The following is a 57671-nucleotide window of genomic DNA, read 5'->3' on the forward strand; positions in this document are numbered from 1 at the left end:
GACAACCCGGGGGAGGGTGACAACCCGGGGGAGGGTGACAACCCGGGGGAGGGTGACAACCCGGGGGAGGTGACAACCCGGGGAACGACGATGATAACCCGGACGATGGTGATCCTCGGAATACGGACATCAACAAACGTAATCAACCGGCCAATCATATATCCGTATCCCCGGATAACATCATTTATAATCCTTCAACGCGCCTCTCAGCAACGAATCTATTTCCCCTGGCCTGCGCTTATAATCATACTGGAACATCGCCGGCAACCAATCCCCATACATTGGATTTGGCAATACAATAAACCGCCTGCCAAAATCGGCTGCAGATTGTTGTGTTACCTGTTCACGTTGGGCAACAGGTTGTTTGTCGAAGATCGCTGCAAAATCGCTCAGGTTATCTCCCATCAATAAAAGAATGTGATGTGTCTGCGCTACCTGCTGACGGCGGCTTTCCTTGCCGGACGTAGTTGTTTTGAGAAGCAGGTGTTCATTGTCTGCATCAGGGAAATGCCAGCGTTGCAGATTCTCTAACGTTGACGCACGTTCTGTTTCTGAACGGTTAGTAATATAAAAAACATGCACGCCTTTCGATGCAGCATACTGCAGGAAGGACAATGCGCCAGGCACTGTATCTGCAGCGGCTTTTGCCGTCCATTCTATCCATGTTTTATCAGCATATCCTTCTCCTTTCAGCGCAGTATGTACGGTGTACGGACTGTTATCCAGCACGGTTTCATCAATGTCTGTAACAACGGCAGGCGGCAGTGTAGCCGGTTGCGAGAGACTTTCATCCAGTCTCATTCTTGCGATGTTGTAAGCCTGGAAACACAGCGCTTTGTATTCTGCTGCTTTCTGCTGCCAGAGGGCGGCCCAGGCAGGGCCATAAGGTTGCAGCACAGTAGTGGATGATGGGGCCTGTACAACAGGCGCCTGCGTAGTCTTACAGGAAATTGTTCCTGCAAGCAATGCACATGTGAGTAAAATATTTTTGTATTGCATGGGAGTAAACAGAAGATGTTTTAACTTAGATATGTTAACCGCAAAAATATGCAATATGCAGGAGGAATTACGCCACCAGATTGCTCTTACACAAATTCCACTAATAGGAGATATTGTCGCCAAAAAGCTGCTTGCACATTTCCATTCCGCCAGTGCAGTATTTGAAGCCCGTAAACATGAGCTGGAGGATATTCCTGATATCGGTGCTCTAAGGGCCGCTGCCATACTGGAATTTCGTGACTATGAACATATAGACAGGGAGATTGAATATATGGAACAGCACGATATACAACCAGTCTTTTATACCAGCGCTCAGTATCCACAACGGCTGAAGCATTGTGCAGACAGCCCTGTGATGCTGTATTACAAGGGTCATGCAGATCTTAATGCCGGCAGGATTGTCAGTATTGTGGGCACACGTACTCCCGGTGACTATGGCAGGTCAGTATGTGCAAAACTGGTAGAAGACCTGGCTGCACACAATGTGACAATAGTCAGCGGTATGGCTTATGGCATAGATATCATTGCCCACAGGCAGGCATTACAGCATGACATTCCCACCATTGGTGTACTGGCGCATGGACTGGATCGCATCTATCCTCCACAGCATAAAGGCACTGCCATGGCGATGATTGAAAACGGCGGACTGCTCACTGAATTTCTCAGCGATACACAACCTGACAAACAGCATTTCCCCATGCGTAACCGTATTGTGGCGGGCATTGCCGATGCCACCATTGTAGTGGAAAGCGGTCTGAAAGGAGGTTCGCTCATTACGGCGGATATTGCCAATAGTTACAACAAAGACGTCTTTGCTATTCCCGGCCGTGTGGGCGATCCACATGCTGCCGGCTGCAATGAACTGATCAGAACAAACCGGGCCATGCTGATCACCAGTGCCACCGATCTGTTGCAGGCGATGGGATGGGACCATCACCGTCCTCCTAAGACACAACCCGATCCTCAGCTGGGATTATTTATGACGCTTGATGAATCAGAGCGGCATATCCTGACGCTTTTTACAGGGAGTGACGAAAAACACATAGATCAGCTTCGCCGGGAGAGTTATTTGCCGGGAAGTCAGGTTGCTTCTCTGGTATTGAAGCTGGAAATGCAGCATGTATTGAGAGGATTGCCGGGGCAGAAATATCAGGTGATAAATTGAGGGGCGCGCCGTAACGACCGTAAGTTTGGCTGACGCCCGGGGAACAAGCTGGTTGTTTTTGCCGGTCCATTTCTGGTACTGTAGTTCCGTTGTTTCTTCGACGCTTGTTCGATGCTTATTCGACGTTTATTCGACGCTTGCTCGACGGTCGTCGTCGCGTGTTTGACGGGTGCCGTTTCCGGAGTGCATGCCCGGGCGATTGTCGTATCCGGTTATCGCCCCGGGTTGTTGTATCCCGGTTATCCGTTTCCCGGTTGTTGTATCCCGTTGCCGTATGCCGTGTTGTATCCCGTTGTTGTATTCCGGCTACCCGTTCCTCGGTTGTCGTATTCCGTGTCGTATCCCGGTTATCCGTTTCACGGTTGTCGTATTCCGTGTTGTATCCCGGTTATCCGTTCCCCGATTGTCGTATCCCGTTGTTGTATTCCGTGTCGTATCCCGGTTATCCGTTCCCGGTTGTCGTATTCCGGTTGTCGTATTCCGATTGTCGTATCCCGGTTATCCGTTCCCCGGGTTAAAACCCGGGGCTACAAACACGGGCACTCCTGGTGGAGCGCTGTATCCTGGAGGCGGCTCTGTGGTTTCTCAGGAGTTTTAGCAGCCCTGTTGTCCTTTGTTAGTTTTTCTTCTGCTTGTTCTCTGCGTCTTCTCTGCTTATTCTCTCCTTGTTCTCTAAGACATATTTTACTCCAAATGCGGGCTTTCACTTTTCATTTAGTACCAGGAAGGAATATATTTGATACACCTTTCCCACTCTTATCGGTTATTTAACCGATATTCCCAATTATCGGCTTTAAAACCGATACTCACATTATCGGCGGATAAACCGATATTTCAGAATATCGGCCAAATAACCGATATTTATAGTATGACCAGTATCATTACAGGAGATATTATCAATTCAAGAGGGCAAAAAGACCCGGGTATCTGGCTGCATCCTTTAAAAGAACTGTTGGGCGAATGGGGAAAGGCGCCAAAAACGTGGGAGATATTCAGAGGAGATAGCTTCCAGCTGGAGATCGCTAAACCCTGGAAGGCACTGCTGGCAGCTATTCGTATCAAAGCTTGTATTAAGTCGATCGATAAGCTGGATGTGAGAATAGGCATCGGCATAGGCGAGAAAAGTTACAGCGCCCCGCATATCACCGAATCAAACGGACCGGTTTTTGTTTATTCGGGGGAAACGTTCGAAGAATTAAAAAAGCAAAAGCAACGTTTAAGTATTAAAAGTCCGTGGCCGGAACTGAACACCGAATTGAACCTGATGTTCCGGCTGGCCTCCATTGCACTCGATAAATGGACGCCTGCCACGGCACAACTTATAGCCATATCTATTGCAAACCGTGAACTTTCACAGAAAGAGCTGGGCGATCAGATCGGCCGTACCCAATCCACCATTAGTGAGGGTCAGAAGAGGGCTCATTATGAGGAAATAATGGCATTGGAGAGTTTCTACCGAAAATGTATTAAAGATTGTATCTCAAAAACACATACATGATATGATACTCTTTCTGCAACTATTTTTAGCACACATCCTGGGTGATTTTTTCCTGCAGAACAACAAATGGGTCAGCAACAAAGAAGCGCTGAAATGGCGTTCTCCTTACCTTTATATACACGTCCTCATTCATTTCTGGCTCATATTGCTGGTGACGTGGAATTTTACCAACTGGCAGATGGCCTTCCTGATCATGCTTTCTCACCTGCTGATAGATGGTGTAAAACTACAATTCCAACAGCCCAGGTACCAGAGAGCATGGTTTTTCGGAGATCAGCTGGCACACCTCCTTGTTATCGGTATTGTCTGGGCATTTCATGAAAAGATAACATGGCAGTATACAGCTATCTTTACCGTTAAAAACCTCATTATATGTATTGCCATCCTGTTTGTGCTGAAACCCGCGTCTATTATCACGAAGAATATGATCTCCCGGTGGACACCCAACCACACTCCCGGTCAGCATATATCAACCATAGAATCATCATTAGAGGATGCAGGTGAATGGATCGGATTCCTGGAACGCCTGATGATATTGACATTTATACTGCTGGGCAGATGGGAAGGGGTAGGTTTCCTGCTGGCAGCTAAATCTGTGTTCAGGTTCGGAGATCTGAAAGAACCCAAAGAGACCAAACTGACTGAATATGTGGTGATAGGCACATTCCTGAGCTTCTTCATCGCCATCATGACAGGACTGCTGAGCAGTCATTTACTAACAATGTTAAAGTAATCTTCACATCACCTGTTTCATCAACATTTTTCTATTTGGTCAAATAGGTGTACATTTGCGTGCAATTATTTAATAACTGACAAATAGTTGCAACATGCCTGCCGGAAAATCGAAACCGAAATTTGTAGAGGACGGACTTACTTTTGATGACGTACTCCTGGTTCCAGCCTACTCTGAAGTACTACCCAGAGACGTAAACATCTCAACGCAACTTACCAAAAACATACGCCTTAACATACCGATGGTGTCTGCTGCCATGGATACTGTTACTGAAGCTAACCTGGCCATTTCACTGGCTCGTCAGGGAGGCATTGGTATTCTGCATAAAAACATGAGCATTGAAAAACAGGCAGAACTGGTGAGAAAAGTAAAGCGCAGTGAAAACGGCCTGATACTCGACCCGGTTACCCTGCATGCCAATGCTACTATAGGAGAAGCACTCCGCCTGATGAAAGAGAACAGCATCGGTGGTATTCCTATTATAGATGATGCAAACAAACTGGTAGGTATTCTCACTAACCGCGATCTGCGTTTTGAAAGAAACCACAAGCGCCTGGTAAGTGAAGTAATGACCTCCGAAAACCTGATCACTGCTCCTGAAGGAACTGATCTGAAAAAAGCAGAAAAGATCCTCCAGCAGAATAAGATCGAGAAACTGCCTGTAGTAGCCAAGAATGGTAAACTGGTAGGTCTGATCACTTACAGAGACATCCTCCAGGTATCCAGCTATCCAAATGCGGTAAAAGACGCTTATGGTCGTCTGCTGGTAGGTGCAGCTCTCGGTATCACTCCCGATGTACTGGACAGGGCACAGGCACTGATCAACGTAGGTGTGGATGTGGTTTGTCTCGACAGCTCACATGGTCACTCCATCGCTGTTATCAACAGTCTCAAGAAACTCAAGAAAACATTCCCTAAACTGGAAGTGATAGCTGGTAACGTAGCTACCGGCGAAGGTGCACTGGCACTGGCAAATGCAGGTGCAGACGCTGTAAAAGTAGGTGTAGGACCCGGTTCCATCTGTACTACCCGCGTAGTAACAGGTGCTGGTTTCCCTCAACTCTCCGCCGTACTGCTGGCTGCTGAAGCACTGAAGAAAACAGGTGTTCCGGTGATCGCTGATGGTGGTATCCGTTACACCGGTGATATGGTAAAAGCCCTGGCTGCAGGTGCATCCAGCATCATGGCCGGTTCCATTTTTGCAGGTGTGGAAGAAAGCCCCGGAGAAACGATCATCTACGAAGGCCGTAAATTCAAATCTTACCGTGGCATGGGCTCCCTGGAAGCAATGGTAGAAGGTAGTAAAGACCGCTATTTCCAGGAAGAAGACGATATCAAGAAACTGGTACCTGAAGGTATCGTAGGCCGTGTACCTTACAAGGGCCTGCTGTCTGAAGTGATCCAGCAATTTGTTGGCGGTCTGCGTGCAGGTATGGGCCTCACTGGTTCTAAAGACATTAAGACGCTGCAGGCAGCTCAGTTCATCAAGATCTCTCCTGCTACAGTGAAAGAAAACCATCCGCACGACGTGGTAATCACCAAGGAAGCTCCGAACTACAGCAGATAATCATCCGCTGATAAATAGTACGGCAGCAAACAAAAATAACCGGAAGTAGCTGATGACACACTGAAATAACCAATGCGTGTTCATCACTGCCCAACTTAATGATAAAAGCCTCCTGGAATAGAGCCAGGGGGCTTTTATCATTATTTAATAATTTATTTCCTGTACTACTTTTATATTCGCTCTTTCTAGTCCGTCAAACCGGGCGAACTGACAAATCATATTACAGTTATTCATCTATGGATAACTGCGTACAAAATCAATTAACTATGAACCGCTGGTTACCCATACTACTAAGCCTTGCTGGTGCATTGCTGTTATGGGCCGCATGGCCAACCTCTCCCCTTACCTTCCTGATATTCATTGCCTTTATCCCCCTGTTGCGGATAGCAGACCTGGTAGCTCACCGTGGTAAATACTTCGGCTGTATCTTCCTGACGCTGTTTCTCTGGAATGTGGCCACTACCTGGTGGGTGGGCAATACTACCGTGCCCATTAGCGGTGTAGCGGCAAACCTGATCAATACCCTTCTCATGAGTATCCCGCTTTTGGGATACCACCGCACGCGGGTACGGGTAGGACAAACAGCCGGTTATTTCGCCCTGATAGTATATTGGTTGACGTTTGAATATATCCACCTCAACTGGGAATTCAGCTGGCCCTGGCTCAGCCTGGGTAATGTTTTTGCGATGCATCCTTCCTGGGTGCAATGGTATGAATATACCGGTGTAAGCGGAGGTACCTTATGGGTACTGCTCAGCAATATCCTTATTTACCAGACCTGGCTGCAACGTAAACAATATCCTGTGCCACTGGGTTCCTTTCTTTGGAAAACGGCCTGGTTGCCGGCGGCGGTTGTGGTGATCCCCTTCTTACTCAGCTCACTTGTACAATATAATTTCCATGTGCCTGAAGGCCCCACTGTAAAGGTGGTGGTAGTTCAGCCTAATATTGACCCTTACGACAAATTTGCTGAGGAAAACGAAAGACTGCAACTGGATAAATTACTAGCCTTATCCGCTAAGAAAGCCGATAGCACCACTGCATATATTATTTGGCCGGAAACTGCGTTATTTACACATGGCGTGTGGGAAAACAAACTGGCTTATGAAGACGAAACAGAACAGATCAGGCAATTCCTGAGACACTATCCGCAGGCCACAATAGTGAGCGGCGCTACCACCCTGAAACGTTATGATGCGGATGAAGCTCCCAAAATGGCCCGCAGTACAGAAGATGGTACGCTCAGGTATGATGCATTCAACTCAGCGATCCAGCTGGACACATCTTACGTAACCCAGATATATCATAAATCCAGGCTGGTGCCGGGCGTAGAAATAATACCTTATGTGCGTTATCTGTCCTTTATGAAAAGCCTGGCCCTGGACCTCGGTGGCATTACAGGCGGATATGGTGTAACGCCAGGCGTTGAACTACTGGAAGACAACCGCACACACATTAAGGTATTACCTACTATCTGTTATGAGTCTGTCTATGGCGAATTTGTAGCAGAGCATGTAAGACGTGGCGCCAACCTGCTGTTTGTCATCACCAACGATGGCTGGTGGGGCAATACTGAGGGCCACCGGCAGCATGCACAGTATGCACGCCTGAGAGCCATTGAAACCCGACGCTGGGTAGCACGCAGCGCCAACACTGGTATTTCCTGTATCATTGACCCGATGGGCAGGGTGCAGCAGCCATTACCATACTGGAAAGAAGGAGTTATAGACGCAAATGTAACACCGGGCGATACATTTACGTTCTACGTACGGTTTGGGGATCTTATATCCAAAGCGGCCGTTGCTTTCTGTATTGTGATGATATTATATAGTTTCTATCTGAAGTTCAGATTTTCAATGCCCAATTCCTGATTCAAAAATTATTTCACGTGTCCACTAAACCTTCTACCCAAAATACTGATCTAAAGAACAAACCGGCAGTGCTGCTGATACATGGTTTTTCTGAGAACAACCAGATATGGCAACAACAGCTGGCAGCCTTGAGCGAACAATTCTATGTAATAGCGCCTGACCTTCCCGGTACAGGCAATACGCCGGCAACAGGCACGCTGAGCATGGATAGTATGGCTGAATATGTAAAGGATCTTTTAACAGCGGAAGACATTTCCAAAGCAGTCGTGATAGGTCATTCCATGGGCGGCTACGTAGCCCTGGCGCTGGCAGAAAAATATCCCTCCCTTGTACAGGGACTGGGATTATTCCATTCTACCGCCGCACCAGACAACGAAGAAAAAAAAGAAGCCCGTCGGAAATCTATCAATATGATTGAGCAATATGGCAATGAGGCTTTTGTAAAACAGACAATGCCTAATATGTTCAGTCCCGCCTATAAAAAGCAACATCCTGAGCAAATAGAGTCGTATATTCAGATGTGTTTGCAATGCCCTCAGTCATCTCAGATTGCTTATTATGAAGCAATGATGCAACGTCCGGACCGGACCGCAGTGTTATCATCTATCTCCGTACCTGTTTTGTTTGTGATTGGCAAAGATGATAACGCCGTACCCATGCAGAATGTGCTGCCACAAGTATCCCTGCCGCGCATCAGCAGCATATACATATTTGAAGAAACCGGGCATATGGGTATGTGGGAGGTGCCGGAAGCCAGTAAACAACTATTGGAACAGTTTATTCTTTTTTGCCAACAATATTGAACGTGAAAAGAGCCCTTTTACTGCTTATTATTCTTACCCTTGGATACGCAACGCACGCCTCCCATATTATCGGAGGAGAAATGTCGTATAAATACATCAGCCGCAGCGGAGATAACCTGACCTACCAGGTAACGTTGAAGTTGTTCCGTATTTGCGGCAGTGAGGGTAATAACAGTAATGTGGCACCGTTGCCGGACGCTGTTTACTTCGCTATTTTCAGTAAAGTGGACAATGCCTCATATGGCGCCCCGGTACGTGTACCACGCGCCAGTAAAGATGAAAAGCATGTGACACAGGTCGATCCCTGTATCGTCAATCCCCCCGATGTCTGTTTCCAGATAGGTATATACGTGCAGACTATCACCGTTCCTGTCAGTCCAATGGGATATACCGTCTCCTTCCAGAGTTGCTGCCGCGATAATACCATAGACAATATTATTGACACAAGAGACCCGAACAACGAACAAAACAGGCCCGGAAACGGCGCTACCTATTTCACAGAACTACCAGGTGAAAACGGTCAGCTGACCAACTCAAGCCCCACTTTTACGAAAGATGAAGCAGTACTGGTATGTGCCAATAAAAAATTCACTTACGATTTTTCTGCAACCGATATCGACAAAGACCAGATCGTATATTCCTTCTGTGATGCTTATGGTGGCGGACAAACCACTCCCCAGGGAGGGATACCACCTGCTGCAGTCGCCCCTCCTTATTCAACTGTTCCTTATAAAAGTCCTTACTCCGGCAGCAGTCCGCTCGGCGCCGGAGCTAACATAGACCCGCAAACAGGTATTATCTCCGGCATTGCACCCGGTCCGGGAAAATATGTGCTGACTGTCTGTGCCTCCGAATACCGGAATGGTGTATTACTCGGCATTCATCGAAAGGATTTTCATTTGAACGTGACCACCTGTGTGAAATTAGTCGTCGCCTCCATGCCCGACAAGTATAACGATTGCTCCGGCTATACCATCACCTTCCTCAACAACAGTACAGAGGGGAAACCCTATGAATGGGATTTCGGAGATGGTGACACGATGTATACGAACAGCGTCGACCCAATACAGCATACTTACGCCCGGGAAGGTACTTACAATGTTAAATTATGGGTGGACAGGTATAGTAACTGTGGGGACAGTGCAACCGCCACAGCCTATGTGTATCCTTTACTGCACCCAAATGTGAACTTCAGTGGGCTTTGTAGTAATACCACCACTACTTTCACTAACACCTCCACTACCTCCAGCGCTACAGACAATATCAACTATTACCGTTGGGACTTTGGCGTTGAAACTTCAGAAGACGATACCTCCCTGCTCAAAAATCCGCGGTTTCAATACCCAGCACCAGGCAATTACCAGGTGGTGCTGCAGCTAAAAACAGAACGGGGTTGCGAGCGCTTTGATACTTCAGACCTTATCATATATGACAAACCACCGCTGGCTACTACGCCAGATACACTGCTGTGCTATCTGAATTCCATCCAGCTGCATGCAGAAAGCCTTGTGGATGGCAATGTGGTGAATGGAACATATACATGGGCGCCTTCATATAATATCAATAACGCTAATACAGCCAATCCGACAATATTTCCAAGGCTCGATACTGCCTATACCGTCACCTTTACAGACGGAACGGGTTGTATCAACAGCAAGCGGGTTGCCATTGACGTGAGAGACAAGCTGATAGTGACAGCGATGGCCGATAGTGTTGTATGTACAGGCGATGAGGTAAACCTCCACGCATTGGCCGACGGCAATTATCCGCTTACCTGGTACGACTCCACCAATACGGTGATAGGTACCGGTGCTGTTGTGGCCACCGTTCCTCCTGGTCCTTCATCAACCTACAGGGTGCGGGGAGACCTGGGCGACTGCTTCGCTGAGGATAAGGTAGCATTGAAGGTAGTAGATCCACCGGTGGCTTATGCCGGTGAAGATACCACCATCTGTTATGGCGAACAACTAACGCTGAACGCATCGGGAGGCACCTATTATCAATGGACGCCAACAGCAACACTGACCTCTCCGCGAAGCGCCACTACTGTTGCCCGGCCCACAGACACCACGGCATATGTTGTTACCGTGACGGATGTACTGGGTTGCCCGAAACCTATCTCTGACACCGTACTGGTCAGCGTAGTACCTCCGGTGCCCGCTTTTGCCGGCAACGACACTATCGCCATCCTGAACCGGCCATTCCCACTGAAAGCTACCGGCGGCGTCAAATATGTATGGACCCCCGTGGATGGGCTGAATAACCCAAATATTGACACCCCTGTCACTACCATCAACCATGATATTACCTATACCGTTACTGTCTATACGGAAGAAGGTTGCTCCGGCACGGATGATATTAAGGTGCGTTTTATAGCAGGTCCCGACATCTATGTACCGACAGGATTCTCTCCTAACGGCGACGGGCAAAACGACATCTTCCGCCCACTGCCCGTAGGTATAGTACAGATGGACTTCTTCCGTGTGTACGACCGCTGGGGAAAGCTTATGTACAGTACCACAAAGTATCTGCAGGGATGGAACGGTTACTTCAACGGCTCGCCGGCAGCAGTAGGCACCTACGTTTGGGTGGTGCAAGGCAAAAACATTAACAACGAAACGGTGCAAAGAAAAGGAACTGTAACACTTGTCAGATAGAAAATACTTCATCTAATTACATAGTATCAACTGTAATGGACTACTGTACAGGTACTTCCAAAGTCGCGTGTACACTGGAAAAAATGATTTTATTAACGGTGGATTTTTTTGTAAATTCCTATACGAAAGTCATTTTACAGTCACGCGCCCCTTTGAATGTACAGGTTTCTTATTCTGGCTATTTGCTGCACCTTTGTCCACGTTAGAGCAGATGCTTACCATATAATTGGCGGCGAAATCTACTATGCCTACCTTGGCCCCGCGGGGGATGGGATGTTCAGGTATGAGATCGTTCTCAAGTTATACAGGGATGCCGACTTTACGTGTGGCCCCATCCAGGGATGTCTCGATCATTTTGAGAATCCCGTTCCTGTCAATATCTACAATGCCAGCGGCATTCGCGTTACTAACGCGAGGCAGATGTATATTCACGAAACGAAAGCGCTACGCGATACGCTTAAGAACCCCTGTCTGGCTCCCCGCACACAAAACCTGGAGGTAGCCTATTACCGGGATACGGTGGAGCTACCGGCCAGCTACGGAGGATATTACGTTACCTATCAGCGTTGTTGCCGTGGGGAAAAGCTGGCCAACATCTACGATTCAGAACATGAAGGATCTACCTTTTATACCACCATCCCGGGATCAGAAAAACGGCCTACCAACAGCAGCGTGTTTTTTAAACATGATGGTGCGATAGTGATCTGTAACAGCCTGCCTTTTACCTTTGATTATTCAGCTTTTGACCCGGATGGGGATAGTCTTACCTACACTCTCTGTAACGCGCTTACAGGCGGTTCTACACGTAGTGAGGGTGTGGCTTCCAATCCGCCGCCCTATAATTCCATTGTCAACTATGTTACGCCATATTCAGGCACCAATCCCATGGGTGGCTCCCCACAGATCTCCATAGATAATCATGGTATACTCAGAGGTACGCCCAACCGTGAAGGCAAGTTCGTTATCTCTGTTTGTGTAAGTGAATACGACCGGCGTACAAAAGTGTTGCTGGGTACACATCAGAAAGACCTGTTGCTGACAGTCTTCAACTGTAAAACCAATATCCAGGCAGGCTTCCCTTCTGTGCTGATGAACTGTGTAGCTAGTCCTGAGCTGAGCGTCACCATTCCCAACTACAGTAATGCAGGTTTTACCTCCAGTTATTACTGGGATTTTGGCGATGGTACAGACACCATTACGTTCGACAAATCAGTCTTCAATCACCTGTACCCCGATACAGGCGTTTACGAGCTGAAACTGGTCGTAAACCGGGGGCTTTCATGTACCGACAGCGTAACCGGCTTTGTGCACAATTATCCGGGCTTAAACGCCGATTTTACCGTGCAGGGTCTCTGTCGCGGAGAGCCGATCCTCTTCAACGATGTTTCTTCCTATACCTATGGCAAAATTACCAGCAGACGCTGGGACATTGGTATACCGGATGCGCCACAGCCTACCAGCGCTGTCAGCACCCAGCTTAATTATATCTACCAGAACGGAGGCAAGTATACAGTCTCGCTTTCCGTGCTCACCGACCGATCGTGTAGCGCAACCGTCTCGAAGGAGATCACCGTTTACGAAGTGAATCCTTTTGCAGGCAATGATACCATTCTTGCCAGAGGACAATCCCTGCAACTAAATGCTACCGGAGGGGATTTCTATGCCTGGTCGCCACCTGACGGTTTGAACAATATCAACATCGCAAATCCTGTTGCCAGCGGGAACCAGGATATCACTTATCTCCTGAAAGTCTCTAATTCCCAGGGATGTATCGGCTATGATTCCATCAACGTGAAGTACTATGCCGGTCCGGAAATATATATCCCTAATGCCTTTAGTCCTAATGGCGATGGGCAGAACGACCGTTTCCGCTTCATCCCGGTAGGGATCACGGAATACGAATACTTCCGCATCTACAACCGCTGGGGACAGGAAATTTATTCTTCCACCGACTTCCGCAAAGGCTGGGACGGTACCATCAAAGGCATGCCTGCACCGGTAGACACCTATATCTGGATACTGGCCGGAAAAGATTTAACCGGTAAAAGTATTTTAAAGAAAGGCACTGTAACTTTGGTGAAATAAAATCGGATTATGGCAATAGTTTTAATTACCGGAGCTACCTCTGGCTTTGGTGAGGCCTGCGCAAAGAAGTTCGCAGCGAATGGATATGATTTAATTATCACCGGAAGAAGACAGGAAAGATTAACAGCATTACAGCAACAGCTGCAGCAGGAACATAAGATTGCCGTACTCCCCCTTTGTTTTGACGTAAGAGATCAGCAGGCTGTAAGTAACGTATTAGGCAATATACCTGACAACTGGAAGGCTGTCAGCATTCTTATCAATAACGCCGGACTTGCACTCGGATTAAGCACCATAGAAGACGACGACGTCTCTAACTGGGACACAATGATCGATACCAACGTGAAAGGGCTGCTATACGTATCCAAAGTGGTGATTCCCTGGCTCAAGGCACAACGGAAAGGCCATATCATTAACCTGGGATCTACGGCGGCCAAACAGGTCTATGCCAAAGGACATGTATACTGTGCTACTAAAGCTGCGGTAGATTCCATCTCACAAGGTATGCGTATTGACCTGCTTCCTTACCGTATCAAAGTAACGGCGGTGCATCCCGGAGCGGCAGCTACCGAGTTTTCAGAAGTACGTTTTAAGGGCGATAAAGAAAAGGCGGATAACTTCTATAAAGGCTTCCAGCCCTTGACAGGCGAGGATGTAGCAGATACCATCTACTATTGCGCTACGCTGCCCCCACATGTATGCATCAACGATCTGGTGATGACTTGTGTGCAGCAGGCGAACGCTTATTACTTCGATAAAGAGTAAAAAATACTCATATAACACATAGATGTTATTCCAAATAAGCTCTTTTGTATTTATATTTGAAACAATTAACGTATATGAGGGGCTAAGTGTGATGTAAGTAATTGAGGGGTGCTGCTTTATACCTCCACGCGGAGGTGACACTAACTAACTATTTTAACGTTTTGATGATGCCGACTATCTATCCTAAAAAACCATATCCCTATGCTTACATTTGCAACACTGTATTTGTTGCGCCTTTACTATCCCAGGTGGAAAGCAGAATGGCGCTTCTACTCCGACAGATCTAAAAGGAATAACTACGGTCGCTGGGCTACTCGCCAGGATTGGGCCGGAGCTTTTAGTTACTGAGAAATGAATCTAATCCCGCCGGTGTAAGCCGGCGGGATTTTTTTATGAGCTATTTCTGATTTATTAAGACTTCTCCATACATCATTGCTGTTTCTCCGCTGTAGTATGACCCTTACACTTACCATTGCCAACACCTATCCACATTCGATCTGGCTTTTACATATATTTCAAATCAAAAGCGTACTTATAGCTAATCTTAGCTTTGGTACCGATATTCTCTTTCCATGCAAGTTCATCATGACTTATGTCAATAATTTCTTTGGTCTGCTTCCTACCCAACGCTGACTTAACAGCCTTCAATGTTTCAAGTTCTTCTTTAGAGAACAGACGGGCTTCAAAGTTTCTACCTTCTCTTGGTAAGAATTCTTCTCCGTATCTTCCTTCCTGAAACTCGTGATAACATATAGTCACATCCTCCTTCTGTGCCACATACTCAAAGATGCTGTTAAAATTGTTTGGCACAGGGCCCATTGGAATCGCATAGTACTCAGCACCACTAATACTATAAGCTGTTTTCTTGTAGTGATAGAAATCAGCATAAAAAAGAAGCTTATTTAATTGGGTTTTCCAGGGCTTAAGTTCAGAAGCAAAGAATACTATCATTTCTGTAAGACGCCTTAAACTTGGCCTTCTATATCCGGTATAGACAGTTACTTTATCAGTATGACCTCCCGACATGAGGTATTGAGGCAGACCATTAAAGTGAAAGTCATTCTGTTCAATCAATAACGTGTCAATTCTGGTATTTACCTCCTTAAGTGCTTTATCATCCAGGACGTTGATAGAGGTATTGACAAGCTTTCTGAATTCCGCAGGATCTTCTGCCAGCTGGATGAGTCTCGCATTGGATATATTAGGTATTTCGCCATTTTCGTATTGTCTATACATATTAACACCAAACCCTAAGACCTCTGCCATTTTAGTCTGAGTTAAGCTGTACTTATCCCTTATCTCCTTTATTTGGTCAGGAAAGGGAAGGTTATACTTTTCGCGGTATTGATTATATACCTGATTTAAATTCAAGTTTTCCAGCTCCTCGTCAGTTAACTCTTCTCCACTTTCCTCGTCCCAATAAAAGTGATAAAGAATGGAGAAAGATTCCTTGCGGAAATCTATCGTCTCGGCGCGTAAACGCCGTACCATTTCTTTTCCTGTATATGGACTTTTCATAAATAATTAGTTAAATGGGTATTGCATAGGATACTCCGATTCATGGAATGATAAACAAACAACTGCTGTACCATCCAATCCAATCGAAAATTTTATATATAACTCTGTTCCTCTGAAATCATAACCAAATACTGCAACGGCCCTATCTGGATATTTTTCGTCGGGTTCTGGTCCACAATAATAATCTGTGGGAGCCAGATCTTTAATAATTTCTATTTGCATTGCTACCGTGATCCCAAGATTAGCTAAACTCTGCGTGTTCTTTGCTGAACGATTATTAAACCAAATCTTGTTGGTAGCAATGATCTTTTTGATATCCTTCAAAAGAGCTGTTGCATCCTCTACTGTTTTGACTGGCTGCATTGAGCTGTCTAACGTATACATGTCTAATTCTTTTTAAGTTTTGGTGATGTGGCATTAGTATCTCTTTTAAGGTTTAATAAAAACTAATCACTACAAAGATAAAAAATAAAACAACGTTAACGTTTTTTTATAAAACAAACTTCTGATTTAGCATTATTTTCAAATATCTTACAATCAACTAATAATAATGTCAATAAATTAACATGAGAAATATTTCATCTGTACAATAACAACGTAGTCGTTCAAACCGCTTCCGAATAAATTATTCCTATTATAGGCATAAAAAAGGGCTGACAAAAAGTAAAAAATCCTTTTTGCCAGCCCTTTTTTATGAGGTCCCTACTCCACCACCACCATACATCTCACCTGCTGCAACTCCCCTTCCCGCTGCGTATACGCCACCAACACTGTCCTCTCATCCAATCCCTTTAGCACCGGATAACTCGCATACACCGAATCAGGCGTCAATACCCCTGTATCCAGCACCTTCCCTGCACCGTCCCTCAACTGAAAGCCTACACGGCTATTAAACGTATTTTTCACCTTTACCGGTTCATCCCATACCAGCATGACCTTATTGTCAGCCAGTGCTGTGATCTGCGGATGTTTCGCAAGTGGTACAGAACTTACCTTCTGCTTATGGGTATAAGTCTGACCATTATCCGCCGACTGACAATAATAAACCCCTTCTCCTCCTCCCATGGTAAACCAGGCAAAATGCATCCCTTCTTTGTTCTTCACCATAGCCGGTCCGGTATGCGGACAACCTCTCACTACCCAGTTATCAGCACTGATCCTGTTCATTGTTGAAAAAGAGGCGCCTCTGTCTGTTGATACCATATGCACCATATCGCGGATAGAATCATTGATAATATCCCTGAAAGCGATATGAATACCGCCATCTCCATCTGTATAGAGATCCGTTCTGCAACATTGACAAACTGTTTCCGCCAATGACCTTTCCTGTTTAAAACCTTCATGACCATCGGTAACAGCAAAGTAGAGAGAAGAACCTTCCGCATCCACATCTTTTCTGTTATCGAGCCAGATAGCGGCGGCCTGTCCATCAGGTAACAACGCGATATCAAAGTAGCGTTGATCATAACTGCCGGTATCTGTTACCAGGGCCTGTGCGGGCAACCAGTTTTTCCCTCCGTTCAAAGAACGTGTATAGAATACCCTTCCTGCATATTTGTTACGTGGGTCATTCTGTTCTACTCCGTAGATAGCAATGATCTCTCCGTCGGGTTTAAATACCATTTTAGGCATGTTCTCTGCATGCGGCAATATACCGTTGGCAGTAGGCACCTGTTGCGGCGAAGAAAACGTCTTACCCTTATCATCAGATACTGCATAATACAGTGTGCCGGTATCAGCACCGGCAGGCGCCTCCACCCAACTGATAACAGTCTTACCATCTGTGGTAGTTGTCAGATAAGGACATGAAGCATCCTGCGTAGCATGCGATAATACCTGTATCTTCTTCTCCGGATTGTTACATGCTACAGTGCACATCGCCAATAATATCATCCATTGTCTCATTCCCATCTTCGTTAGTTTTTACCATTAAATGTATAAGCAACACCTATGTTGAAAGTACGTTTCGGACCTGGTCTGTAAGTAGTGCTGTAAGTTGTTTTCTCCGCAGTAGTAGCATAGATCGCATCCGCAGCATTGCGACAGTTCAGCCAGCATTCGAATTTCCTCCAGCTGTAACCTGTACGGAAGTTCAGGAGATCATAGCCGCCGTAATACTGCGTATTCTGCGGATCCATGTAGTAACGGCTCACATGCTGCCACTCTCCTGCCAGCCGGAAACCCCGAAGAAAAGCAGGCTTCCAGGTGATCTCTGTATTAGTGATCACTTTAGGCGCACCACCCATCTGATTGTCATTATAGCTCACTCCTTTTTCCACATACTGATTGAAAAAGTGTTCTGCATATTGACCGCTGCAACGTATCCATATAGAACGTATTGGCGAATAGCGCACATTCCATTCTATTCCTCTATGTGTAGTACGGCCGGTATTGCGGTTTTCATAAGAGCCATCATCCAGTTTTACACTGATAATCTCATTCGTGCCCTGCATATCATAGATACCTATATCCACATATCCTTTATCATTGGCAAAACCAAACCAACCACCTGCTTCATAGTTGCGATAAGTAGCAGGCTCCAGCACCGGTACTTTTACACCTCTGTATAGTTCAGAGATATTAGGCGGCGCAAAGCCAACACTGTAATTGGCATACATACCGCGGTTCATTCCAAAGTCGTATGTCAGCCCTACTTTTGGCGTCAGTGCATTGAAGTTGTTACGATCATCAGGAGCACCAGTGAACGCAGAAGGTGTAAGATGATTATCAAAATCATAATCCATCCTGTCATAACGGAGCGCTGCTACGAGTTTCATACCACGCAGCAATTCCATGTCAAACTGTGCATAGGCAGCGGTATTCAGCAGGCCTACATTATAATCCGTCAGCAACGAATCTTTCTTTGTATAACCTGTATAATAACCAGCAGCATCACGGGTAATATCAATAAACTCTGAGTAATAAGCCGCAGGGCTGTAATCGGCGCTCACACCTGCAATTAAAGATGCATGCCGCCATGGGAATTGCTTCTTGTGCTGTATGATCAATCCATAACTGTTAAAGCTGTCGTCATTGATTTCACCACTAGCTTTCAGGGGATTCTGTAAGTTGTTTTTAATGGCATAAAATGGATTCTGTCCTATGCTGTTGTTACGGAAGAATGCAGTCACCGTAGTTCTGTCTGTTGAACTCCAGCTGTGTTCCAGCGTACTTCTGTAGCGGAACGCATTCACCTTGCGATAAGAGAACGTCTGGAAATTGCGGTAATCTTTTCCATAAAAATGAGCACTGTCCAATCCTCCCACCTGGTCGGTGTAATAATCAGTCAGTGTAGCGGAATTAATCCACTTTGTCCGTTCATTGATCTGGTAATCTGCCCTCAGCGTAAATGCCAGTTTATGAAAATCACTGTGGTCCATATAGCCATTGCGCTGATCTGCATAATAACCACCGAAGCTAAGACCTACTTTGTTAAATGTACTGGAAGCGCTGAAATCAGTACGCTTATATCCCCTGTCACTGATCTCTGCCTGTATCCTGGCGGTAGGTTTCAGAGATGGTGCTGCGGTGATAAAATTGACAGCTCCCCCCACCGCTTCACTACCATACAAGGAAGATGCAGGTCCTCTTACAACTTCAATATTGCGCAATGCCGCCATATTGATCTCGATCAGTGCATTGTGGTTAAAGTCGCCGATGGTGCGGATAGGAATACCATCCTCCAGGTACAGGAAGAGGCTCTTGTAGCCGATTGGCTGCCTGATAGCCATCGTATGCTGTTCGTTACCCAGATCGACCATATACACTCCGCTGACTTTGTTCAGCAACTGCTCCAGGGAAGTAGCTTTGGCATCTCTCATCTCCTGTGTAGAGATAGTGCTAATGGCCACCGGTGCATCGGTGCGGGATTGTTTGTCGCGGCTGGTGGTTACTATTATTTCATTCAGACTGGCAACATCTGGTGTCAGTGAAACAATGAATGGCGCTTGTGTCTTTACTGCCAGTTTTTGTGGCTGATATCCTACAAAAGATACTTTAATAGAATCTTCCGCTTTATTGCCTTGCAGCGTAAAACGGCCTGCTGCATCTGTCAGGCAACCTTTGCCTGCGTGCATCAACTGCACGGTGACGCCTGGCAATACTTCTCCTGTCTGCGCGTCAATCACACGGCCCTGCATCTGCGCATGTGATTGTACAAAAAACAATACTCCTGTTATTATCAGTATTAAATATTTCATGGGTGCAAAAGTTCAACTGCCGCAATAGGGCATACAACTGCGTGACAGGCGATGTAATATCACTGCCGGTACAATTGCCATCACGGACAATAGTGGTCAATAAGTAATAGAAGGAATGAAGATCAATGAAACCAGCCACAGCTGTATGCCGTGCCATAGCTCATATGAAATGCATCACAATAAATGTGCTGTAATTGTACGGTTGACGTGAACTAAGCCTGGGGTGGGTGAAAGAAAGAGAATAAAGGAGTATGCAGTTCAGGATCCTGATAATAAACGATGAGTTTTGAAGAAGGAGCAATTGGGGTAAAGTCAAACTCCTGTAGCGCATTCACAAAAGACACTTCATACTTTTCCTTACCTGTTGTGCCATTCTGCTGCTGCTGTTCATCCTGGCGCAACTTCTTCCTGAGATAACATTTACCATTACAGTGCATGTCAGGTTTGTCCCTGTTTTCGCATAATACACTTGCAATATATGCCTGATCAATCTTATACTTCACCATAATCACCACCTGGCTGAAGTTTTGCAACAGCAGACCCAGGAATACTGATATGACGAAGAAATATCTCATTTACTGCAGCAAAAATAGCTCAAGACTTACCCAATTGCAAATGATTTATATCATGTTCGGAGGAGATCCTGGTTCCTAACTGAGTTGCTTCATATGCTAGTTACATCCTGGCTATTTGCAGGTAATCATAAAACTGGGCACCACGTGATAAACCATAGACGAAACATACAAAACTGCAAGGGTCTAAACAGAGAGGGGCGCCTCTGTTTGAGACACCCCTCTGAAAAATGATATTGAAAACGCTGTTACTGCGCCAGCATAAATCGCAATGTCAATCCGCCTCTGGTACTGGTAATCGGGTAAGCAGTGGAAATAACCGGTATGGTTTGCCTTCGGTCGTAGAAGAACCGCAGGTTCAGACGGTTGTTCAGCACATAGTCAATAGACGGCGATATACCGATCACTTTCTGTCCGCTTGTCGGTATCACCAGGTCAGCATCCTGCCTGTTGTTCACCGTCTTGTCATCACGGAAACTCATATCCAGCCTGAAGTTCATGTCATTCTGCACCTTCTTGCCGTCTTTCGGCTGGCCCAGGAACGCAAATTGCACATTACGCAGACGGTAGCTACCTCCCAGGGTCAGTTCAGTAGAACGAAGCTCTGTCAGCTGGTAGTCGATCAGGCTGAGACTGAGTGAACGGCTCTTCTTGAATTCCACACGCAGGTTCAGACTGTTGGTGAAAGTCACATCCACACCTACTAATGGCGAGAACTCTTCCGTCATCGTGATGTTTGGTATCAGGAAGTACGGAATATAGTTGCCAGATACGGTGTCTATAAATCCAGGATAACCTGCCAGACGCGGATCTTCATACAGCAAGGCTGTATTGTACGAGCTCATACTCAGACGACCTACATACGCATGTGTAAGCGATACGTTGGTAAAGATAGACTTGAATGGTTCCAGTTTGGTCAATCCGTTATAAGCCACACGCCAGTTCGGACGAGGTATATAATTGCTGAAAGGATTGCTGCGAACATTAGATAAACCGGCGCTTTTCAGCAGGCCTATCTTCTCAGGATCCTTGCCGGTATAAGCGGCCAGGAATGCCGGCACCAGTACATCCTGTGCATAACGTCCGTAACCATAACGGTAAGTCGGATCTTTCGGGTTGTTAGTAGGTACTCCAGGATCACTGTTATAAGGGTTCAGCGCACCCAGGCGATTGGAGATCGTCTGACGGTAACGCTCAAAGTCTTTGAAAGTCTGCGTCGTCCCAGATTCCTTATCAATACCTCCAAAGATGGTTTTGATAGCCATATAAGTGATCTCAAATCCGCCCGCGTCATAAGGACTCAGGTGCTGGAAGCCGGAATCAGACATGTTCTTGAACAGCTCCGTATGCGTCTTGGTGAACGACTTGGTCATACTCAGATCGATCCGGAGGTCATTAGCTGGTTCCAGCTGTGCCTGTATCTGCCAGCGCTGTGTGAATTGCTGCTGGAACTGGATGTTGAAAGTAGTATCAGGTGTGATGAGGCCTTTCTTCGCAAAGTTGTCCAGCCATGCCTTATCAGGTTGTTTACCAAACACGAATGGTACGCCCGGCGCCCAGCTGGCCCAGTTCATACCCAGTATTTTGGTACTGTCGATATAACCTGGTAAGCGGGTACTACCATTTTCAGAATAGTCCAGACTGACACGTTTTATTGACAGCAACGGTTTCATCACCGCTTTCAGGATAGGCGATATTTCCGGTGTAACATCCTGCTTGGCCGGTTGTTTCTGATTGCCGGCAGTGCCAGGTCTGTTGTTATTGTTCGGCTGTGGCTTTTTCTTCTGTTGCGTACCCGTAATGGCTCGCAGGAAGGCCGATTTACTATACAGCTCAGAGAACTTGAATTCCGCCATCACGGTCTTCTGATTCGAGTTCTCGATCGCATTACCCAGATACTTTGCCAGCAGGGAAGCACCCGTCCAGCGGTAGTCAGTTGAATACCCTATGGCAATGCTCGTCCAATTCAGCAAAGGCAGCTTGGTTGTTGGCAGTGTATAAGTGATGTTGGCGGTATGGTAGTAATTGGTGGTTCTACCCAGTTTGAAGAAATTGCTCCATAAGCTGTCTTTCTTCTCCTTGGAGTCCAGACGGCCCTTTGGTTCATCAATACGGGCGTTGTTTACCGCATTGAAGTCTATACTGAGGCTCTTTGTCAGATCCCACTTCAGACCATAATACCTATCAAACGTAAAGTACTTGTTATATGTCTCCGGCAGTTTGTATGTACCATCCCCTCCAACGTTACGGATACGTGTTGCACCGAACTGGCGGGTAATGTCTACCCTGAAACTGATGAGTGATGGTATATAGTTAAAGTTAAAGTCACGGATCAGGTCAAGCCATGGTGTTTTCGCCTTGAACAGTTTCTTGAATGGCGTAATGAACTTACTCTGACCGGTGAAGGTATATCCCAGGCCACCACGGTGTTTTGTCAGTTCATCACTTTGAATGATCGGACTATGGCTGGAGGTCTGTGTATAGGAATAGCTGATATCAAAGTTCTCAATATCCCAGAGGTGGTTCTTTTTCCTGTTCAGGTTCATGCGACGCACGTTGGTAAAGTTGAGACTCTTGATAGAGGTAAAGTCTTCAGCAGCTTTACGGATAGAATCGCGCTCATAATCACTGCGGGCCATTCTTAACTTATCCTTGAGTTTGATATCCAGGTCGTATGGATCGTATTCTGGTCTGCTGACAGCCCTTGAATAACCGGCGTATACAGGAATGGAGAGACTGGCTCTCTTCGGCAGCAGTTTACCCAGGTCCAGGTTGGCAGCCGCATCGTATTGCAGGTAGTTATCACGGAAACGTTCATTCACACGCTGGTCAAGGTTACCAAAACCCGCCGTGTGCATGTTACCTGACACGCTGATAGTACCCAGATCTGCCAGTTGCATATCTACACGGCCCATACCGGCATAACCGCCTTTTTCATCCAGACCGGAAAGACGTAATTCATTGAACCATACCTCACCACATTTAGGCAGACCATCATCTTTCGGGTTGGTCACACCCAACATGATCGTTCTTACATCACCCAGGTTCGGGTTACCGATCACGCTCAGGTAGTTACCTTTTTCATCCTGCTCGGTATATGCTCTTAAAGGAGAGCAGGTATCACACTGGTTACGCTTCTGCTTCAACTGGGTCAGTTTGCTCAGCAGCAGGTCCATGTCGTTGATCTCAGGCCAGATGTCGTACGCTGTATGAGAACCTCCCCAGCTGGTCACCTTCAGTGGTATCTGATATTCGTAGTAGTTTTCCACGAAGTCACTACCCATACGAACGATAGCGCGCAGGTCGCCATCTTTCAGTCCGTTAGGATCGTCGGAGGCTTCTGCGTGCAGGTACATCTGAAGATGTTTGTACTGACGCAGGTCCATGTTCAGGTTCTTTGATACGCCGCGGGTATCTCCGTCTTCCAGTTTACACACCTGGATAGACATCGCCTGTTCGTTCAGCTGCAGCACGGTGCTGTTGGTGCTCACGGTATTCTGACGCACAACTCCCGGAGGCAGTGTATACGGGATAGGCTTACGGGAAGAGTTTTCTTCAATATTTACAGCAGATGTATTGAAAGTAGTTGATCCGTCGTTCGGAATAGGATCGCCCGGCTGCAGTTTATAGTCATACTGACGCCATTGGTTACGCACCAGTTGCAGTTTCGCAAAACGTACCACCACAGTATCCTTAAATCCAGTCAGGAACATACGCATGAAACGGATGGATTTGAAGTCTGGAATGCTACCTATTTTCGCATTAAAACTGCTGATCGGCACTTTAAACTGGTACCAGTTCTCAATAGTCTTCTGTCCATTTGCCAGCGTTACTTCCGCCGGTATCTTATCTACAATATAGTTAGTACCTACCGTCATATTTGGACGCAGGCTCACACGGTACTGGAAGTATTCCTCTGTTTCATTCAGCGTGTTATCCCTGTTCAGGTCTTCCGATTCAGGAATGTTCGTAGCTGCGGTTGAGTAAGTGGTATTCTGTGAAACCGGGGAGTTACCTTCCGGATTGCTATATAACTTGTAGCGTTCCAGGATGGTGGTATTGGTATAATCCCTGTAGTGCCTGTAGTCATCATTGGACGGGTCTCCCTGTGCCTGCTTGTAAATATTGGAGTTCGATCCGAAGTTTCTCGCCAGCTCATCAAGATATGATCTGTGGAAGGTCTTCTCATCACCACTCTGCAAACCATCATAACCCACATCCTGGTAACGGCGGATCTCGGGATCATTATCAAATGCCTGGGTGATCTGTTGCTGGAATTTCGGAATACGGCCCCAGACAGAAGAATCTGTTTTATTCAGGTCCGTAGTCGGATTAGGCAATCCGTTTTCGAAGAACTTGCGGGAATCTTTCAGGATGTCTTCCGACACATTACCGAGGTTAAAGTACAATTGACCACCGGTGCTGTTCGGATCCTTAATAAAAGGATCCTGGATCCAGAATTCGATAAACTCAACATTCTGTGTCTGAAAGTCACTATTATCGATAGCACGCATGATACCACCCCATGCCTTTTCAGGGTGTGTCAGGTGACCATCAGCATCAACACTATCTTTATTGGCAATAAAGTTATACGGACCTCTTTCTCTCGGATAATAGGCCAGGTCAAGTGTACTTAACTGGCTTTGACCAAAATCAGTAGAACGGTTCGCAAATACCTCTTTCTGATATACCAGGCGCACACGTGGGTCGGATTGCTGGTTTTCATCAATGCCAGTCGGTAATGCAGGCGATTTCGGGATCTGCAGGGTAGGCTCAATGATATACCAGGCCAGTCTCGCCCTGTCATGACCATAAGCCAGATCATTGGATTTGTCTGCATTCAGAAACAGTGGCCTTCCAGAGCTGTCTACTGCATCTTTTGGTGTAGACGCCAGTGCCCAGGCAGTAGCCGGGAACTTCAGGTCGTAACCACTCTGGGAACCTTCAAAATCATCGATAAAGACCTGTCCCTGGCCGGTACCTGCCGCATTTACCAGTTTACTGTGGCCGGGGAATAACTTGGCCACCTCACCGGTGAACATGATATTGGAAGGTGTATTGCTCTGGTAATTAGGCAGTTTGTTCAGGAAACGGGTCAATCCTTTCCACTGGGAATTATAGTTTACGTCAAAGCCCACCACGGTATTCTTGATAGGATCTTCACCGTAGTTCACTTTCTGGTAGTAAGGGCGTTCACTCATCCTGGCAATGGTAGATCCCAGGGTCAGGTTGTCGTTCACCACATAGTCAAAGCGGGTACCAAAGTAGTTCCTTACCTGGGTGCCAAAGGCCGCATTGTTTTCAAACTGCACATTAATGGCCACCCCCGAGTTCAGGATACCTGCGTTGATGATCTTGATACGGCCCAGGTTATAGTCAATGATAAAGTCTACGTTCTCGCGCAATTGTTGTCCGCCGGCAGTCACCGTTACAGAGCCCGGAGGAATATTATACCCTCCCAGCTGGATCTCGGACGAGTTGGCAGACTTATACGACCCTTTCAAAACATAGCGGTTCAACTGCGGGAACTGCTGCGCCACCACTTTAATGGAATCATACAGCACCTTATACAGATACTGTTTTTCCAGCGCAGCATTGCCGCCGAAAGCTTTTCTGATACCCTGAGAGAATGGTTCCAGTTGCGGGAACATGATACGTCCCGTCTGGGAATTGATAGTATACCCTTCCACGTAGTCAAACACACCATCCGGCTGCGGGTCATTCTGGTTGTTCAGCCTGTCCAGGTTGAGGATGGTAATGAGCGGAGCGCCCTCCCAGATACCCTGGGCATCCGGCAGGTAACGTTTATCACTTGGTGCGCGGGATTCTGTACCCGGGTCTTTATAGTAAACATCCAGTTTGAAGTCAGCCCTGTTGATCTGGTAAGCGCCTGTGGAATAGATGTTTTTCATCATCAGGTCCCAGATAGGCAGGTTTGGACGTGCGGACGTAGCTTTCAGCAATTTCAGGAACAGGATACGCTGGTTGACGCTATTATTCTGGTCAGGTGGAATATCCTGGGAGAATTCACCCACAGTGTACACACGGCCGTTATAAGTATACTGGTATGCAACGGCCAAAACTTCATCCGCCTGCAATTGCTGATTGAGCGAGATGAAGCCTAACTGCCTGTTGAGCGTATATTCCGTAGAGTCCAGTTTTCGGGCGAAAGTCTTTTCATACTGCTGGACCGGTTCGATATTCAGGGTTCGTAGCCGACTGACGACCGTTCCCGTGTAACGGCTGGCCGGGTCAGAGATCACCGTAGAGTAGAGCGTATTGGCCCTGTTGTCGGTGAGTTTGGAACTATTCTGTACTTTATAAGTCTGGTTAAAAGGATCCCACTCACCAAGGTCCATCAAACCGACGATATCCCTTGCATTGGTGGTAGCACCCGTTTTGTTGGTTACCCATACCTCTATCCTGTTGATATATGCCAGCGACTGTATGATGGGCAGGTTGGCAACCGCGTTATTGAATGTATCGCGGAAGAACTGACCTAACAGGAAGTGGCGGTTGTCCTCATACTCGTCGGCCTTCAGGGTGAAGTCCTGTACCTGGGTACCACCTTTGATCAGCAGGTTCTGCTTCTGTGATTTCTGGTTGGACAATACAGAGGTAACCGTGAGACGGCCAAACTGCAGCTGGGTTTTGATACCAAACAGGGACTGCACCCCGGATATCAGTGAGCTACGCAGGGGGAAGCTCACGTTACCTGCCTCGATCTTTTTGATGATCTCATCGTCGTAACCGGTATATTCCAGTTTGATCTGGTTTTCAAAGTCGAAAGTAGACTGTGTATTGAAGTTGGTGATGAGTTTCAGCTTGTCCCCTATCTTACCGGTCAGGTTCATATTGATATTCATATCAAAAGCGAAACCTCCCGTTTTACGGGCCTGTTCTGTGAGTACCGGATTTTTGATATTCTGGCCTTCATAACCGAAGGTCAGTTCGAGGCTACCCTGAGGTTTGATATCCACTTTATTACCACCGAATATTCTGTCAAACAGCTTGCTGCCTTTGTACAATTCGGGCCCGTCTCCCTTCTGGTTCAGCGATCCGAGGGTACTGGCCCTTTTTTTCCAGTAGTCCTCCTCACTCTTAGCAGATTGGAGTTTATAAAATTCATCGAAGCTGAGATAGGTTGGATTGCGGTAGTAGTGGTCGCCAATCTTTTCTGTTACTGTATATTGCCGGGTGACGGGATCATAATCAACAGTACGGGATAAACCTGCAGGATCTTTTAAATCTATCTGATTCTTGACAGGATCTGTAATACTGGTACCGTAACGATCTTTTATCGGAAACTTTAGCGTATCCTTTTTAACGGTATCTGCTGCCGCTGGTGTGACGAAGTCTGGTTGCCAGTATTTCTTAGTATAGTTGTTAGAATAACCCGAACGATTCCTTGCCGCAGTGTCAAAAATAAATAACGAAACAACTCCTATTACTGCAATAGCACCATAATATGTCTTTCTTGACAAGAGAAATAGGTTTTTATAGAGGTCAGGGTAATAAATAATTTATAGACCTTTCAGCGACTTTTTAATCAGCGCTTCGAGGTCTTGCAATAGTGGTTCAGCTTTTAACACCTTATTGATCGCTTGTTCGGCCACATTTCTGGCGATTCCTAAAGTGACTAATGCATTTAACGCGTCATCTTGCATTGTATTGTTTGGAGTTACAGATATTTGAAGACCGGTATCTTTCGTTTTACTGATTTTATCCTTTAGTTCCAGAATTACCCGTTTTGCCGTTTTAGCGCCGATCCCTTTTATACTTTCAAGCATTTTTTCGTTTTCCATAGCGATAGCCCGTTGAATATCTTCAGGTTGCAGGGAAGACAACATCATCCGGGCGGTATTGGCGCCTATTCCCGAGACGCCTATCAGGAGGAGGAACATATGACGTTCCGCTTCGTCAAAAAAACCATATAGTGTATGTGCATCCTCCTTAATATGCAGATACGTCAGCAATTTGCAATTTTCCAGTCCCTGTATGCGGGAGTAGGTATTAAGACTGATCTGCACTTCGTATCCAACCCCTTGAACATCAATATATACCAAAGCAGGGGATTTATAGGACAGTTTTCCGTTGAGGTAAGCAATCATACAGGAAGATAAAATGTTTCTAATGTTCGGCAAACCTAGTAAAAATTTAGCAAGAACAGGGCAGTAAGTAACCTTATACTTACATTTACAAATTCTTATGTATTTTTACGCCTCGTTTAAAACATCTATTTTATTAATATGAACAAAATAACGGCCGCTATTACAGCGGTAGGTGGTTATGTACCTGACTACGTGCTCACTAATAAAGAACTGGAAACACTGGTAGATACAACAGACGAATGGATCATCACCCGTACAGGGATCAAGGAAAGAAGAATACTGAAGGGAGAGCGTAAGGGGACCTCGGAGTTATGTGTACCTGTGGCACAGGAAATATGCCGTAAGAGAGGGATCAGCCCGGAAGAGATCGACCTGCTGATTGTAGCCACAGTTACGCCAGACATGGTGTTTCCGGCTACTGCCAACATAGTAACTGATAAAATAGGAGCTAAAAACGCCTTCGGCTTTGATATCAGTGCAGCCTGTTCCGGTTTCCTCTATGCCCTGGATACAGGTGCGCGTTTCATCGAGAGCGGACGCTATAAGAAAGTAATGGTGATCGGGGCTGACAAAATGAGCTCCATCATTGACTATACTGACCGTACTACCTGCATCATCTTCGGCGACGGCGGCGCAGGCGTATTACTGGAACCTAATACCGAAGGCCTGGGCCTGATCGACAGCATCCTGAAAAGCGACGGCCATGGCCGTGAGTACCTGCACATGAAAGCCGGCGGCTCCGCACAGCCTGCCAGCATTGAAAGTGTGACCAACAGGGAGCACTATGTATACCAGGAAGGTAAAATGGTGTTCAAATATGCCGTAGCCAACATGGCAGAAGCAGCACATGACGTTATGCAGCGTAACAACCTTACTGCCAATGATGTAGCGTGGCTGGTGCCTCACCAGGCCAATAAGCGTATCATCGATGCTACTGCTTCCCGTATGGGTCTCCCGGAAGAAAAAATCATGATGAACATTCAGCGATATGGTAACACTACCGCAGGTACGTTACCACTTTGCCTCTGGGATTACGAAAAGCAACTGAAGAAAGGTGACAACCTGGTACTGGCTGCCTTTGGCGGTGGCTTTACCTGGGGTGCCAGCTATGTGAAGTGGGCTTACGATCCGAAATAATTAAAACGGCCAGGAATTAGGAACTGAGCATTCTTAATTCCTGGCCTAATTGAATGAAGGCAAAATATACCCCAGCCTCAGTTGCACTCCCTGTACCTCTGCACTGATATGTCCTCCCATTTTGTCCATGAAGTCCTTACAGATCACCAGGGTTACCGACAAATCATCCCCCCTTCTGTATTCAAACAAGTGAGCCGCCATTTGTGGGGTAACTGAGCTTACTGTACATATCACCTCCACCTTCACCAATTCATCCTGTACAGCACGCACTACTATCGGCCCCTCTCCTGATAGCTTTACTGCGCAATGCAACAAACTGCGGTTAATGAACAGCAACATCTCCTGATCGCCTGCCAGACATAAGCCGGAAGAGATTTCCAACCGTATCCGCTGTTGATCAATATGGTGCATGGCCTGTTCAAAAAGCAGCAGCAGATCGCAGGGAGCGGGATTATAGACAAAACCTGACAGCTGTGATTTAATCCAGCGCAGAATATTATCAAAAATGACCAGTGTTTTCCGGGAAGAGACAACGGCTTCATCAATGATCAGCTGCAGGGAGGCCTGGTCCATATCCTTATTCCTGAACAGGGCCGATACCCGGATAATATCATTCAACGGTTCCCGGAAATCCCGCGCCAGGATGGCGATCAGCTTATTCTTAAAATCGTCGTGGATGCTTAGCTGCTGGTTCTTTTCAGAAATGGCGTCGTTCATTTCCCGTAGTAAACGTTCCTGCCGGCGCAATTCCTTATAAGACCGGTAACGGGCGTAGGTAAAACCTCCCATCAGCAGCAGTACGCCTACCATAAACCCAATCAGCTGCTGGCGGCTCTTCCGCTTCATATTGGCCTTGTTGATCTTCTGTTCCTGTACCTTATTGCTCAGCTGCCACTCGTTCAGCTCCTGCTCTTTCAGGAAATAATCCAGGTAGTTCATATAGTTGCTGGATTTCATTTCCAGCCGCTTTCTTACCAGTTCCGACAGTGCCCGGCCATAATAGGACTTTTTCGCTTCGTTATTACTCCTGGCATAATAGCGGTACAGGCTGGCAATAGTTGGCAGCATCATGTTCAGGTATCCCGCCTGCTGACCTATGGCGAAGGCCTTTTCCCTGGCAGGTATGGCATCAGCAGGATAACCGTTCTGCCTATATGTGTCAATATGATCCAGCATGTCAATGGCCACTACCACCAGGCCTTCTTTTAACGCCTTATCCGCCAGCTCATTGATCCGCTGTACTGCCTTTGCTCCTTCTCCCTCCTTCATCCATTCATCGGCCTCCAATGCCTGTATATAGTAAATTTCCCGGGCGCCGGGGTACTTACGGATAATTTCCTTTGACTTTCCCAATGCCCATTTCACAGAGTCCTTCCGCGTACTGTCCTGCTCAAAACGGATGGCATAATTGATCAGCACCAGGCTGTAAATAGAATCCTGTGTCAGCGTTTTTCCGAGTTCCATTGCCTGGTACAGATATTGATTGGATTCCGGTTTCATGCCACTGAAGTCATGAAATACACTGAGATTCATCAGTAGCTGACAGATGTTGGGCTGGTCTTCCAGCTCACGATACAGCAACAACGCTTTGAATCCATATTCGATAGCCTGTTTGGTATTGGCCTTCAGCGCGTAGAAGATGCTTAGATTATTCAGGGCGCCGGCCAGGCCCCTTTTGTATCCATGGCGGGAAGCTATGTCACGGGCTTTTACAGCATACCAGAAGCAGCTGTCGGTATTACTCAGATGATATTGCATGCCCAGCTGGTTCAAGACATCGGTATAGCCGGTACTATCCGGCTGCCGTAAAAGGTCGGCCCGTAACTGGCGGATGACCTTATCCTGGGCAAACAACGGCCTTCCGGCCATCAGGCAGGCAATCAGCAGGGGTATGATATGTATCCATGTTCTTTTCACTGTTCTCTCGTTATGCTCTCTCTGGCAAATGGCAATGTATAGGAAAATGTACTGCCGCTCTCCGGGTTATTGGTTGCCTGAATAGTGCCCCCCATTTTATCCATAAAGTCCTTGCAGATGATAAGTGCCAGTCCGGCGCCACCATTTGTTCTGCCGCGGTCCTTTTCCCTGTTACGGTATTCGAACAGGTGATGCAGCACACCAGGGTCTACGCCTTTCCCTTCATCACTGACTGAAATAGTGACTTTGTTGCCTTCCACTGCAGCCCTGATATACACATTACCCTGCACCGGACTGAATTTCACCGCGTTGTGTAACAGGTTCCGGTGTACGAACTGCAGCATTTCCCGATCGGCCAGTACGTCCAGGTCCTCCGGAATATCGAGCTGTATGGTTAGTGCTTTCTCCACATAATCATCCTTCAAAACCTCCATTGCTTCCCTGATCATAGCAGCCGGCCGGCAAACCACCGGGGTATATACGAAACCGCTCAGCTGCGACCTGATCCAGCGCAGGATGCTGTCAAAAATATGCAGGGTTTGCTGCGACTTGGTTTCCAGCTTCCGGAACAGGTCTGTGGCGTCATCATAAGCCAGGGACTGATCTTTCAGCAGATTGGTGATGTCGATAATGTGATTCAGCGGTACACGGAAGTCATGTGCAATGAGGGAGATCAGTTTATTCTTAAAATCATCATTGGTACGCAATAAAGCATTCTTTTCGCTGATTTCACGGTTCTTCTCTCCCAGCTGGATAGCATTCCGGCGGGAGCGCCGGTGGGAACGGTTAACATCCACCAGCAACAATACCGTCAATACCAGCAGTATGGTCAGAAAGATAATGACCGCATACCTGCCACGGCTCTCCATCGCCTTCTTATCCAGTAGCTGCTGCTGATAATCATGCTGCAGCTGTAAGGCACGCAGCTTTTTCTCCTGCATGTAATAGTCGATGTAATCCAGCTCTCCCTGCGTTTTGCTTTGTTCCTCCCTTTCCATGATATCCAGCATGGCAGCCGCATAGAACTGGGCAGAATCGCTCTTGTTATGACTATCATACCAGGCGTATAGTTTTGCTACCCCTGGCAGGGCCAGTTCCCGGTACCCTCCTTCCAGTGCCAGCCGCACCATTTGTCGCCGGAAGATGGTGGAATCCGCCTGATGGCTGCGTGACTTGTAAGAAACGAGGTGTGACGAGCCATACATGGCATGATATACATATCCCTTTCTCTCTGCCTCGGCCACCAGGGCAATGAGTTTAGCCACTCCCTCCGCCTCGGCGGTCTTGCTGTATATCAACTCCTGCGCCTGCAGCATGCCGGTATAGAGCAACAACCGTTCATCTCCTGCCCTGGTAGCCATCTGACGTGCGGTAGTCAATGCCCGGATAGCCTTTTTCCTGTCAAAGAGGTCACTACTCCGTCCCGCGCGGAAGTTACTGATGTAAATAAAGTAACAATTGGCCCGCAGGGCCATGAGAAGGCTATCATTTTTCAGGCGTCTGCCGATATCCAGGGCCCGTTTCATGTATCCGTCAGCTTCCTCATACTGTTTTTCAAACTGGTAATATACCCCCAGGTGCATACAGGTCTGGCAGATGCCCGCACTGTCGCCCAGCTCTTTGTACAGGTTCAGGGCATCGATGTAAAAGCGGAAAGAAAGATAGCTGTTGTCCCGGTAGGCATAATAGCCTCCCAGGCCGCGGTAAGCGGCGGCCTCCCCATTCACATACTTAAGCCTTTGTGCTACTTCGCGGGCTTTACAGAGGTAAATAAAACAGGTATCCAGCTGGATGTGCTGGAACTGGCCGGCGAGCTGATTCATCAGATCCACATACCGGATGCTGTCTGTAGTCTTTGCCGCGGTGGCCTGCAGGCTGGAAATAACACCTTTTTGGGCGTAAACAGTTTCCTGCCGGACAAAGCACCCGGAAATGACTATCATGAGGTTGATGAGTACGTTCTTATTACGGAAGATGTACAATAATAAACAGATGTATTATAATGATTTCGCCTGCTTTCCGCTACAAGATACTGTTATATTTCGAACACCAGCCCTCTCCTTTTCAAATCTTCATATTTCGTTTTATCGAACCGGTACAGGTGCGCTCCTTTCTTTGAGGTCGTTTTATCCTTTTCGTCGAGTTTCTCCAATATGTTCATAGACAGGATCTTCTTACGGAAATTACGCTTGTCCAGCTCATGCTGGAAGATCTCCTCATAGAGGCTACGTAACTGGGAAAGCGTGAACTTTTCGGGCAGCAGCTCAAAACCAATAGGGTGAAAATGAGCATTATCTCTCAATTTCTTCAGCGCGTCAGCGATCATCTGGCGGTGGTCGAAGATGAGGTTAGGGATCTGATGCAGTTCCAGCCAATGTGCGCTGTATTGCTGGGTAGGATTATGTTCATGTTCCCGGATGCGGATCAGGGCATAATACGCCATAGATATAACCCGGGCGCCTGAGTCACGGCCTACATCTCCGTAACAGGCCAGTTGATCCATGTAGATGTTTTCCAGTCCCGTGGTTTGTTTTAATACCCGCGCGGCAGCTTCGTCCACACTCTCATCTTTCTGGAGAAAACCACCCATTAAAGACCATTCGCCCTGCATGGGATCTACTTTTCGCTGCATGATGAGCAACTTCAGTTTACTGTTTTCGAACCCAAAAATAATACAATCTACTGCTACCAGGTGTTGCGGTACATTAGCATAAAATGATTGTGCATTCATTGAAATAATTGATTGTCTGCCTTGTGCTGAACAGCTGCAAAGATGCTACTATTTTCTGCTTCTTGCGAACTCGCTGTAATCAGTAACGGGAATTTTATTAATACCGGCCTGCCGCAACATAGTTACCAGCTGACCGCGATGATACGTGGCATGATTAAATACCTGCATCAGTATTTCTATAACGGTTGATTTACAATATTGTTTCCGGGTATCGTAATAAGCCACCACATGCTGTAGCCTGACAGGCTGCACCTGTTTTACCCAGTCGGCCAGCAACTGAGACTGTTGCTGCCAGCGGGCGCACGCTTCCGAAAACGTGCCTTCGAAACCTATAGAGGGTTTGACCGCCTGTTCCACCAGGTGTAAACGCTGGTACCACAAGCTTTCAACATCCCACATATGGTACGCCGTTTTGCGTAAACTTCCGAAGCTGCTGCCTGTTTCCTGGTCCAGCTGTGTATCCGGCAACTTTTTCAATACATCCGCTATCCTATTGTTAGCCCAAAGGTTATAAGCTGCATAGCTGAGCAGGATATCCTTCATGGATATAATTTTAGTTACTATCTTCACCAAAATACCAAAATTATCGCACCTGCCAGCATGTGCAGGTAAATAATCCTGAAGGAACATGGAAAAAATTACTATTAGGGACGTACGAAAAGAGGATTGTCCGAGAATAATGGAGCTCATACAGGAGCTGGCAGTATATGAAAAAGCACCCGAGGCAGTAACGGTAACACTCCAGGAGTTTGAAGATGCAGGATTCGGCAAGAACCCTGTCTGGAAAGCATTTGCAGCCGTACATACAGAAGATGGAAAAGAAACGATTGTCGGTTTTGCGCTTTATTATATCCGTTATTCTACCTGGAAAGGATGCAGATTATACCTGGAAGATCTGATCGTAACAGAGAGCTTCAGAGGCAGACGTATAGGCAATATGTTGTTTGAAAGATTGTTCGAGGAAGTAAGGGAAAAAAAGTTCAAAGGCATGAACTGGCAGGTACTGGAATGGAACGAACCTGCTATCAACTTCTATAAGAAACTAAATGCCAGCTTCGACCCTGAGTGGTGGAATGCCAGCATCGACTTTTAAAAGGAAAAGGGATCAGGAATAATGTCCCTGATCCCTTTTTCAGATTAGCTGATCCCGTTCACCACGGCATCCTTCTGTATCTTCACGATCAGTCCCTGTAATACTTTACCAGGACCGACTTCTGTAAATGTCGTTGCACCGTCAGCTACCATCGCCTGTACGGACTGTGTCCAGCGTACCGCGCCAGTCAGCTGATCGATCAGGTTTTGCTTGATCTCCTCCGGACTGCTAACCGCCTTAGCCACCACGTTCTGATATACCGGGCAGGACGGCGTGCTGAAAGTTGTTTTCTCAATAGCCGCTTTCAGTTCCTCTTTGGCAGGCGCCATCAGCGGGGAGTGGAATGCACCACCTACAGGCAGTACCAGGGCTCTTTTAGCACCTGCCGCTTTCATTCTTTCACAGGCTACATCAATACCTTTGATGGAACCGGAAATTACCAGCTGGCCAGGACAGTTGAAGTTGGCAGGCACCACTACCTCTCCTGTCTCTGCGCTTACTGCAGCACAGATCTCCTCTACTTTTGCATCATCCAGCGCCAATACAGCCGCCATAGTGGATGGCTGCAGCTCGCAGGCTTTCTGCATGGCAGTAGCGCGTATAAATACCAGGCGTAATGCATCTTCGAAGGTCAGTGCGCCATTGGCCACCAGCGCCGAAAACTCACCCAGGGAATGTCCTGCAACCATATCTGGTTTTGCCGCAGGCTCTGCACACAGAAAAGCGATCACACTATGCAGGAACACTGCTGGCTGCGTCACTTTCGTCTGTTTCAGGTCTTCCTCGGTACCGGAAAACATAATATCTGATATACGGAAGCCCAAAATTTCGTTGGCTTTCTCGAAAAGCTCTTTTGCTTTAGGATTGCTCTCATACAGATTCTTGCCCATACCCGGGAACTGAGAACCCTGTCCTGGAAAAACGTAAGCGTGTTTCATCTGATTTGGTTTACGTACCTGACACATGCATTAATATTTCTACATATATCTTGGTAACTGGATTGCAAATATTCATACTCTTTGTGATATATCAAAATCCCGCCTAAAAAAGAGGGTATTCTTGCTCCGGTTGTTTAACTTGCATTGACCTTATCTCCATGTAGCATTTCGATCCGTTCAGTAGATTCTTTAACAGGGATTAAAATACTTACTGCAATGATAACAGGAAATGATTACACCATTATTTCGAATAAAGAGTTCAATGAATTCTTCCCGGCTTTTATTGACGATCTGAAAAAACGCGATGCACATCTCATTGTGGAAGAGGTGGAGGTCGTGGAAGACGAAGTATATGAGTACGTTCTCGCGAAAGATAAAAAGACTTTCCAGGAATACCTGGAGAACGGGTACGCGGTGAATGAACGCGGGGAAGGTTGCTTCGTCATACTTGCCAGGAGAGTGCACCGGCTGGAGTATAATGTAGAGATCACGACGAAGATAGAAGATGATGTGGAAGAGGCGATCGATCCTTATTCTTCCGTGCTGATACTAAGGGATACATGGAGTTACACGCTGGTACTGCCGGCTGTTATTGAGGATAGCGATTATTGTCAGCGGGTGTATGAAATAGCGGTGAATGTATTGAGGTGAAATGAATAAAATGAATGGAAGCTTTCCGGCAGCTTCTTGTTAACTTTCTGTTCTATGAAAAAGAAGGAAATACAAATCATCCAACCAAAAATAACAGACGGATTCAGCATGCCATTAACAAAGGACAAGCTCTGTCTACACTTCAGGGTATCAACTATGTTAAACCAATATAGGCTCGCGATCTGTAACAAGCGATGTAGTTTTATCCCAATAAAAAAAACCGCCTGACTAAAGCCAAACGGTTCGCAATTCTTTTATCAAACTTACTTCGTAATCAAACGCATAAACTCATTCCGCGTCCTCCCATCTTCAAACTGACCTGAAAACGCAGACGTTGTCGTCACAGAATTCTGCTTCTGCACACCACGCATCATCATACAAAGATGCTGCGCTTCTATCACTACCCCTACTCCCAACGGCTGCAGCGTTTCCTGGATAGCATCCAGGATCTGATGCGTCATACGCTCCTGCACCTGCAGCCTGCGCGCAAACACATCCACAACACGGGCCAGTTTGCTCAGACCGGTAATGTACCCATTAGGAATATAAGCGATATGCGCCTTCCCAAAGAAAGGTAACATATGATGTTCGCAAAGGGAATACAGTTCGATATCCTTTACGATCACCATTTCGCTATATGCTTCTGTAAACCTGGCTCCTTCCAGGATAGCTTTCGCATCCATCTGGTAGCCTTCTGTGAGGAATTGCATTGCTTTGGCTACACGCTCCGGCGTCTTCAATAATCCCTCTCTCGATGCGTCTTCGCCTAATAATTCTATGCTGCTCTTGTAATGATGAATAAGCTCATTCGTTATCTTTTCATCATACGTTTCTATCTTATTGTAAGCCATTACTATAATTAACTTAGTCTAATAATCGGCAATTCCTGAATACCCATGGTATGGGACATCATCGCTTATTTACCACCAAAGTATTCTACATAGATACGAGGCGTCTCATACAGCTTGATACAATGTAACTCAACGCCGGCGGGCAGGTGAGGTGTAAGTTGATCCCAGATGCCGATAGCAAGATTTTCAGCGGAAGTAAATTTACCTGCCATGAAATCAACATCCACATTCAGGTTCCTGTGGTCCACCTTTTCCACGATATAATCCTTGATAAGTACACCGAGTGTTTTGGCATTAAATACAAATCCGGTTTCCGGATCTGGCGTTCCCTTTACGGTGACGTGTAATTCGTAATTATGACCGTGCCAGTTTTCATTAGCACATTTACCAAACACTTCCTCATTCTTTTCCTTACTCCAAGCGGGATTGGATAACTTATGCGCCGCATTGAAGTTCTCCACACGCGTTAAATAGATCATTATTAACTCTATATTTTCCGCAAAAATACAATAATTCGATTAGAATCGATCGTTACACAATAGCAAAAGCTGCTACCTTTGCATCATGAAAATACTGGTTACCGCAGCTACTACCTTTGAAATCCAACCATTTATGGACCATCTGGCCGGAAAGAATTACCGGAATTGCCAGGTAACCACCCTGATAGGTGGCATCGGCATGATGCACACCGCTTACCAGCTTGGCAGGCAGTTTGCCATATCCCGTCCTGATTTTGCCATTCAGGCCGGTATTGCCGGCTGTTTTGATCATTCCTGGGAAATGGGAAAAGTAGTGATCATCGATAAAGAACAACTGGGCGACCTGGGCGTTGAAGATGACCAGGCTTATAAAGACCTGTTTGACATACAATTATGGCAACCAGATCAGCCTCCGTTCACTAACCGGCAGCTCATTAATCCATTGAAAGACATCCCTCAGCTTCCGGACCTGCCAACCGCTTCAGGTGTGACCATCAATACCGTCAGCGGTAGCGAACGTACCCGTCAGCTGCTGCTTGACAAGTATAATCCGGAAGTGGAAAGTATGGAAGGCGCCGCTTTTCATTATGCCTGCCTGCTGGAAAAGATTCCCTTCATGCAATTACGAAGTATCTCCAACTATGTGGAAGTAAGAGATAAAAGCAAATGGAAGATCCAGCTGGCTATCAAAGAACTGAATGATACATTGATTAAATATTTTGAACGATGGAACTAACATTAGGATTCTCACCATGCCCGAATGACACATTCATTTTTGACGCGATGGTGAATAACAAGATCGATACAAAAGGCCTTACATTCAACACACAACTTGAAGATGTTGAAACACTGAACAAGTGGGCCATGCAGGGTAAACTGGCTATTACCAAACTGAGTTTCGGCGTATACCAGAAAGTGAAAGACCAGTATGAACTGCTCAACAGCGGAAGCGCTTTAGGCAGGGGTTGCGGACCATTGCTCATCGCTAAAAAAGATATCCCGCAGGAAAAGATCAAAGATTGTAAGATCGCTATCCCGGGAGAAAATACAACTGCTAACTTACTCTTCTCTATCGCATTTCCGGAAGCCAGACAAAAGGAAGTATTGCTGTTCTCTGATATTGAAAATGCAGTGCTGGACGGAAGAGTAGATGCGGGTGTAATTATTCATGAGAACAGGTTCACCTATCAGCAGAAAGGACTTGTGAAAATTATTGATCTTGGTGAATACTGGGAAAGTACCACCGGCAGCCCTATTCCATTAGGTGGCATCTTTATACGAAAAGATGTTCCTGATCACATCAAACAACAGGTAGATCAGCTGATACATGACAGCCTGCAATATTCCTACAAACACTATCCTGCATTATCATCCTATGTAACAGATCATGCACAGGAAATGGATGAATCAGTAATGCGTCAGCATATTGATCTGTATGTAAATGATTTCAGTCTTGGGCTCGGCGAAGCAGGTAAGGCTGCAGTAGACAAACTGATGTCAGTATATTCATAATAGTTAGTAGAACGATAATAAAAAATAGCCCACAGATGACTTGCATTGTCTGTGGGCTATTTATGTCTTAATGGTTGTATTACTACCGCGCTTCCTTTATTACGATGACCTAAGAAGCTAATGCGGCCTTGTACACTTCGAGCACTCTTTTTCTTGCCTGCTCATGTGCAACCATTGGTTTCACATAAGTCAGTTCTTCAAATTCAGGAACCCATTTTCTGATATATTCAAAAGAAGGATCAAAACGTTCTCTTTGCAATGTCGGATTGAACACCCTGAAATAAGGCGCCGCATCACAGCCGCAACCTGCCGCCCATTGCCAGTTACCATTGTTTGCCGCAAGATCATAATCGAGTAGTTTCTTAGCGAAATAAGCTTCTCCCCAACGCCAGTCTATCAATAGGTGCTTCGTAAGAAAACTTGCAACGACCATGCGTACACGGTTGTGCATAAAACCTGTCGTATTTAACTCACGCATGCCTGCATCTACAAGCGGATAACCTGTTTGTCCGTCACACCATTGCTGAAACTCTTTCTCATTATTCCGCCATCGTATGTTGTCATATTCACGACGGAAAGAGTGTTCTACGACATGCGGGAAATGCCACAGTATCATCTGAAAGAAATCACGCCATATCAGTTCACCAAGAAATGTCTCGTTCAACTGATTCGCCCGGTCTGCCAATTCACGTATGCTCATTGTACCAAAACGCAGATGCAATCCAATGTGTGTAGTGCCTTCAATGCCCGGCAGATCCCGCGTCTTATCGTAATTCTTTATCACGCTGTCCTTTATTCTCATAGAGGGGAATCCTCTATCTCCCGCAAGGAATCCAATAGCACGCAGGCTCGGTACCTTTTTAGCTTTCTGCTTAAAGAAATTCCTGAAATATATTTCCGTAGGATATGCTTGTAAATAATACTCATTCAGTAATGTTTTCCATTTTTTACTATAAGGCGTAAATACCGTATATGGTTCCCCGTTATCTTTCATAATTTCATCCCGGTCAAAGATCACCTGATCTTTGTACTGATGAAAGCCAATCCCCTTCTCTTTCAGTCGTTTTGCAATATCCGCATCCCGCTTCACGGCATACGGCTCATAGTCAATATTGGTGAACACTTCCTGCACATTGTACTGTGTAGTCCAATGTTCAAACGCTTCCTGCGGAGTACCGTAATAAATATCCAGTGTACTCCCCAGTTTACTGAGTTTCACCTGCAGATCATTCAATGTATCATGAATAAAAGTGACACGTCTGTCATGCTTGTCTTCAAGATCATTCAGAATGTTTGTGTCGAACACAAATACAGGTACAACAGGATTTGACGACTTTAATGCGTGGTATAAAGCTGCCTGGTCCAGCAGACGTAAGTCACGTCGCAACCAGCATAAATTGATTGTTGGAGGCATAAGAGTGGTTAGTTTTGCATTCTCAAATAAACAATCTCAGGTACAAGATAAACCGGATAAGACAAAGAAAAATCCACTAAAAATATGCCACTGCCGTGCGGTTTCAGTGTATATTCTTATAAATAAGTAGTCGTATATTTTTAACTATAATCCTTCGTGAATGAGCTCATGTAGAATGACCGCAGTGGCATTTCCATAACTACTATCACGGAATGCTCCCACCCAGCGAATGCCGGTAACGGCATTGGTAAGAAATATTTCCTCTGCTGTCTCAAGATCCGCTACCGTTATAGGTTTCTCAGTTACGGTGAAAGGTAGTTCCATACGCAGGAGGTTCTTACGCATTACACCGCATACCCCTCCTTCCGACAAAGGAGGTGTAATAATTTCCCGGCCCTGTACTATAAAAAGATTCGCAATAGTAGTATCCGCCACCCTTCCACACGGGTTCAGCAGCACTGCTTCATTAATGCGGTGTTGCTTGGCGTACATGGCAGCCATGACATATGGCAGGCAATTATTCGACTTTATATAGGAGTATTTGTCGCTCGCTTTTCTCACATCGGGGAAAATATCCAGCCTTAATCCTGTCTCATTTAACTCGAGCACCTGCCGGTTCAGCTCCCAGCTCTGGATGATAAAATTGGGGATGTTATTTATCGGGTCATACAAGCCTCCGTCTGACCTGAAAACAGTCAATCTTACCCTTGCCAGCCGATCATGTCCATTCCGGCTGCAAAGCTCTGTTATAAGCCTGGTAAAATATGTTTTGGTAAACTGTTGGGGAACGTCAAAATGAAGGAGGTTCATGCTGGACATCAGCCGTTCAAAGTGCAGGTCAGCCAGCAAAACCTTTCCCTGGTACACCCGCATGGTTTCAAAACATCCATCTCCATAACGGAAGGAACGGTTATCGGCCGTTAATATAGGTTCCGATGCCGCAATAAACTTACCATTATAACATAGAGACCCCGATTGCACTTCGAACACTTTAACTTTTAAATGGACTGTTAAGTTACGGAAAATTAATGGGGTAAAAATGGGTAGCGGTTACCCGGCCCGATGCCGGATAACCGACTTTTTTCACATAGGACAGGGGTTCTTCCCGGCGTAGGCAGGGATGGACACCTGTAATGACTGACAACCCAATAAAGGATACTGCTGATGATACGGGAAACGCTTAGACCATACTACGTACAAACCAGGCACTGGCTTGCATTACGCTAAGTGTGACACAGTATTTTTCATAGTTCAAAAAAGTATAAGATAAATAGGACACTTCGAACAATCACATGACAGGAATTAAATTCCACCATACCATTCGGTATCTGTAATCATTCAGTATTCTTCTCCATTCAGGAAAGATACATACGTGGTCATACTTTCATAGTGTTGCTTGATTCTCTGAACGTTCACGACAATTTCCACAATGTGTTTTACATTGTACGACTTATAGTTTTGGTTCTCCCAACAGGGAATATTAGCTTCTGATATCGGATCTGTTTTCGAATGCTGTTTACTTACTTCCTACTAACAGTAGTTGACACAGCAAAGATGCTGATTTTGTTTTATTCTACAATAGCAAGTTAAGGGTATTGCAAATATGAGGGATAATACTTATGAAAAAATAAAAAATTAGGAATTGAGAATTTAACACGAAGACTGATCGCAGTATTTCAATTCCTAATCCAGGCGCTTAATTCAGCTTCATTTCTGGTATATCTCCATTGACTACCAGTCGTCCCGCTGTTTTGGCAATGATTTCTTCCACACTTACACCAGGGGCTCTTTCCAGTAAGCGGAAGCCTTCAGGAGTGATATCCATTACCGCCAGTTCGGTTACCACTTTCTTTACACACGATACACCTGTCAGCGGCAATGTACACGTTGGTAGTAATTTGCTTTCCCCTTTGGGATTTGTATGCATCATCGCCACGATAATATTTTTTGCAGATGCGACGAGGTCCATCGCCCCTCCCATTCCCTTTACCATTTTACCCGGTATTTTCCAGTTGGCGATATCTCCGGTGTCAGATACTTCCATGGCGCCCAATACAGTAAGATCCACCTTTCCTGCCCTGATCATACCAAAGCTCTCTGCGGAGTCAAAAAAGGCGCCTCCAGGCAATACAGTGACCGTTTCCTTACCGGCATTGATCAGGTCTGCATCCATCTCTTCTTCTTCGGGATAAGGCCCCATACCCAGCAATCCATTCTCAGACTGTAACATGATAGAAATCCCCGGCGCTATGAAGTTGGCCACCAGGGTCGGGATACCAATACCCAGGTTCACATACATACCATCGCGCAGTTCCTGTGCTATTCTTTTGGCAATGCCATATTTATCTAAAGACATAACAATTTTCAGATTTGAGGTTGCAGTAAGCTTGAGCGTTAACTCATTTTCACGGTTTTCCGCTCAATACGTTTTTCATAATTACTTCCCGGGAAGATACGGTGCACATAGATGCCCGGTACATGGATCTGGTCGGGGTCCAGTTCTCCCGGCTGCACCAGGTGTTCTACTTCAGCGATGGTGATATTCCCCGCTTTGGCCATAGAGGTACTGAAATTACGGGTGGTTTTCCGGAATACCAGGTTGCCCATCGTATCCCCTTTCCAGGCTTTTACGATAGAAAAATCAGCATGTAATGCCAGTTCCATCAGATACTGCTTGCCATTGAACTCGCGCGACTCCTTTCCGTTTGCAATCTCGGTTCCATAACCAGCCGGGGTGAAGAAAGCGGGAATTCCCATACCTGCCATCTGGATACGGGTAGCCAGGGTGCCCTGGGGAATGAGTTCTACCTCCAGTTCACCGGAGAGCAGCTGGCGTTCGAATTCAGCGTTCTCTCCCACATAAGACGAAAGCATCTTTTTGATCTGCCGGGTTTTCAGCAGCAATCCAAGGCCAAAATCGTCTACACCGGCATTGTTGGAAATACAGGTTAACTGTTTGATGCCCTTACGCACTAAGGCGGCAATACTGTTTTCGGGGATGCCGCACAAACCAAATCCGCCCAGCATTAAGGTAGCGCCGTCGCGGATGTCATGCAATGCTTCATCAGCATTCGCTACAACTTTGTTCATGTTTTGGTGATGTTTTTAAAGAGGATGGCTTCAGCTCCTCGGTTTGGCCAGTTTAAGCATAGGGTCATGCTTTGGTGGCAGCTGGTCGATGATGCCTCTCTTAATTTTCTTAACAAATGGAATTAATGTATCCTGTTCGCCTGAAATTAGGCTATTATTATTAACCGGCAAAAGAGAGCGGGGGGTCTTCACATATTCCTGCCGCTTCAGGTTCAGATCCAGCATGTTCTTATCGTTGGACACAGCTGCGAACATCATATCATACACTTCCTTAAACTTGTTGGGGTGCGACTCATAATAGGCATAGCTGTGGTTAAACTCCTTAGGCGTCAGTTTATGCAGATCCAGGATCTGGCGGTAATATACCTTCACCCTTTCCTTGCGCACGGAATCACTGACGATCACGTTGGACTGATCATCATCCGTCATGGTGCTGTACGAATCTGCTATGTTCATATCCAGCAGCACATCGCGCATCTTTTCTTTCGACAGAACGTCTTTCGGTACTTTATCCGCCTCCCCGCACGCCGTTATCAACAGCACCAGGCAAACTGCTATTATTCTATACATAAATGATTTTCCTTCTTCAGAATGCAAAGCTATTTCATCTGCTGATATTTCGCAGCATTGGTGACGTCCATAATGGCAAGTAATTGTGCTGCGCGTGACTTTTCCTGCGGAGGTGATTTGGCAAAGATCTTCTGCAGTTCATCCGCCTTTGCGGTAAAGAACGTCGCCATCAGCATAGAATTGGGTATATCCTGATAGATGGCGTATAACATATTCAGGCAATTCATCACCGCATTACGCCCCTTGGTCATATCCTCATACATCATATCCAGGCCCTGCCGGTGATACTGGTACATCACATCATGAAAACGGGCGAATTTCACATTCAGCAGATTATCCTGCAGCCAGTAGCGATTACGGTTGCCTTCAAAAGGTTTCCATCCGGCAATATCTTTCCCGTCAGGCGCATTGGTCACTATATTCAGCGCCTTCTTATAGAAATCGTCTCCTCCCCTGGCAGCAAAAGAATCTGCGTCCAGTCCGAGGATAATATAAGTGTAATAAGCCAGGATGGCTGTCAGGTTAGACGCCAGCGGATCACTTCCCACTACACGGTTATCACTGAATTCCAGCGGCTGAAACTCCACATAACGGAACACCACATTCTGGTCCTGTGTGTTCAGGAGACTGGTCAGGTATCCTGCATTGTATACGGGCCGGGTAGCCTGTACGGTCAGCGTAGCCTTGAAAGTATTGTTGCCCAGGTCTTCAGTAATATTAACCAGGAAGTTACACTCTATACGTTCTGCCGGCGTATACGCTTCATCACTCCATCTGCGGCCATTCAGGAATTCCCTGATGGAATTCTGTAAAGTGGTAAATACCTTCCTGCTGGTGTTGTTATTTACCAGCCTGCCGGTAGTGACAGTAACATTGGCGCGGAGTTCCTGCGCCTGTGCGGGTAACAGGGCCAGCAAAGTTCCTGCTATTGACATAATGAAAGCAAAACACCAGGACCTGTGTTTGGCATGCCATAAGTGAGCGTTATTTGCCATTGTGATCATTCTGTTATATAGAGCATGTGTTTAGACTACCAGGGGAGCGCTGTTAAGGTGAATGATGTCCACAATAGCAGCCACAATATCCTGCGCCACGGCCAGTTTTGATTTCAGGGGCAGGTCTCTTGCATCGCCTTTTTTGTCGAATAAAGTTACCTTATTGGTATCATGATTAAAGCCGGCGCCCTTGTCATTCAGGGAATTCATTACAACAAGGTCCAGGTGTTTTTCCCGGAGTTTCTTCAAGGCATATTCCTTCTCGTTGTTCGTCTCCAGTGAAAATCCCACCAGCACCTGTTTATCGGTACGGGTAGCGCCCAACGTACGCAGGATATCTTTTGTTTTTTCCAGTTCCAGCGTCAGGGCATCTCCCTCTCCTTTCTTCATCTTGATATCTGCCACATGTTTGGGCCGATAATCCGCCACTGCTGCCGCCATTACAATTACATCAGCCTGGGCAAAATGAGCAGCGCTGCTGTTGAACATGTCTTCCGCTGTCACCACCCGGATGGTATTGACAGCCGGATTGCCTGCCGACAGACCTGTAGGTCCCAGTACCAGGGTTACCTCGGCTCCTGCAGCCGCCAGTGCATCTGCAATGGCGATTCCCATTTTCCCGCTGGAATGGTTACTGATATAACGTACAGGGTCCAACGGTTCTTGCGTAGGACCAGCAGTTACCAGCGCTTTTTTTCCTTTCAGCGGCTGGCCGGCATTGCCAAACTGTTGCTGATCAATATACTGTGAAGCTTGTTCCACACCTGATTGCCCTACCAGACCAGCACCATCTGCTATCTCTCCGGATTTCAGAGATTGTCTGGCACTGAAATGCGCCTCCAGGTACTTTACAATATTCTCCGGCTCTGCCATACGGCCCTCACCGAACAGGCCACTGGCCAGTTCTCCTTTTTCCACCGGGATCTGCTGGTGCCCGTAAGAGAGCAACTTACTGATATTGTTCTTTGTAGCAGGGTGATGCCACATATCCTCATCCATGGCAGGTGCAAATAACACAGGACAGGTGGCCGATAAATAGGTCGCCATCAACAGGTTATCGCAGGCGCCATTGGCCATTTTAGACAGGGTATTGGCAGAAGCCGGTGCTATCAGCATCACGTCTGCCCAACGCCCCAGCATCACATGGTTATTCCAGCTCTGGTTATCGCTGATGGTTACGGGTACTTCATGTTTAGACAGGGTAGCCAGGGTCAGCGGCGTAATAAAATCGCAGGCAGACGGGGTCATGACCACTTTAACGTCTGCACCTTCTTTTACCAGCAATCTGACAAGCGTAGCTGCTTTATAGGCAGCAATGCTGCCGGATACACCCAGTAATATTTTCTTTCCTTGAAGCATGACGGATTGGCTATTAAACAAAAAGGCGGCAGAAACATGTTTCTGCCGCCATGAAGTTAGATATTTTTCAGTCAAACTACTTAACTATACAAGTCGTCGTCATTCCTGCGGAAGTAGATCTTATCTTCCAGGAATTCCATTGTAGCCTGGATAGCCGGATTAGCCATCCTCTCATAGAAACGGGAGATCTCGATCTGCTCTTTGTTCTCATGCACTTCCTCCAGGTTGTCCGTGTGGCTGGCAAATTCTTCCAGCTTGGAGTGCAGCTCTTCCTTCACAGATATGTTGATCTGGTTGGCGCGTTTCGCGATCACTGCAATAGATTCATACAGGTTACCAGTTTTGCTCTTGATCTCGGTAGTATTTTTAGTTTCTACCATCGGATTGATGCTACTGGTGAGACCTCTTTTTATTTTGCTCATTCTCCAGGGAATTATTGTGTTTATTAATTGTTTTTAGTTTCAGTATCGGCTTTGTCAGATTTCTTTGAATCCTCAGATTTATCTGTTTTATCAGCCTTCTTATTAGCTGCTTTTTCAGCTTTCTTTGCTTCTTTCTTCAGACGTTCGGTTTTCGCATTAGCGGTAGCCGTATAACTTTCGATCGTCTTAATATTACCCTGCGCTAAGGTATAATATTTCTCAGCATCGCCCTTCAATTTGCTTTTCGGATAGTGATCCGCGAAATCCAGGTATTCAGAGAGTACATCGTCGTAGCGTTCTTTCTGCTTTTCCCAGATGCTATTTTTGGCATATTGATAATAAGCCTTGATAGCCATATACTTATACTCATCGCTCTTGTCAGAATCCGGATAGTTGCGCATCAGGCTCTTGAAAGAGATGGCAGCTGCCTTGTAATATCCTAAGTTATAGTATAACTCTGAGTTATTGTATTCTTTCTTTTCCAGCTTCCGGCGACTCAGTTCGATCACAAGATTGGCCTCGGGCACTTTATCGGAAGTAGGATAGTTGTTGATGAAGGTCTGCATGGCAGCAATAGCTTTCTGGGTATTGGTCTGGTCCAGCTGTACCTTCGGAGACTGTTTATAATAGCAGTAGGCCTGCATATAATCCATCTCAGTTGCTCTCGGGCTGTTCGGGAAGTTATCCAGGTAGTTCTTGAAATAGAACCCGGCCTGTACATAATCCTTCATCTTATAAGAGCAGTAGCAGTAATTATAATAGATAGGTTCATACTTATCAGTACCCTTATATACCTGGAACAAGGACTCGTACAAGGCCTGGGCTGAAGTATATTTCTTTTTAGCATACAACTTGTCAGCGTATGCCAGCTTGGCTTCGTAGTCCTTGCTTTTTTCAATTCTGCGCAGTTCCGTATTACATGATACTGAAGCGGTTACTGCTACAAAAAGACTGATGTATAAAACTATTTTCCGCATAAAGAGGGCAAAGTTAAGAATTAAATGTAAATGTAAGATAGGGCGGCTATCGAAGCTGTTAAAATTTTGCAAAAGCCGGCCCCGGCAGGATGACTTGCCTTCTCTTGTCTACGGTTTATTCCCGGGTTAGTAAAAAAGGTCAACAAAACATCCCCCACTTTCTACCACCTGGATCATATTCCCCCACTTTTTACCACGAAAATCTCTTTTCTCCACTTTTTACCACAGAAAGCTCGAAAATGGGTGATTGGGAGTTATCCGTTCCGTTTTTACTTCCCGCTAATTAGCCCGGTATCGGGACTCTTGGTTGATTATTCACGCTAAGTAGCTTCGGTTTCAGCATGGGATGGCGGTCGGCGCCTCTCTGAATAACTATTGAGCTTCGTCAAGCGAATAGGGGATAGAATATGAATTGGCGACACCGGTCGTATCACCCGAGAGCCGAAGGCCCGCCATTCCCATCTGAAACCGCTTCTACTTAAGCTCTCCTGCTATAATTTCAAGTGTCTGATTATTAATGGTTTCCTGTTTCAAGTCCAACTATACGTCTGGTATGCGTCCGGTATGCGTCGGGTCTAAAGCGTGTATAAAGTATATCAAGGCCCGCCATTCCCATCTGAAACCACTTCTACTTAAGCTCTCCTGCTATAATTTCAAGTGTCTGATTATTAAAGGTTTCCTGTTCAAGTCCAACTATGCGTCGGGTATGCGTCCAGTATACGTCGGGTCTAAAGCGTGTATGAAGTATATCAAGGCCCGCCATTCCCACATCTGAAGCCACTACTACTTAAGCCTCCTGCTATAATTTCAAGTGTCTGATTATTAATGGTTTCCTGTTCAAGTCCAACTATACGTCGGGTATGCGTCCAGTATGCGTCGTGTATGAAGGATATCAAGTCCACGTCAAAGGCATATCAAAAGCATGTCAAAGGCACGGTAAAGGCATCGTAGCGGAATACTAAAAAGTGTAGTAGAGGGTCGGAAATCCAAATAACTCATTGATAATTAGACACAATAATCTGTAGCAGGAAGCTTAAGTAGCAGCGGTTTCAGATGGGAATGGCGGGCCTTCGGCTCTCCGGCAACACGACCGCTGCAGTCCAATCTATATCCAGCCCCTATTCGCTTGATAACGCTCAATAGCATTCCAGACAGGAGAGGCGCCGACCGCCATCCCATACTGAAACCGGAAGTACTTAGCGTACAAACAAGAGAAGAACTTGATAACAAACAACTTACAGTGTTATAAACACAAAATACACATTTATAAACACGTTATTAACACACAATCCACATCAATTCACATTCATTACACAATAAAGCTCACACAATTCAATATTATAGGCAAAATACTACTGTGGAAAAAATTTATATTTCATTTTTTCGTTAGAGAGTGGGAAAAAGTGTTATTTTGTGTTAGAAAAGTGTTTTTCAAGGACTTTCGCCCCCAAGTATGACAGGCTTTCTCGGTGAATATGAGGCTACGCTGGATGCAAAAGGGCGCTTTCTACTCCCCGCTGGCTTTAAAAAGCAGCTGGCAGAGAGCGCAGGGGAGCAGTTTGTACTGAACCGAGGGTTTGAAAAATGCTTGTCTTTGTATCCCATGAATGAATGGCAGCCAATTTTCGAGCGTATCAGTAAGTTGAACGACTTCGATCCGAAAGTTAGGGAATTCCGGCGCTATTTTCTGAACGGAGCTACAATATGTGAACTGGACAGTGCAGGGAGATTATTAGTACCAAAAAACCTGATGTCGTACGCCTCTCTTGAAAAAGACATTGTACTGGCGGCGGCAACCAATAAGATAGAGATCTGGGATAAAGGTAAATACCAGGAGTTCTTTGAAAATTTCTCACCAGGATCATTTAGTGACCTGGCCCAGCAAGTAATGGGAGGCGGAGATAATAATATTTCGATTTAACCGAGTATGGAAGAAGGTTCAGCATATCATCTGCCCGTGTTACTGCAGGAAGTGATCACAAACCTGCAGATACACCCCGACGGTGTATATGTAGATGCCACTTTTGGTGGAGGGGGCCATTCCAGGGCAATCCTGGAACAACTAAATGAAAACGGCAGATTGATTGTATTTGACCAGGACGAAGACGCATACGCCAACCGGATAGATGACCCCAGGGTCACATTCGTTCAACAGAACTTCCGGCATATGCAACGCTTCCTGAAATTATACAAGTCTACCCCGGTAGATGGCATTCTGGCTGACCTCGGAGTTTCTTCCTGGCAGTTCGATACAGCAGAAAGAGGATTCAGTACCCGCTTCGACGGAGACCTGGACATGCGGATGGATAAACGGGCTACACAAACCGCCGCCGCACTCCTGCAATCATCTACCGAAAAACAACTGCAACTGATCTTTCAGGAATATGGCGAAGTAACAAACGCCCGTACCCTCGCAAAGATCATCGTGCAGGAACGCAAGGCAAGACCTATGCGTACCATTAGTGAATTCAAATCTGTAATTCAGCCGATAGTAAAAGGTAATCCGCAGAAATACCTGGCACAAGTATTCCAGGCCCTGCGAATTGCAGTCAACGATGAACTTGGTGCCCTGAAAGATATTTTGACACAGTCAGCGGAAGTGCTGAAACCAGGCGGTAAACTCGCCATCATCACTTTCCACTCACTGGAAGACAGACTGGTGAAAAACTTTATGAAAATGGGACAATTTGAAGTACAGGATGATGCGTTCTCTTTTGAGACGCCTCCTAAACTCTTCAGGTTAGTGACAAAAAAGCCAGTAACTGCCAGCCCCGAAGAGCTGAAGCGCAATACGAGGTCCCGAAGTGCAAAACTCCGGGTAGCCGAAAAATTATAAGATTGATTATGAAATCGCTATGCCAATGTACCTGTTTAATAACAGGCTACATTGGCTTAGTAGCATAAATAATAATAAAGTGTTGCAGGACGAAGAAGCATACATATCAGCCGTCGACGAGACCCCGGAAGAACAACCGGAACAGCATGAACACAAGAAGGAATGGCGCCTTCGTATCAACTACAGGGCCATTACACGAAACATGCCGTTCATCGGATTCCTGTCCCTGCTCGCACTGATATATATAGCCAACAGTCACCTGGCCGAAAAAAAGATCCGGCGCATCAATAAACTTGGCAAGGAAATAAAGGAACTCAAATGGGAGTACCTCAACGTCAAAAGTGAACTGATGTTCCGTAGTAAAATGAGCGAAGTAGGCAAAGCAGTAGAGCCCCTGGGACTAAAACCGCTTAGCTCTCCGCCACAGAAAATTGAACTGGAGAAAAAGGAATAACCTTTTATATAACAAACAGTGGAAGTAAAGAAAGACATATTGTGGCGTGTGTATCTATGCTTTATTGGCATGGGACTGTTTGGTGCGGCAATCCTTGTAAAAGTGTTCATCGTACAGAACGTAGAAGGCAACTACTGGCGCAGTATGGCAGACAGCCTCCATACCCGCTACGTTTCTCTCGATGCTGACCGTGGCACTATTTATTCAGAAGAAGGCAGAATGCTTTCCACTTCCATCCCTTACTTTAATCTGAGGGTGGATTTCGCTGCTGATGGCCTGCGGGAAAATAAAGGAAAGATATTCACAGACAATGTTGACTCATTGTCTATTCGCCTTTCCGAACTGTTCGGCGATCATACGCCCGCAGAATACAAACATATCCTGCGGGACGCATACAAGAACAAAGACAGGTACTATCTCCTCAAAAGAGATGTAACATTTACCCAGTATCAGGCAGTCCGCGACTTCCCGATGTTCAGACTGGGAAAGAACAAAGGCGGCCTGATCGCAGAAACGAAAAATAAACGCATCAACCCCTTCAAACTATTGGCTAACCGTACAATAGGACTGGCAAGGGAAAATGCACAGAACGTAGGTCTCGAAAGGACCTACGATAAATATTTAAAAGGCGTTACCGGTAAAAGACTGATGCGCCGTATCGCCGGTGGAACATTTGTTCCCGTGGAAGGATACGATATCGAACCTGAGAACGGACGAGATATCATCACCACCATCGACGTCAATATGCAGGACATCGTGGAAACAGCGCTCATGAATATGATGGTGAGCAACGAAGCAGAACACGGCACCTGCATCCTGATGGAAGTGAAAACCGGTAAGATAAAAGCCATTGCCAACTTAGGCCGGCAACCCGATGGCAGCTACTGGGAAGACATGAACTACGCCTTACAGGTAGGCGAACCGGGATCCACTTTCAAACTGGCTACCGTGATCGCTGCCCTGGATGATCAGTACGTCACCATGAACAACCAGGTAAACCTGAACGAAGGCCGCTGGCAGATTGGAAGGAGAACAGTGTTTGATTCCGAACCTCACCCCGGACAAACAAACGTCAGCATCAAACATGCTTTCGAACTGAGCTCCAACGTGGGAATGGCAAAGCTGGCCATGCAGTGTTACGCAAAAAGGCCGAACGACTTTGTAGCGCACCTGCGTAAACTGAAGCTGGACAAACCCACCGGTATCGACCTCGTAGGGGAAGGTAAACCGGTGATCAAGAATACGAAATCAAGGACATGGAGTTCCACCACCCTGCCATGGATGGCCTTTGGATACGAAGTGTTAATAAGTCCGTTACAAACCTGCATGTTGTACAACGCAGTCGCTAACAACGGCACCATGATGAAGCCTTACCTGGTAAACTCCATCATGGAATATGGTCAGCCGGTGGAATACTTCGATCCGGAAGTGGTGATGGACAGTATCTGCTCGCAAAACACGCTCAGGCAGGTAAGACAGATGCTGGAAGGTGTGGTGACCAATGGTACGGCCAAAGCCTTATGGTCGCCGTACTACAAATTTGCCGGCAAGACCGGTACCGCCCTGGTAGCCAACGGTAAACAGGGGTATGCAGATAAGATCTACCAGTCTTCATTTGCAGGGTACTTCCCGGCCAACGATCCGCAGTTCACCTGTGTAGTGGTGATCAAGAACAAGCCAGATGCGGCGAAGTTCTACGGAGGTGCGGTAGCAGGACCTGTGTTCCGCGAAGTAGCCGACAAACTGTACGCGATCGCAGTGGAGAAACAAAAGCCCATGCGTGCTTCCCTGGCAATAGATACATTGCTGGCGTTTAAAAACGGACAGGGACGCGAATGGAAAACAATACTGAATAAACTGAACCTGCCAATGGCGGGTAGTGTGAATAACAGCAGCTGGGTAAGCCCGAAAGTGGATGATAAAAAGATCGCTTTCGCGCAGGTACAGCAAGTGAAAGGAGGAGTGCCCAATGTAACGGGAATGGGATTAAAAGATGCACTGTACCTGTTGGAGAATGCAGGATTGCGTGTGATCATCAAAGGAGCCGGAAAGGTGACCAGTCAGTCAATACCCGGCGGCTCCCAGTTAGAAAGAAATCAGACAATCGTAATAGAACTGAGCTAAGAGAATGAAGACGTTGCGTGACATACTATACAATGTGAGCATCCGTGAGATACACGGCAGTACAGATACTGCTGTTAACTCATTAAGCATCGACTCCCGGGCCATTGGTCAGGGAGATGCCTTTATTGCAATAAAAGGCGTACATGCAGATGGTCACCTGTTTATAGATAAAGCCCTTGCACAGGGCGCCGCAGCTATCATCTGTGAAGAACTGCCACAAAACCTGGCAGACGGAGTGACCTACGTACTTGTGAACAGCAGCGCTACCGCAGCTGGCATCATCGCAGGTAACTTTTACGATAATCCGTCACATAAACTGAAACTGGTCGGTGTAACAGGTACCAATGGTAAAACCACCATCGCTACCCTCCTGTTCCGCCTGTTCAGTAAACTGCGTTTCCACTGCGGATTGCTGTCTACTGTTCAGAACCAGATCGGCGACAAGATCGTTCCGGCTACACATACCACTCCTGACGCCATTCACCTGAATGCCCTGCTGGCAGAAATGGTGGATGAAGGTTGTGAATATGTGTTTATGGAAGTCAGCTCCCACGCGGTGCATCAGCAACGTATCGCCGGACTGAAATTCGCTGGTGGTATATTCAGCAACATCACACACGATCACCTGGATTACCACAAGACTTTCGACGAATATATCAGGGTGAAAAAAGCCTTCTTTGACGGACTGCCACCTACTGCCTTTGCACTCACCAACCTGGATGACAAGCGGGGTAACGTAATGCTGCAGAACACCCGTGCAAAGAAACAATCATACAGCCTGCGTACAGTAGCTGACTTCAAGGGTAAGATCCTTGAAAACAACCTGACAGGGCTGATCATGACCGTGAATGAAAAAGAGGTGCATTTCCGCCTGATAGGTGAATTCAATGCATACAACTTACTGGCGGTATATGGCACAGCCATATTGCTGGGACAGGATAAGGACGAAGTACTGCAGGCACTCAGCGACCTGTCTGGCGCTGAAGGCAGATTCGACTATATCATGTCGGCCAACGACAGGATCATTGGAATTGTCGATTATGCACATACACCTGATGCGCTGCTGAACGTGCTGGCCACTATCAAGAACCTGCGCAAAGGCAACGAACAGGTGATTACAGTGGTAGGTTGCGGCGGCGACCGCGATACAGCGAAACGCCCCGTGATGGCAGCAGTAGCCACTGAACACAGTGATAAGGTGATCCTGACTTCTGACAATCCACGCTCAGAAGATCCGGTAGCCATCATTCACCAGATGGAAGCAGGTATACCAGTGCATCAGAAGAAAAAATCACTGTCTATCACCGACAGAAAAGAAGCCATTAAAACAGCTGTAAGCCTGGCCAACCCGGAAGATATTATCCTGGTAGCAGGTAAAGGCCACGAAAAATACCAGGATATCCAGGGAGTGAAACACCCTTTTGACGACAAACAGGTGTTACGTGAAATGCTGGAACTAATGGGGAAATAACAACAATGCTGAGACAACTAACAAAACTAAACCTGTAAGTAACGACTACAGGCAACTGACAGAGACTAACTAACTATATGCTATATTACTTATTTAACTATCTCAAATCATTAAACTTCAGCGGTAGCGGGATGTTTCAATTCATCACCTTCCGTGTTACAATGGCATTGCTGCTGTCGTTAGCGATTTCTTTGTTATTAGGTAAGCGCATCGTCCGTTACCTGCAGCGCAAACAGATCGGGGAAACCATCCGCGACCTGGGCCTGGCTGGAGAAAATTCCAAGAAAGGTACCCCTACCATGGGTGGTCTCATCATTTTGTCTTCCATTCTCATTCCTACCCTCCTTTTCGCCCAGATCAAAACGGTGTATGTATGGCTGATGCTCTTATGTACCGTATGGCTGGGACTGATCGGATTCCTGGATGACTACATCAAGGTGTTCAAGAAAAATAAAGAAGGACTGGCAGGTAAGTTCAAAGTACTCGGACAGATCGGTCTGGGTATCATCATAGGCAGCACACTCTATTTCAATGATAACGTAGTGATTTCCCGCGAAATCATCAGCGGTAACAAACTCGCTTCATATGAAAGAGATGTGCACCACAAAGAAAGAGTTACAAAGGATGGACACCGGTTTGCAGATGTAAAGACGCCAATCACCACCATTCCTTTTGTAAAAAATCATGAGTTCAACTACGCCAAACTGATCTCCTGGATGGGAGCAGGTGCGGAGAAATATACATTCATCCTGTATATCCTGATCGTAATAGTGATCATCACCGCCGTATCAAATGGCGCCAACCTTACGGACGGCCTCGATGGCCTTGCCACGGGAGTCTCGGCAGTGATCGGTGTGTGTCTCGGCATCTTTGCTTACGTATCGGGTAACATTCAGTTTGCAGAGTATCTGAACATTATGTATATCCCTAACCTGGGTGAATTATCCATCTTCATTGCCGCCTTTGTGGGTGCATGTGTGGGCTTCCTCTGGTATAATGCTTATCCGGCGCAGGTATTCATGGGTGATACCGGTAGCCTTGCACTGGGAGGTATCATCGCTTCCATCGCGATCATCGTAAGAAAGGAATTACTGATACCTATCTTCTGTGGTGTGTTCCTGGTAGAAAATCTCAGCGTAGTGCTGCAGGTGTCCTACTTCAAATACACTAAAAAGAAATATGGCGAAGGAAGACGCATCTTCAGGATGTCTCCTCTTCACCACCACTATCAGAAGCTGGGATATCACGAAAGTAAAATTGCAACAAGGTTCTGGATCGTTACCATTATCTGTGCAGCAGTATCTATAGCAACGTTGAAAATGAGATAAACATGCAAAAGAAACTCATCATACTCGGAGCCGGCGAAAGCGGTATCGGCGCTGCCCTTCTAGGGAAGCAGCGGGGGTATGATGTATTTGTGTCTGATGGCGGTGCTATAAAAGACATCTACAAACAGGAACTGGCGGTCAACCATATTCCGTTTGAAGAAGGGCGGCACTCCTGGGATGTGATCCTGAATGCTGATGAGATCATCAAAAGTCCTGGCATACCCGAGAAGAGTGAGTTAATGAAAAAAGTGCGGGAAAAACAGGTACCAGTGATCTCCGAAATAGAATTCGCTTACCGGTTCAGCAAAGACAGCAAGGTCATTGCCATCACCGGTAGCAACGGCAAAAGCACTACCACTGCACTGACGTTCGACATCTTCGAAAGAGCAGGAATGAAAGCAGCGATGGTAGGCAATATAGGCCTTAGTTATGCAAGGCAGGTAGCCACTGCACCAGCGGATTACTATATCGTGGAAGTCAGCAGTTTTCAGCTGGATGATATTAAGGAATTCAAGCCTGACGTAGCCATTCTGCTGAACATAACACCAGATCACCTGGATCGTTATGAGTACAAAATGGAAAACTATGTGGCATCAAAGTTCCGCATAGCAATGAACCAGGGTCCGGAAGATTACTTCGTCTATTGCATGGATGATCCCGAGATCAGCGATTATTTAAGGAAGCAAACTATTTATTCAACAACAATACCCTTTACTATCATGGAACCATTAAAGCAAGGAGGATTTATGGCAAACGAACAGGTGAACATCCAGGTGAAT

The 57671-nt window shown here is 46.3% G+C and carries 45 protein-coding genes (1 of these 45 only partly in view); 21 read left to right on the forward strand and 24 right to left on the reverse strand.

Features of this window, described 5'->3' with window-relative positions; genetic code table 11:
* Positions 1 to 180: 180 nt before the first annotated feature.
* A complete protein-coding gene (locus BLR32_RS00255) occupies positions 181 to 966 on the reverse strand; it encodes a 5'-nucleotidase, lipoprotein e(P4) family (protein ID WP_245705322.1) in 786 nt (261 codons plus the stop codon).
* A gap of 88 nt (positions 967 to 1054) precedes the next feature.
* On the opposite strand from BLR32_RS00255, the gene dprA reads away from it, so the two are divergent.
* From dprA to BLR32_RS00300, 9 genes are all read left to right on the forward strand, one after another.
* Positions 1055 to 2164, forward strand: coding sequence for a DNA-processing protein DprA (dprA, locus tag BLR32_RS00260; RefSeq protein WP_245705323.1), 1110 nt, complete (start codon positions 1055 to 1057; stop codon positions 2162 to 2164).
* An 868-nt stretch (positions 2165 to 3032) separates the two neighbouring features.
* The gene (locus BLR32_RS00265) at positions 3033 to 3662 is read left to right on the forward strand and encodes a hypothetical protein (protein WP_089828243.1); all 630 of its coding nucleotides are present in this window, start codon (positions 3033 to 3035) and stop codon (positions 3660 to 3662) included.
* Between the two features lies 1 nt (position 3663).
* Positions 3664 to 4395 carry a DUF3307 domain-containing protein gene (locus BLR32_RS00270; RefSeq protein ID WP_089828244.1) on the forward strand — a complete coding sequence of 244 codons (732 nt, stop codon included), beginning with the start codon at positions 3664 to 3666 and terminating at the stop codon, positions 4393 to 4395.
* A 94-nt stretch (positions 4396 to 4489) separates the two neighbouring features.
* Complete coding sequence (gene guaB / locus BLR32_RS00275; protein ID WP_089828245.1) at positions 4490 to 5962, forward strand: IMP dehydrogenase; 1473 nt, start codon at positions 4490 to 4492, stop codon at positions 5960 to 5962.
* 266 nt (positions 5963 to 6228) lie between these two features.
* The gene (gene lnt, locus BLR32_RS00280; RefSeq protein WP_176842109.1) at positions 6229 to 7833 is read left to right on the forward strand and encodes an apolipoprotein N-acyltransferase; all 1605 of its coding nucleotides are present in this window, start codon (positions 6229 to 6231) and stop codon (positions 7831 to 7833) included.
* Positions 7834 to 7850: 17 nt separating this feature from the next.
* Positions 7851 to 8636, forward strand: coding sequence for an alpha/beta fold hydrolase (locus BLR32_RS00285; protein WP_176842110.1), 786 nt, complete (start codon positions 7851 to 7853; stop codon positions 8634 to 8636).
* 2 nt (positions 8637 to 8638) lie between these two features.
* On the forward strand, positions 8639 to 11293 hold the full coding sequence (locus BLR32_RS00290) for a T9SS type B sorting domain-containing protein (protein ID WP_143011305.1): 2655 nt from the start codon (positions 8639 to 8641) through the stop codon (positions 11291 to 11293).
* Positions 11294 to 11449: 156 nt separating this feature from the next.
* Positions 11450 to 13378 (forward strand): PKD domain-containing protein, encoded by a 1929-nt coding sequence (locus BLR32_RS00295; protein WP_089828249.1) that lies wholly within the window; start codon positions 11450 to 11452, stop codon positions 13376 to 13378.
* 9 nt (positions 13379 to 13387) lie between these two features.
* Entirely contained in the window at positions 13388 to 14143 is a 756-nt protein-coding gene (locus BLR32_RS00300) for an SDR family NAD(P)-dependent oxidoreductase (protein WP_089828250.1), read from the forward strand.
* Between the two features lie 504 nt (positions 14144 to 14647).
* On the opposite strand, the gene BLR32_RS00305 is transcribed toward BLR32_RS00300, so the two are convergent.
* From BLR32_RS00305 to ruvA, 7 genes are all read right to left on the reverse strand, one after another.
* Positions 14648 to 15661, reverse strand: coding sequence for a type II TA system antitoxin MqsA family protein (locus BLR32_RS00305; RefSeq protein ID WP_089828251.1), 1014 nt, complete (start codon positions 15659 to 15661; stop codon positions 14648 to 14650).
* A 6-nt stretch (positions 15662 to 15667) separates the two neighbouring features.
* Complete coding sequence (locus BLR32_RS00310; RefSeq protein WP_089828252.1) at positions 15668 to 16045, reverse strand: type II toxin-antitoxin system MqsR family toxin; 378 nt, start codon at positions 16043 to 16045, stop codon at positions 15668 to 15670.
* 318 nt (positions 16046 to 16363) lie between these two features.
* Positions 16364 to 17572, reverse strand: coding sequence for a sialidase family protein (locus BLR32_RS00315; protein WP_143011306.1), 1209 nt, complete (start codon positions 17570 to 17572; stop codon positions 16364 to 16366).
* A gap of 5 nt (positions 17573 to 17577) precedes the next feature.
* Complete coding sequence (locus BLR32_RS00320; protein WP_089828254.1) at positions 17578 to 19860, reverse strand: TonB-dependent receptor; 2283 nt, start codon at positions 19858 to 19860, stop codon at positions 17578 to 17580.
* A gap of 212 nt (positions 19861 to 20072) precedes the next feature.
* Complete coding sequence (locus tag BLR32_RS00325; protein WP_089828255.1) at positions 20073 to 20435, reverse strand: hypothetical protein; 363 nt, start codon at positions 20433 to 20435, stop codon at positions 20073 to 20075.
* 245 nt (positions 20436 to 20680) lie between these two features.
* Complete coding sequence (gene sov / locus BLR32_RS00330; protein WP_089828256.1) at positions 20681 to 27916, reverse strand: T9SS outer membrane translocon Sov/SprA; 7236 nt, start codon at positions 27914 to 27916, stop codon at positions 20681 to 20683.
* A 39-nt stretch (positions 27917 to 27955) separates the two neighbouring features.
* The gene (ruvA, locus tag BLR32_RS00335) at positions 27956 to 28543 is read right to left on the reverse strand and encodes a Holliday junction branch migration protein RuvA (RefSeq protein ID WP_089828257.1); all 588 of its coding nucleotides are present in this window, start codon (positions 28541 to 28543) and stop codon (positions 27956 to 27958) included.
* Between the two features lie 138 nt (positions 28544 to 28681).
* Here ruvA and BLR32_RS00340 point away from each other — a divergent pair, with 138 nt between their 5' ends.
* Positions 28682 to 29680 carry a beta-ketoacyl-ACP synthase III gene (locus BLR32_RS00340; protein WP_089828258.1) on the forward strand — a complete coding sequence of 333 codons (999 nt, stop codon included), beginning with the start codon at positions 28682 to 28684 and terminating at the stop codon, positions 29678 to 29680.
* A 45-nt stretch (positions 29681 to 29725) separates the two neighbouring features.
* On the opposite strand, the gene BLR32_RS00345 is transcribed toward BLR32_RS00340, so the two are convergent.
* The 4 genes from BLR32_RS00345 to BLR32_RS00360 form a co-directional block, all read right to left on the reverse strand.
* Complete coding sequence (locus BLR32_RS00345; RefSeq protein ID WP_089828259.1) at positions 29726 to 31597, reverse strand: sensor histidine kinase; 1872 nt, start codon at positions 31595 to 31597, stop codon at positions 29726 to 29728.
* The gene (locus BLR32_RS00350) at positions 31594 to 33540 is read right to left on the reverse strand and encodes an ATP-binding protein (protein ID WP_143011307.1); all 1947 of its coding nucleotides are present in this window, start codon (positions 33538 to 33540) and stop codon (positions 31594 to 31596) included. The genes BLR32_RS00345 and BLR32_RS00350 overlap by 4 nt, the downstream gene beginning before the upstream one ends.
* Positions 33541 to 33632: 92 nt before the next feature.
* Entirely contained in the window at positions 33633 to 34328 is a 696-nt protein-coding gene (locus tag BLR32_RS00355; RefSeq protein ID WP_089828261.1) for an NUDIX hydrolase, read from the reverse strand.
* Between the two features lie 48 nt (positions 34329 to 34376).
* Entirely contained in the window at positions 34377 to 34871 is a 495-nt protein-coding gene (locus BLR32_RS00360) for a DinB family protein (protein ID WP_176842111.1), read from the reverse strand.
* A gap of 85 nt (positions 34872 to 34956) precedes the next feature.
* On the opposite strand from BLR32_RS00360, the gene BLR32_RS00365 reads away from it, so the two are divergent.
* On the forward strand, positions 34957 to 35421 hold the full coding sequence (locus tag BLR32_RS00365; protein WP_089828263.1) for a GNAT family N-acetyltransferase: 465 nt from the start codon (positions 34957 to 34959) through the stop codon (positions 35419 to 35421).
* Positions 35422 to 35465: 44 nt separating this feature from the next.
* Here the strand turns inward: BLR32_RS00365 and fabD are convergent, their stop codons facing one another.
* Complete coding sequence (gene fabD / locus BLR32_RS00370; protein WP_089829842.1) at positions 35466 to 36359, reverse strand: ACP S-malonyltransferase; 894 nt, start codon at positions 36357 to 36359, stop codon at positions 35466 to 35468.
* Positions 36360 to 36575: 216 nt separating this feature from the next.
* Here fabD and BLR32_RS00375 point away from each other — a divergent pair, with 216 nt between their 5' ends.
* A complete protein-coding gene (locus BLR32_RS00375) occupies positions 36576 to 37010 on the forward strand; it encodes a hypothetical protein (RefSeq protein WP_089828264.1) in 435 nt (144 codons plus the stop codon).
* Between the two features lie 263 nt (positions 37011 to 37273).
* On the opposite strand, the gene folE is transcribed toward BLR32_RS00375, so the two are convergent.
* Together folE and BLR32_RS00385 are read right to left on the reverse strand one after the other, a co-directional pair.
* The gene (folE, locus tag BLR32_RS00380) at positions 37274 to 37861 is read right to left on the reverse strand and encodes a GTP cyclohydrolase I FolE (RefSeq protein ID WP_089828265.1); all 588 of its coding nucleotides are present in this window, start codon (positions 37859 to 37861) and stop codon (positions 37274 to 37276) included.
* 65 nt (positions 37862 to 37926) lie between these two features.
* Entirely contained in the window at positions 37927 to 38340 is a 414-nt protein-coding gene (locus BLR32_RS00385) for a 6-pyruvoyl trahydropterin synthase family protein (protein ID WP_089828266.1), read from the reverse strand.
* 85 nt (positions 38341 to 38425) lie between these two features.
* Here BLR32_RS00385 and mqnB point away from each other — a divergent pair, with 85 nt between their 5' ends.
* The gene (mqnB, locus tag BLR32_RS00390) at positions 38426 to 39076 is read left to right on the forward strand and encodes a futalosine hydrolase (protein ID WP_089828267.1); all 651 of its coding nucleotides are present in this window, start codon (positions 38426 to 38428) and stop codon (positions 39074 to 39076) included.
* Positions 39067 to 39852, forward strand: coding sequence for a 1,4-dihydroxy-6-naphtoate synthase (locus tag BLR32_RS00395; RefSeq protein WP_089828268.1), 786 nt, complete (start codon positions 39067 to 39069; stop codon positions 39850 to 39852). The genes mqnB and BLR32_RS00395 overlap by 10 nt, the downstream gene beginning before the upstream one ends.
* A gap of 109 nt (positions 39853 to 39961) precedes the next feature.
* Here the strand turns inward: BLR32_RS00395 and BLR32_RS00400 are convergent, their stop codons facing one another.
* From BLR32_RS00400 to BLR32_RS00440, 9 genes are all read right to left on the reverse strand, one after another.
* Positions 39962 to 41266 (reverse strand): cryptochrome/photolyase family protein, encoded by a 1305-nt coding sequence (locus BLR32_RS00400; RefSeq protein WP_089828269.1) that lies wholly within the window; start codon positions 41264 to 41266, stop codon positions 39962 to 39964.
* Positions 41267 to 41410: 144 nt separating this feature from the next.
* Positions 41411 to 42256: an aminotransferase class IV gene (locus BLR32_RS00405; RefSeq protein WP_143011308.1), complete on the reverse strand. Its 846-nt coding sequence runs from the start codon at positions 42254 to 42256 to the stop codon at positions 41411 to 41413.
* 706 nt (positions 42257 to 42962) lie between these two features.
* A complete protein-coding gene (locus BLR32_RS00410; protein ID WP_089828271.1) occupies positions 42963 to 43622 on the reverse strand; it encodes a 3-oxoacid CoA-transferase subunit B in 660 nt (219 codons plus the stop codon).
* Positions 43623 to 43660: 38 nt separating this feature from the next.
* Complete coding sequence (locus tag BLR32_RS00415; RefSeq protein ID WP_089828272.1) at positions 43661 to 44356, reverse strand: CoA transferase subunit A; 696 nt, start codon at positions 44354 to 44356, stop codon at positions 43661 to 43663.
* Positions 44357 to 44386: 30 nt separating this feature from the next.
* On the reverse strand, positions 44387 to 44926 hold the full coding sequence (locus tag BLR32_RS00420) for a DUF4296 domain-containing protein (protein ID WP_089828273.1): 540 nt from the start codon (positions 44924 to 44926) through the stop codon (positions 44387 to 44389).
* 29 nt (positions 44927 to 44955) lie between these two features.
* Positions 44956 to 45921, reverse strand: coding sequence for a type IX secretion system protein PorD (gene porD / locus BLR32_RS00425; RefSeq protein ID WP_245705324.1), 966 nt, complete (start codon positions 45919 to 45921; stop codon positions 44956 to 44958).
* Between the two features lie 30 nt (positions 45922 to 45951).
* Positions 45952 to 47280: a bifunctional phosphopantothenoylcysteine decarboxylase/phosphopantothenate synthase gene (locus tag BLR32_RS00430; RefSeq protein ID WP_089828275.1), complete on the reverse strand. Its 1329-nt coding sequence runs from the start codon at positions 47278 to 47280 to the stop codon at positions 45952 to 45954.
* An 80-nt stretch (positions 47281 to 47360) separates the two neighbouring features.
* On the reverse strand, positions 47361 to 47702 hold the full coding sequence (locus tag BLR32_RS00435; RefSeq protein WP_012794531.1) for a DNA-directed RNA polymerase subunit omega: 342 nt from the start codon (positions 47700 to 47702) through the stop codon (positions 47361 to 47363).
* A gap of 23 nt (positions 47703 to 47725) precedes the next feature.
* Positions 47726 to 48679 (reverse strand): outer membrane protein assembly factor BamD, encoded by a 954-nt coding sequence (locus BLR32_RS00440; RefSeq protein WP_089828276.1) that lies wholly within the window; start codon positions 48677 to 48679, stop codon positions 47726 to 47728.
* Positions 48680 to 50132: 1453 nt separating this feature from the next.
* On the opposite strand from BLR32_RS00440, the gene mraZ reads away from it, so the two are divergent.
* The 7 genes from mraZ to murD all read left to right on the forward strand — a co-directional run.
* Complete coding sequence (gene mraZ / locus BLR32_RS00445) at positions 50133 to 50600, forward strand: division/cell wall cluster transcriptional repressor MraZ (protein ID WP_089828277.1); 468 nt, start codon at positions 50133 to 50135, stop codon at positions 50598 to 50600.
* A gap of 6 nt (positions 50601 to 50606) precedes the next feature.
* Complete coding sequence (rsmH, locus tag BLR32_RS00450; RefSeq protein WP_089828278.1) at positions 50607 to 51515, forward strand: 16S rRNA (cytosine(1402)-N(4))-methyltransferase RsmH; 909 nt, start codon at positions 50607 to 50609, stop codon at positions 51513 to 51515.
* 25 nt (positions 51516 to 51540) lie between these two features.
* Positions 51541 to 51969, forward strand: coding sequence for an FtsL-like putative cell division protein (locus tag BLR32_RS00455; protein ID WP_245705325.1), 429 nt, complete (start codon positions 51541 to 51543; stop codon positions 51967 to 51969).
* Between the two features lie 18 nt (positions 51970 to 51987).
* Positions 51988 to 54093, forward strand: a complete 2106-nt coding sequence (locus BLR32_RS00460) for a penicillin-binding protein (RefSeq protein ID WP_089828279.1) — start codon at positions 51988 to 51990, stop codon at positions 54091 to 54093.
* 4 nt (positions 54094 to 54097) lie between these two features.
* A complete protein-coding gene (locus BLR32_RS00465; RefSeq protein WP_089828280.1) occupies positions 54098 to 55564 on the forward strand; it encodes a UDP-N-acetylmuramoyl-L-alanyl-D-glutamate--2,6-diaminopimelate ligase in 1467 nt (488 codons plus the stop codon).
* A 77-nt stretch (positions 55565 to 55641) separates the two neighbouring features.
* A complete protein-coding gene (mraY, locus tag BLR32_RS00470; RefSeq protein ID WP_089828281.1) occupies positions 55642 to 56892 on the forward strand; it encodes a phospho-N-acetylmuramoyl-pentapeptide-transferase in 1251 nt (416 codons plus the stop codon).
* A gap of 2 nt (positions 56893 to 56894) precedes the next feature.
* On the forward strand, positions 56895 to 57671 hold the 5' portion of the coding sequence (murD, locus tag BLR32_RS00475; protein WP_089828282.1) for a UDP-N-acetylmuramoyl-L-alanine--D-glutamate ligase. 564 nt of this gene lie beyond the right edge of the window; 777 of the gene's 1341 nt are visible here — the first part of the coding sequence; it begins with the start codon at positions 56895 to 56897; its stop codon lies off the right edge, out of view.

Origin of the sequence: Chitinophaga filiformis (assembly GCF_900102545.1) — a bacterium.
In the GTDB taxonomy this organism is placed as follows: domain Bacteria; phylum Bacteroidota; class Bacteroidia; order Chitinophagales; family Chitinophagaceae; genus Chitinophaga; species Chitinophaga filiformis.

What these genes read in the sequence shown, in the direction of transcription:
- dprA (WP_245705323.1), top strand. Translation starts at nt 1,055, where the DNA reads ATGCAGGAGGAATTACGCCACCAGATTGCTCTTACACAAATTCCACTA.
- BLR32_RS00265 (WP_089828243.1), top strand. Translation starts at nt 3,033, where the DNA reads ATGACCAGTATCATTACAGGAGATATTATCAATTCAAGAGGGCAAAAA.
- BLR32_RS00270 (WP_089828244.1), top strand. Translation starts at nt 3,664, where the DNA reads ATGATACTCTTTCTGCAACTATTTTTAGCACACATCCTGGGTGATTTT.
- guaB (WP_089828245.1), top strand. Translation starts at nt 4,490, where the DNA reads ATGCCTGCCGGAAAATCGAAACCGAAATTTGTAGAGGACGGACTTACT.
- lnt (WP_176842109.1), top strand. Translation starts at nt 6,229, where the DNA reads ATGAACCGCTGGTTACCCATACTACTAAGCCTTGCTGGTGCATTGCTG.
- BLR32_RS00295 (WP_089828249.1), top strand. Translation starts at nt 11,450, where the DNA reads ATGTACAGGTTTCTTATTCTGGCTATTTGCTGCACCTTTGTCCACGTT.
- BLR32_RS00300 (WP_089828250.1), top strand. Translation starts at nt 13,388, where the DNA reads ATGGCAATAGTTTTAATTACCGGAGCTACCTCTGGCTTTGGTGAGGCC.
- BLR32_RS00305 (WP_089828251.1), bottom strand. Translation starts at nt 15,661, where the DNA reads ATGAAAAGTCCATATACAGGAAAAGAAATGGTACGGCGTTTACGCGCC.
- BLR32_RS00310 (WP_089828252.1), bottom strand. Translation starts at nt 16,045, where the DNA reads ATGTATACGTTAGACAGCTCAATGCAGCCAGTCAAAACAGTAGAGGAT.
- BLR32_RS00315 (WP_143011306.1), bottom strand. Translation starts at nt 17,572, where the DNA reads ATGGGAATGAGACAATGGATGATATTATTGGCGATGTGCACTGTAGCA.
- BLR32_RS00320 (WP_089828254.1), bottom strand. Translation starts at nt 19,860, where the DNA reads ATGAAATATTTAATACTGATAATAACAGGAGTATTGTTTTTTGTACAA.
- BLR32_RS00325 (WP_089828255.1), bottom strand. Translation starts at nt 20,435, where the DNA reads ATGAGATATTTCTTCGTCATATCAGTATTCCTGGGTCTGCTGTTGCAA.
- ruvA (WP_089828257.1), bottom strand. Translation starts at nt 28,543, where the DNA reads ATGATTGCTTACCTCAACGGAAAACTGTCCTATAAATCCCCTGCTTTG.
- BLR32_RS00340 (WP_089828258.1), top strand. Translation starts at nt 28,682, where the DNA reads ATGAACAAAATAACGGCCGCTATTACAGCGGTAGGTGGTTATGTACCT.
- BLR32_RS00350 (WP_143011307.1), bottom strand. Translation starts at nt 33,540, where the DNA reads ATGATAGTCATTTCCGGGTGCTTTGTCCGGCAGGAAACTGTTTACGCC.
- BLR32_RS00355 (WP_089828261.1), bottom strand. Translation starts at nt 34,328, where the DNA reads ATGAATGCACAATCATTTTATGCTAATGTACCGCAACACCTGGTAGCA.
- BLR32_RS00360 (WP_176842111.1), bottom strand. Translation starts at nt 34,871, where the DNA reads ATGAAGGATATCCTGCTCAGCTATGCAGCTTATAACCTTTGGGCTAAC.
- BLR32_RS00365 (WP_089828263.1), top strand. Translation starts at nt 34,957, where the DNA reads ATGGAAAAAATTACTATTAGGGACGTACGAAAAGAGGATTGTCCGAGA.
- fabD (WP_089829842.1), bottom strand. Translation starts at nt 36,359, where the DNA reads ATGAAACACGCTTACGTTTTTCCAGGACAGGGTTCTCAGTTCCCGGGT.
- BLR32_RS00375 (WP_089828264.1), top strand. Translation starts at nt 36,576, where the DNA reads ATGATAACAGGAAATGATTACACCATTATTTCGAATAAAGAGTTCAAT.
- folE (WP_089828265.1), bottom strand. Translation starts at nt 37,861, where the DNA reads ATGGCTTACAATAAGATAGAAACGTATGATGAAAAGATAACGAATGAG.
- BLR32_RS00385 (WP_089828266.1), bottom strand. Translation starts at nt 38,340, where the DNA reads ATGATCTATTTAACGCGTGTGGAGAACTTCAATGCGGCGCATAAGTTA.
- mqnB (WP_089828267.1), top strand. Translation starts at nt 38,426, where the DNA reads ATGAAAATACTGGTTACCGCAGCTACTACCTTTGAAATCCAACCATTT.
- BLR32_RS00395 (WP_089828268.1), top strand. Translation starts at nt 39,067, where the DNA reads ATGGAACTAACATTAGGATTCTCACCATGCCCGAATGACACATTCATT.
- BLR32_RS00400 (WP_089828269.1), bottom strand. Translation starts at nt 41,266, where the DNA reads ATGCCTCCAACAATCAATTTATGCTGGTTGCGACGTGACTTACGTCTG.
- BLR32_RS00410 (WP_089828271.1), bottom strand. Translation starts at nt 43,622, where the DNA reads ATGTCTTTAGATAAATATGGCATTGCCAAAAGAATAGCACAGGAACTG.
- BLR32_RS00415 (WP_089828272.1), bottom strand. Translation starts at nt 44,356, where the DNA reads ATGAACAAAGTTGTAGCGAATGCTGATGAAGCATTGCATGACATCCGC.
- BLR32_RS00420 (WP_089828273.1), bottom strand. Translation starts at nt 44,926, where the DNA reads ATGTATAGAATAATAGCAGTTTGCCTGGTGCTGTTGATAACGGCGTGC.
- porD (WP_245705324.1), bottom strand. Translation starts at nt 45,921, where the DNA reads ATGGCAAATAACGCTCACTTATGGCATGCCAAACACAGGTCCTGGTGT.
- BLR32_RS00430 (WP_089828275.1), bottom strand. Translation starts at nt 47,280, where the DNA reads ATGCTTCAAGGAAAGAAAATATTACTGGGTGTATCCGGCAGCATTGCT.
- BLR32_RS00435 (WP_012794531.1), bottom strand. Translation starts at nt 47,702, where the DNA reads ATGAGCAAAATAAAAAGAGGTCTCACCAGTAGCATCAATCCGATGGTA.
- BLR32_RS00440 (WP_089828276.1), bottom strand. Translation starts at nt 48,679, where the DNA reads ATGCGGAAAATAGTTTTATACATCAGTCTTTTTGTAGCAGTAACCGCT.
- mraZ (WP_089828277.1), top strand. Translation starts at nt 50,133, where the DNA reads ATGACAGGCTTTCTCGGTGAATATGAGGCTACGCTGGATGCAAAAGGG.
- rsmH (WP_089828278.1), top strand. Translation starts at nt 50,607, where the DNA reads ATGGAAGAAGGTTCAGCATATCATCTGCCCGTGTTACTGCAGGAAGTG.
- BLR32_RS00455 (WP_245705325.1), top strand. Translation starts at nt 51,541, where the DNA reads ATGTACCTGTTTAATAACAGGCTACATTGGCTTAGTAGCATAAATAAT.
- BLR32_RS00465 (WP_089828280.1), top strand. Translation starts at nt 54,098, where the DNA reads ATGAAGACGTTGCGTGACATACTATACAATGTGAGCATCCGTGAGATA.
- mraY (WP_089828281.1), top strand. Translation starts at nt 55,642, where the DNA reads ATGCTATATTACTTATTTAACTATCTCAAATCATTAAACTTCAGCGGT.